50 protein-coding genes and 1 pseudogene (2 of these 51 cut by a window edge) are annotated in these 57,671 nt (G+C 59.0%); 26 read left to right on the forward strand and 25 right to left on the reverse strand.

The window, feature by feature from the left end; genetic code table 11:
- Nucleotides 1-635 carry the 5' portion of an endonuclease/exonuclease/phosphatase family protein gene (locus tag C5L12_RS11380; protein WP_105372156.1) on the reverse strand. The gene continues 229 nt to the left of window position 1, outside the view, so 635 of the gene's 864 nt are visible here — the first part of the coding sequence; the start codon lies at nucleotides 633-635; the stop codon falls past the left edge of the window.
- Between the two features lie 98 nt (nucleotides 636-733).
- On the opposite strand from C5L12_RS11380, the gene obgE reads away from it, so the two are divergent.
- From obgE to C5L12_RS11430, 10 genes are all read left to right on the forward strand, one after another.
- Nucleotides 734-1,795: a GTPase ObgE gene (gene obgE, locus C5L12_RS11385; protein ID WP_105372157.1), complete on the forward strand. Its 1,062-nt coding sequence runs from the start codon at nucleotides 734-736 to the stop codon at nucleotides 1,793-1,795.
- A complete protein-coding gene (gene proB, locus C5L12_RS11390; protein WP_105372158.1) occupies nucleotides 1,792-2,967 on the forward strand; it encodes a glutamate 5-kinase in 1,176 nt (391 codons plus the stop codon). The genes obgE and proB overlap by 4 nt, the downstream gene beginning before the upstream one ends.
- Nucleotides 2,960-4,243, forward strand: coding sequence for a glutamate-5-semialdehyde dehydrogenase (locus tag C5L12_RS11395; RefSeq protein WP_105372159.1), 1,284 nt, complete (start codon nucleotides 2,960-2,962; stop codon nucleotides 4,241-4,243). The genes proB and C5L12_RS11395 overlap by 8 nt, the downstream gene beginning before the upstream one ends.
- On the forward strand, nucleotides 4,218-4,877 hold the full coding sequence (locus C5L12_RS11400; RefSeq protein WP_205839333.1) for a nicotinate-nucleotide adenylyltransferase: 660 nt from the start codon (nucleotides 4,218-4,220) through the stop codon (nucleotides 4,875-4,877). Before C5L12_RS11395 ends, C5L12_RS11400 begins: the two co-directional genes overlap by 26 nt.
- Before the next feature lie 85 nt (nucleotides 4,878-4,962).
- Nucleotides 4,963-5,460, forward strand: a complete 498-nt coding sequence (gene rsfS, locus C5L12_RS11405; protein WP_105372160.1) for a ribosome silencing factor — start codon at nucleotides 4,963-4,965, stop codon at nucleotides 5,458-5,460.
- A 109-nt stretch (nucleotides 5,461-5,569) separates the two neighbouring features.
- Complete coding sequence (rlmH, locus tag C5L12_RS11410) at nucleotides 5,570-6,052, forward strand: 23S rRNA (pseudouridine(1915)-N(3))-methyltransferase RlmH (protein ID WP_105372161.1); 483 nt, start codon at nucleotides 5,570-5,572, stop codon at nucleotides 6,050-6,052.
- Between the two features lie 122 nt (nucleotides 6,053-6,174).
- On the forward strand, nucleotides 6,175-7,557 hold the full coding sequence (locus C5L12_RS11415; RefSeq protein ID WP_105372267.1) for a murein hydrolase activator EnvC family protein: 1,383 nt from the start codon (nucleotides 6,175-6,177) through the stop codon (nucleotides 7,555-7,557).
- Entirely contained in the window at nucleotides 7,547-8,878 is a 1,332-nt protein-coding gene (locus C5L12_RS11420) for a S41 family peptidase (protein WP_105372162.1), read from the forward strand. Before C5L12_RS11415 ends, C5L12_RS11420 begins: the two co-directional genes overlap by 11 nt.
- A gap of 86 nt (nucleotides 8,879-8,964) precedes the next feature.
- A complete protein-coding gene (locus C5L12_RS11425) occupies nucleotides 8,965-10,158 on the forward strand; it encodes a divergent polysaccharide deacetylase family protein (RefSeq protein ID WP_105372163.1) in 1,194 nt (397 codons plus the stop codon).
- 16 nt (nucleotides 10,159-10,174) lie between these two features.
- Complete coding sequence (locus C5L12_RS11430; protein WP_105372164.1) at nucleotides 10,175-10,711, forward strand: RNA pyrophosphohydrolase; 537 nt, start codon at nucleotides 10,175-10,177, stop codon at nucleotides 10,709-10,711.
- Between the two features lie 221 nt (nucleotides 10,712-10,932).
- Here the strand turns inward: C5L12_RS11430 and bfr are convergent, their stop codons facing one another.
- The 5 genes and pseudogenes from bfr to C5L12_RS28755 all read right to left on the reverse strand — a co-directional run bounded on the left by bfr (nucleotide 10,933) and on the right by C5L12_RS28755 (nucleotide 17,683).
- Nucleotides 10,933-11,418: a bacterioferritin gene (gene bfr, locus C5L12_RS11435; protein WP_105372165.1), complete on the reverse strand. Its 486-nt coding sequence runs from the start codon at nucleotides 11,416-11,418 to the stop codon at nucleotides 10,933-10,935.
- Nucleotides 11,384-11,831: pseudogene (locus C5L12_RS28750) on the reverse strand ((2Fe-2S)-binding protein). Before C5L12_RS28750 ends, bfr begins: the two are co-directional and overlap by 35 nt.
- A gap of 14 nt (nucleotides 11,832-11,845) precedes the next feature.
- Nucleotides 11,846-15,286, reverse strand: a complete 3,441-nt coding sequence (locus C5L12_RS11445) for an error-prone DNA polymerase (protein WP_105372167.1) — start codon at nucleotides 15,284-15,286, stop codon at nucleotides 11,846-11,848.
- A complete protein-coding gene (locus C5L12_RS11450; RefSeq protein ID WP_245422849.1) occupies nucleotides 15,283-16,848 on the reverse strand; it encodes a Y-family DNA polymerase in 1,566 nt (521 codons plus the stop codon). The genes C5L12_RS11445 and C5L12_RS11450 overlap by 4 nt, the downstream gene beginning before the upstream one ends.
- Nucleotides 16,745-17,683, reverse strand: a complete 939-nt coding sequence (locus tag C5L12_RS28755; RefSeq protein WP_245422851.1) for an ImuA family protein — start codon at nucleotides 17,681-17,683, stop codon at nucleotides 16,745-16,747. Before C5L12_RS28755 ends, C5L12_RS11450 begins: the two co-directional genes overlap by 104 nt.
- Before the next feature lie 172 nt (nucleotides 17,684-17,855).
- On the opposite strand from C5L12_RS28755, the gene C5L12_RS11460 reads away from it, so the two are divergent.
- Nucleotides 17,856-18,293, forward strand: a complete 438-nt coding sequence (locus C5L12_RS11460) for a metallopeptidase family protein (protein ID WP_105372169.1) — start codon at nucleotides 17,856-17,858, stop codon at nucleotides 18,291-18,293.
- 12 nt (nucleotides 18,294-18,305) lie between these two features.
- On the opposite strand, the gene C5L12_RS11465 is transcribed toward C5L12_RS11460, so the two are convergent.
- Entirely contained in the window at nucleotides 18,306-18,512 is a 207-nt protein-coding gene (locus C5L12_RS11465; RefSeq protein ID WP_105372170.1) for a DUF1737 domain-containing protein, read from the reverse strand.
- Nucleotides 18,509-19,411: an HpcH/HpaI aldolase/citrate lyase family protein gene (locus tag C5L12_RS11470; RefSeq protein WP_105372171.1), complete on the reverse strand. Its 903-nt coding sequence runs from the start codon at nucleotides 19,409-19,411 to the stop codon at nucleotides 18,509-18,511. Before C5L12_RS11470 ends, C5L12_RS11465 begins: the two co-directional genes overlap by 4 nt.
- A gap of 108 nt (nucleotides 19,412-19,519) precedes the next feature.
- Between C5L12_RS11470 and C5L12_RS11475 the strand changes: the two genes are divergently transcribed.
- The 5 genes from C5L12_RS11475 to lpxE all read left to right on the forward strand — a co-directional run bounded on the left by C5L12_RS11475 (nucleotide 19,520) and on the right by lpxE (nucleotide 23,042).
- Nucleotides 19,520-19,747, forward strand: coding sequence for a hypothetical protein (locus C5L12_RS11475; RefSeq protein ID WP_105372172.1), 228 nt, complete (start codon nucleotides 19,520-19,522; stop codon nucleotides 19,745-19,747).
- Between the two features lie 138 nt (nucleotides 19,748-19,885).
- Complete coding sequence (gene leuD / locus C5L12_RS11480) at nucleotides 19,886-20,491, forward strand: 3-isopropylmalate dehydratase small subunit (RefSeq protein ID WP_105372269.1); 606 nt, start codon at nucleotides 19,886-19,888, stop codon at nucleotides 20,489-20,491.
- A 12-nt stretch (nucleotides 20,492-20,503) separates the two neighbouring features.
- Complete coding sequence (locus C5L12_RS11485; protein WP_105372173.1) at nucleotides 20,504-20,893, forward strand: RidA family protein; 390 nt, start codon at nucleotides 20,504-20,506, stop codon at nucleotides 20,891-20,893.
- 102 nt (nucleotides 20,894-20,995) lie between these two features.
- The gene (gene leuB / locus C5L12_RS11490) at nucleotides 20,996-22,105 is read left to right on the forward strand and encodes a 3-isopropylmalate dehydrogenase (RefSeq protein ID WP_105372174.1); all 1,110 of its coding nucleotides are present in this window, start codon (nucleotides 20,996-20,998) and stop codon (nucleotides 22,103-22,105) included.
- 130 nt (nucleotides 22,106-22,235) lie between these two features.
- Nucleotides 22,236-23,042: a lipid A 1-phosphatase LpxE gene (gene lpxE / locus C5L12_RS11495; protein WP_105372175.1), complete on the forward strand. Its 807-nt coding sequence runs from the start codon at nucleotides 22,236-22,238 to the stop codon at nucleotides 23,040-23,042.
- 67 nt (nucleotides 23,043-23,109) lie between these two features.
- Here the strand turns inward: lpxE and C5L12_RS11500 are convergent, their stop codons facing one another.
- On the reverse strand, nucleotides 23,110-24,993 hold the full coding sequence (locus tag C5L12_RS11500; RefSeq protein WP_105372176.1) for an MFS transporter: 1,884 nt from the start codon (nucleotides 24,991-24,993) through the stop codon (nucleotides 23,110-23,112).
- A gap of 497 nt (nucleotides 24,994-25,490) precedes the next feature.
- Between C5L12_RS11500 and C5L12_RS11505 the strand changes: the two genes are divergently transcribed.
- Nucleotides 25,491-26,525, forward strand: coding sequence for an aspartate-semialdehyde dehydrogenase (locus tag C5L12_RS11505; protein WP_105372177.1), 1,035 nt, complete (start codon nucleotides 25,491-25,493; stop codon nucleotides 26,523-26,525).
- A gap of 195 nt (nucleotides 26,526-26,720) precedes the next feature.
- The gene (locus C5L12_RS11510) at nucleotides 26,721-27,530 is read left to right on the forward strand and encodes a lytic murein transglycosylase (RefSeq protein ID WP_105372178.1); all 810 of its coding nucleotides are present in this window, start codon (nucleotides 26,721-26,723) and stop codon (nucleotides 27,528-27,530) included.
- A gap of 15 nt (nucleotides 27,531-27,545) precedes the next feature.
- Here C5L12_RS11510 and C5L12_RS11515 read toward each other — a convergent pair whose 3' ends face one another.
- Together C5L12_RS11515 and pdxY are read right to left on the reverse strand one after the other, a co-directional pair.
- Nucleotides 27,546-28,220: a carbonic anhydrase gene (locus tag C5L12_RS11515; protein ID WP_105372179.1), complete on the reverse strand. Its 675-nt coding sequence runs from the start codon at nucleotides 28,218-28,220 to the stop codon at nucleotides 27,546-27,548.
- Between the two features lie 72 nt (nucleotides 28,221-28,292).
- Nucleotides 28,293-29,165, reverse strand: coding sequence for a pyridoxal kinase PdxY (gene pdxY / locus C5L12_RS11520; RefSeq protein ID WP_105372180.1), 873 nt, complete (start codon nucleotides 29,163-29,165; stop codon nucleotides 28,293-28,295).
- A gap of 171 nt (nucleotides 29,166-29,336) precedes the next feature.
- Here pdxY and C5L12_RS11525 point away from each other — a divergent pair, with 171 nt between their 5' ends.
- Nucleotides 29,337-34,103, forward strand: a complete 4,767-nt coding sequence (locus C5L12_RS11525) for an NAD-glutamate dehydrogenase (protein ID WP_105372181.1) — start codon at nucleotides 29,337-29,339, stop codon at nucleotides 34,101-34,103.
- 153 nt (nucleotides 34,104-34,256) lie between these two features.
- Nucleotides 34,257-35,654 carry an MFS transporter gene (locus tag C5L12_RS11530; protein WP_105372182.1) on the forward strand — a complete coding sequence of 466 codons (1,398 nt, stop codon included), beginning with the start codon at nucleotides 34,257-34,259 and terminating at the stop codon, nucleotides 35,652-35,654.
- Between the two features lie 11 nt (nucleotides 35,655-35,665).
- On the opposite strand, the gene purH is transcribed toward C5L12_RS11530, so the two are convergent.
- The 4 genes from purH to htpX all read right to left on the reverse strand — a co-directional run bounded on the left by purH (nucleotide 35,666) and on the right by htpX (nucleotide 41,516).
- A complete protein-coding gene (purH, locus tag C5L12_RS11535) occupies nucleotides 35,666-37,282 on the reverse strand; it encodes a bifunctional phosphoribosylaminoimidazolecarboxamide formyltransferase/IMP cyclohydrolase (protein WP_105372183.1) in 1,617 nt (538 codons plus the stop codon).
- An 81-nt stretch (nucleotides 37,283-37,363) separates the two neighbouring features.
- Entirely contained in the window at nucleotides 37,364-39,046 is a 1,683-nt protein-coding gene (locus tag C5L12_RS11540; protein WP_105372184.1) for a heparinase II/III family protein, read from the reverse strand.
- Nucleotides 39,047-39,144: 98 nt separating this feature from the next.
- Nucleotides 39,145-40,554 carry an RsmB/NOP family class I SAM-dependent RNA methyltransferase gene (locus tag C5L12_RS11545; RefSeq protein WP_105372185.1) on the reverse strand — a complete coding sequence of 470 codons (1,410 nt, stop codon included), beginning with the start codon at nucleotides 40,552-40,554 and terminating at the stop codon, nucleotides 39,145-39,147.
- Nucleotides 40,551-41,516, reverse strand: coding sequence for a zinc metalloprotease HtpX (htpX, locus tag C5L12_RS11550; protein WP_105372270.1), 966 nt, complete (start codon nucleotides 41,514-41,516; stop codon nucleotides 40,551-40,553). Before htpX ends, C5L12_RS11545 begins: the two co-directional genes overlap by 4 nt.
- Before the next feature lie 111 nt (nucleotides 41,517-41,627).
- Between htpX and C5L12_RS11555 the strand changes: the two genes are divergently transcribed.
- Nucleotides 41,628-41,846 carry a DUF1674 domain-containing protein gene (locus C5L12_RS11555; protein WP_105372186.1) on the forward strand — a complete coding sequence of 73 codons (219 nt, stop codon included), beginning with the start codon at nucleotides 41,628-41,630 and terminating at the stop codon, nucleotides 41,844-41,846.
- A gap of 212 nt (nucleotides 41,847-42,058) precedes the next feature.
- Complete coding sequence (locus C5L12_RS11560) at nucleotides 42,059-42,346, forward strand: thermonuclease family protein (protein WP_245422855.1); 288 nt, start codon at nucleotides 42,059-42,061, stop codon at nucleotides 42,344-42,346.
- A gap of 79 nt (nucleotides 42,347-42,425) precedes the next feature.
- Here C5L12_RS11560 and acs read toward each other — a convergent pair whose 3' ends face one another.
- Nucleotides 42,426-44,378 (reverse strand): acetate--CoA ligase, encoded by a 1,953-nt coding sequence (gene acs / locus C5L12_RS11565; RefSeq protein ID WP_105372188.1) that lies wholly within the window; start codon nucleotides 44,376-44,378, stop codon nucleotides 42,426-42,428.
- Nucleotides 44,379-44,599: 221 nt separating this feature from the next.
- Between acs and C5L12_RS11570 the strand changes: the two genes are divergently transcribed.
- Nucleotides 44,600-45,310 carry a DUF1013 domain-containing protein gene (locus C5L12_RS11570; RefSeq protein WP_105372189.1) on the forward strand — a complete coding sequence of 237 codons (711 nt, stop codon included), beginning with the start codon at nucleotides 44,600-44,602 and terminating at the stop codon, nucleotides 45,308-45,310.
- An 87-nt stretch (nucleotides 45,311-45,397) separates the two neighbouring features.
- Here the strand turns inward: C5L12_RS11570 and minE are convergent, their stop codons facing one another.
- From minE to C5L12_RS11595, 5 genes are all read right to left on the reverse strand, one after another.
- Nucleotides 45,398-45,658, reverse strand: coding sequence for a cell division topological specificity factor MinE (gene minE / locus C5L12_RS11575; RefSeq protein WP_105372190.1), 261 nt, complete (start codon nucleotides 45,656-45,658; stop codon nucleotides 45,398-45,400).
- Nucleotides 45,655-46,470, reverse strand: coding sequence for a septum site-determining protein MinD (minD, locus tag C5L12_RS11580; protein WP_105372191.1), 816 nt, complete (start codon nucleotides 46,468-46,470; stop codon nucleotides 45,655-45,657). Before minD ends, minE begins: the two co-directional genes overlap by 4 nt.
- Nucleotides 46,471-46,501: 31 nt before the next feature.
- Nucleotides 46,502-47,236, reverse strand: a complete 735-nt coding sequence (gene minC, locus C5L12_RS11585) for a septum site-determining protein MinC (RefSeq protein ID WP_105372192.1) — start codon at nucleotides 47,234-47,236, stop codon at nucleotides 46,502-46,504.
- Between the two features lie 154 nt (nucleotides 47,237-47,390).
- A complete protein-coding gene (locus C5L12_RS11590) occupies nucleotides 47,391-49,313 on the reverse strand; it encodes a propionyl-CoA synthetase (protein WP_105372193.1) in 1,923 nt (640 codons plus the stop codon).
- 104 nt (nucleotides 49,314-49,417) lie between these two features.
- Nucleotides 49,418-50,077 carry a YggS family pyridoxal phosphate-dependent enzyme gene (locus C5L12_RS11595; RefSeq protein ID WP_105372194.1) on the reverse strand — a complete coding sequence of 220 codons (660 nt, stop codon included), beginning with the start codon at nucleotides 50,075-50,077 and terminating at the stop codon, nucleotides 49,418-49,420.
- Nucleotides 50,078-50,251: 174 nt separating this feature from the next.
- Here C5L12_RS11595 and leuS point away from each other — a divergent pair, with 174 nt between their 5' ends.
- The 3 genes from leuS to holA are packed head-to-tail and all read left to right on the forward strand — an operon-like array spanning nucleotide 50,252 to nucleotide 54,451.
- Entirely contained in the window at nucleotides 50,252-52,882 is a 2,631-nt protein-coding gene (gene leuS / locus C5L12_RS11600) for a leucine--tRNA ligase (protein WP_105372271.1), read from the forward strand.
- Nucleotides 52,872-53,432, forward strand: coding sequence for a hypothetical protein (locus C5L12_RS11605; RefSeq protein WP_105372195.1), 561 nt, complete (start codon nucleotides 52,872-52,874; stop codon nucleotides 53,430-53,432). Before leuS ends, C5L12_RS11605 begins: the two co-directional genes overlap by 11 nt.
- A complete protein-coding gene (gene holA / locus C5L12_RS11610; RefSeq protein ID WP_105372196.1) occupies nucleotides 53,420-54,451 on the forward strand; it encodes a DNA polymerase III subunit delta in 1,032 nt (343 codons plus the stop codon). The genes C5L12_RS11605 and holA overlap by 13 nt, the downstream gene beginning before the upstream one ends.
- Nucleotides 54,452-54,457: 6 nt before the next feature.
- On the opposite strand, the gene C5L12_RS11615 is transcribed toward holA, so the two are convergent.
- The 4 genes in view from C5L12_RS11615 to mnmG are tightly spaced (at most 27 nt apart) and all read right to left on the reverse strand, a layout consistent with a single transcriptional unit that may run on beyond the window.
- The gene (locus C5L12_RS11615; RefSeq protein ID WP_105372197.1) at nucleotides 54,458-55,342 is read right to left on the reverse strand and encodes a ParB/RepB/Spo0J family partition protein; all 885 of its coding nucleotides are present in this window, start codon (nucleotides 55,340-55,342) and stop codon (nucleotides 54,458-54,460) included.
- Nucleotides 55,343-55,369: 27 nt separating this feature from the next.
- Nucleotides 55,370-56,161: a ParA family protein gene (locus C5L12_RS11620; protein ID WP_105372198.1), complete on the reverse strand. Its 792-nt coding sequence runs from the start codon at nucleotides 56,159-56,161 to the stop codon at nucleotides 55,370-55,372.
- A gap of 13 nt (nucleotides 56,162-56,174) precedes the next feature.
- Entirely contained in the window at nucleotides 56,175-56,792 is a 618-nt protein-coding gene (gene rsmG, locus C5L12_RS11625; RefSeq protein ID WP_105372199.1) for a 16S rRNA (guanine(527)-N(7))-methyltransferase RsmG, read from the reverse strand.
- On the reverse strand, nucleotides 56,792-57,671 hold the 3' portion of the coding sequence (mnmG, locus tag C5L12_RS11630; protein WP_105372272.1) for a tRNA uridine-5-carboxymethylaminomethyl(34) synthesis enzyme MnmG. Its footprint extends 1,001 nt past the window's final position; the window shows 880 of its 1,881 coding nt (coding positions 1,002-1,881); its start codon lies beyond the right edge, outside the window; the stop codon is at nucleotides 56,792-56,794. Before mnmG ends, rsmG begins: the two co-directional genes overlap by 1 nt.

Genomic DNA, 57,671 nt, shown 5'->3' on the forward strand with positions numbered 1-57,671 from the left:
TAGCGATCCTGCCGCCCCACCATGGCGATATATTCGGGCGATTCCGGCTCCATGTTGAAGTCGCCCATCAGAATGAAATCCTCCGGCAGAGGCGGGTCCGGAAAACCCTCTTCCGCCGCGCCGGTCAGGGCCCCGCCTTCGGCGACGAAATTGAGGACCCGGTCCTTCAGATAACGGATCTGGCTCAGCCGCTCATCCGGAGAAACGTGATCGAGATGTACGGAATAGACGCGTACCGGACCATCGGGCGCAGCGATGACGGCTTCCAGCGCGCCCCGCTGCAGGTTGAGCTTGTCGATGGTACGGCTGCGCGGCAGGAGCAGATGACGCGTGGCAAGGATCGGCCAGCGCGACAGGATCATGTTGCCGAACTGAAAACGGCGTTCGATGCGGCGACCGTTCTCGACGGAGATGTCCAGCAACACGTCGCAGGGCGCGGCGTAGACGTGGAAGTAGTCGGAGAAAAGCTCGGCAAAGGAGGCGACGAGATCGAAATGATTGTTCTTTACAAAACCCCGCGTCACCTCCTGAAGCGCAATGATGTCGGCGCCTTCAATGCTCTTTGCGATGCGGCCGAGATCAAACCCGCCATCCATTCCGATCCCGTATTGGATGTTATAGCTCACGAACTTCATGATAATCTTTGACCTCCGCCCCAACCGGCGATATCGAAACCCACAGGATGCCCATCGTGAAACGAGGCTCCGACTAACACAAGATAGACGGCAGTAAGATGAAATTTCTCGACGAGGCAAAAGTCTACATACGCTCCGGCGACGGCGGCGGGGGTGCAGTCTCGTTCCGGCGGGAAAAATTCATCGAGTTCGGCGGACCGGACGGCGGGGACGGCGGACGCGGCGGCGATGTGTGGGTGGAGGCCGTGAACGGCCTCAACACGCTGATCGACTTCCGTTTCCAGCAGCATTTCAAGGCGCAGACCGGAACGCATGGCATGGGGCGCAACCGCACCGGCGCCAATGGCGCTGACGTGACGCTGAAAGTCCCCGTAGGAACCCAGATTTTCGAGGAAGACAACGAAACCCTGATCATCGATCTGACGAAAGAGGGCCAGAGGTTCCGCCTTGCTAAAGGCGGCAATGGCGGTTTCGGAAACACCCATTTCAAAACCTCGACGAACCAAGCGCCGAACTGGGCCAATCCCGGTCTGGAAGGGGTGGAAAAGACCATCTGGCTGCGGCTGAAACTGATCGCCGACGCAGGCCTGGTCGGGCTGCCTAACGCCGGAAAGTCGACATTCCTGGCTTCCGTGAGCCGGGCTCGCCCGAAGATCGCCAACTATCCGTTTACGACGCTGCATCCCAATCTCGGCGTCGCCACCATCGATGGCCGGGAGTTCGTCCTCGCCGATATTCCGGGCCTGATCGAAGGTGCCCATGAGGGTGTTGGCATCGGCGACCGCTTCCTCGGCCACGTCGAACGCACACGGGTGCTTCTGCATCTGGTCTCCGCCGTCGAAGAAAAGGTCGGCAAATCTTACAAGACGGTGAAACACGAACTCGAAGCTTATGGCGGCGGCCTGATCGGCAAGCCAGTCATCGTGGCTCTTTCGCAAATCGACGTGCTCGACGACAAGGAATTGAAGAAAAAGGCGAAGGAATTGGAGAAGGCATGCGGCCAGACGCCGTTCCTGATCTCCGCCGTTACGGGCCGGGGCATGACCGAAGTGCTGCGCGCACTGCGGGACGTGATCGTCGAAGCGAGCGAAGGCGACGAAACGGCGCTCCCCGACCGATCCGTTCCTATCCAGGATTTCGATGAAGAGGGCGGTCAATGACCGCAGCACGCCGGCCTCTCGCAAGCCACCGCCGCATCGTCATCAAGATCGGCTCGGCTCTTCTGGTGGACCGGAAGACCGGTCTCCGGGCGCAGTGGCTCGACGCAATCTGCGCGGATATCGCGGCGCTGAAAGGCAAAGGCATCAACGTTCTGGTGGTCTCCTCCGGCGCAATTGCGATGGGCCGTACGGTGCTCGACCTGCCGGCAGGAGCGCTGAAGCTGGAGGAAAGCCAGGCAGCGGCGGCAGTCGGCCAGATCGCACTTGCTCGCGCCTGGTCCGAAAGCCTTTCTCGGGATGGCATCGTAGCAGGCCAGATCCTGCTGACCCTGGGCGACACCGAAGAGCGCCGCCGATACTTGAATGCCCGCGCAACAATCAACCAGCTCCTGAAGATCGGTGCGGTGCCGATCATCAACGAAAACGATACGGTCGCCACGACGGAAATCCGCTATGGTGACAACGACCGTCTCGCCGCACGCGTCGCAACCATGACCAGCGCGGATCTTCTCATCCTCCTTTCGGATATCGACGGGCTCTATACGGCGCCGCCGCATCTCGACCCGGAGGCAAGATTCCTGGATATCATTCCGGCAATCACGCCGGAGATCGAAGCGATGGCAGGCGGCGCGGCTTCCGAGCTTTCCCGCGGCGGTATGCGCACAAAGATCGATGCGGGCAAGATCGCGACCGGCGCCGGCTGCTCGATGATCATCGCATCCGGCAAAACAGAACATCCGTTGCGCGCCATCGAGGAAGGTGTCCGCTCTTCCTGGTTCGCGCCTTCCGGCACACCGGTCACGGCGCGTAAAACGTGGATAGCGGGGCAACTCCAGCCGGCCGGCGAACTTTTCGTCGATGAAGGCGCTGAAAATGCGCTGGGGACGGGAAAGAGTCTGTTGCCTGCCGGGGTGCGCCGCATCGAGGGCAATTTCCACCGCGGCGATACTGTCGCGATCGTCGGAATGGACGGGCGCGAGATCGCGCGTGGACTGGCCAGTTACGATGCCGAAGAGGCGCGCCAGATCATCGGCCGAAAGTCCGGAGAGATCGAAGCAATTCTCGGTTATGCCGGCCGCGCTGCGATGGTTCACCGCGATGACCTCGTCATGACCGCCTCCGCCCGACGGAAAACGAAAAAAGACCTCAAGGAGGACGCCGCCCATGCTTGAGAAGGTCATTGCAGCAGACGGTGTTGCCGCTGTCATGGACGAGATTGGCCGTAACGCCAAGGTCGCCGCACGCGAACTCGCAACGGCTTCGACCGAGACAAAGAACAAAGCTCTGAACGCTATGGCGGATGCGATCATCGCCGCCAGGGACAAAATTCTCGCGGCCAATGCCGCCGACCTGGAGAATGTCGAAGGCAAAGGCCTTCTGCCATCCTTCATCGACCGGCTGACCTTGACGGACAAGGCCGTTGACGGCATGGCCGATGCGTTGCGGGAAATTGCAGAATTCAAGGATCCGGTCGGCGAAGTCATTGCCGCCTGGGATCGGCCGAATGGCCTCCATATCGAGCGTGTCCGTACGCCGCTTGGAGTCATCGGGGTCATTTATGAAAGCCGGCCCAATGTAACGGCCGATGCCGGGGCGCTCTGCCTGAAGGCCGGTAATGCCGTGATCCTTCGGGGTGGATCCGATTCCCGCCACTCATCGCAGGCTATTCATGAATGCCTCGTCGCCGGCCTGAAAACCGCAGGGCTTCCACAGCATGCGATTCAGATCGTGCCCACCCCGGATCGCGCCGCCGTCGGTGCAATGCTCTCCGGCCTCAATGGCGCAATCGACGTCATCGTCCCCCGTGGAGGAAAAAGCCTCGTCGCTCGGGTGCAGAACGAGGCGCGCGTGCCGGTCTTCGCTCATCTGGAAGGCCTCTGCCATATCTACGTGGACGCCTCCGCAGAGGTGGAAATGGCCAAGGAAATCGCCGTCAATGCCAAGATGCGCCGTACCGGGGTTTGCGGTGCCGCGGAAACCTTGCTGATCGATAGCGCCGCCATCGGCACGCATCTGATGCCAATTCTTCAGGAGCTGACCGCGGCAGGCTGCGAGATCCGCGCTTCCGCAGCAGTGCTGAAGGTTTTCCCGGGTTTAAAGCCTGCGACGGAAGAAGATTGGCGTACGGAATATCTCGACTCGGTAATTTCCGTCGCCATCGTCGATGGAATTGCTGGTGCGATCCGTCACATCAACACCTATTCGTCCAGCCACACGGAGGCTGTGATCGCTGAGGATCCGGATGTGGTCGAACGCTTCTTCAACGAGATTGATTCGGCGATCCTCATCCACAATGCCTCGACGCAGTTTGCCGACGGCGGTGAGTTCGGCATGGGTGGCGAGATCGGCATTTCGACCGGCAAAATGCACGCCCGTGGCCCTGTCGGCGTCGAGCAGCTGACCTCTTTCAAATACCGGGTGCATGGCACCGGCCAGATTCGGCCCTGACGTGACCGAACCGGCTGTCGATTCCCGTTATCTTGCCTTGCCGCATGTCGAGCGCGGCATGGCGGTGGGCTTGTTCGGCGGTTCGTTCAATCCCCCGCATGAGGGCCATCTGCTGGTCGCGGAGATAGCCCTCCGGCGTCTTGGCCTCGATCAGCTCTGGTGGATGATAACTCCTGGCAATCCCTTGAAGAGCCGGGCTCAGCTTGCCTCGCTGCCGGACCGGCTCTCCATGAGTGAAAGACTGATCCACGATCCTCGCATCAAGGTGACCGCGTTCGAAGAAACCCTCGGCGGCGCCTATACGGCGGATACCCTGGCATTCGTGAAGGCGCGGAGGCCGCATGTGCATTTCATCTGGATCATGGGCGCCGACAGCTTGAAGACCTTCCATCGCTGGCAGAAATGGCAAGAGATTGCCTCTACGTTCCCGATCGCGGTCATCGACCGGCCCGGCGCCACCCTGTCGTTTCTTTCATCCAAGATGGCTCGTACCTTCCACTATGCCCGTGTCGATGAAGACGATGCCGGCACGCTCTGGAAAAGGAAAGCACCTGCCTGGACCTTCATCCATGGCCCCCGCTCGGCGTTGAGTTCCACTGCGATCCGCGACACCAGCGGCCAGAAAGCGAGCTAGAATAACCAGGATGCGCGGCCATTGGGCACGGTTCTACATCTTATGATCACCTTTTCAGCATCTCCCTTGAAAGATTAACCATTCGATGCCACTTTTTATATTGCGGCCGAGTGCGACTCGGATCGCTGAAAGTGCATGTTGCTGTTACCGGAAGAAAGGACAAACCCTGACAACAGTACACGCCAAGGGAAAGACGGCCTCCGTCCTCCCGAAGAGCCTGGAACGTGGCGCCGATGCTGCTGCCCGCGCTCTCGAACTGGTCCTCGCAAGCCTCGAGGACTCCAAAGCTGAAGATATCGTCACCATCAACATTGCTGGAAAATCAGCGCTCGGAGATTACATGGTCGTCGTCTCCGGACGATCGACCCGCCATGTCACGGCGATTTCCGATCACCTGATTTCCGACTTGAAAGACGAGGGCCTGGGAACGGCTCGCGTCGAAGGGCTGGAGACCGGCGACTGGGTGCTGATTGACACCGGCGACATCATCATCCATGTGTTCCGCCCGGAAATCCGACAGTTCTACAACATCGAAAAGATGTGGGCTGCTCCGGATATCGAGGAAGGCGCACTGCTACACTGACGGCTCCAGGTATGACCTGAATCCGTCAAGGCCGAGGTTGAAATTGAAAGCCGGGCACATGCTCGTCGCCTGAAAGTGGTTTCGACCGTCAAAACCAACGGATCAGGACATGCGGATAAGCCTTTTTGCCGTGGGTCGGTTGAAAGCCGGACCGGAAAAGGACCTTGCGTCCCGGTATCTCGACCGCTTGGCCAAGGCTGGCCCGGCGATAGGACTGGAATTGGCCAAACTGGTCGAGGTCCAGGAAAGCCGCGCCGCAAATGCCGAGACCCGCAAGCGCGAGGAAGCGAGCCTGCTGGAAAAGGCCCTCCCCGATGGCGCGGTGCTCGTTCTTCTGGACGAACGGGGCAAAGCGCTCGACAGCGAGGCTTTTGCCGAACTTGTCGGCCGCTATCGTGATAACGGCAAGCGCGACGTGATGATTGCAATCGGCGGTGCCGACGGGCTTGATGCCGATCTGCGCCAACGCGCAGACATGGTGCTCAACCTCGGATCGATGACCTGGCCGCATCAACTCGTTAGAATCTTGATCGCCGAACAGCTCTATCGAGCCGTGACCATCCTCTCCGGCCATCCTTATCACCGCGTGTGAACGTTTCATTTACCTTCGAACACGATGTTGTTTGTGGTCCTGTCCGGCAAATCAGCTTACGCTTTCCCGATCGGACTATTGCAGCGAAGACGAGGAAGGGAAGCATGATATCGAATCGGCACATGCTGCTTCTTGCGGCAGCCCTCGGTGTCACCCTGGCTTTTTCACATCCTCTTTCCGTTCCTGCGCATGCGCAGGATTTTGATGCATCCGCGCCGCCTTCGGAAGCGCAGCCCATTGCCGTCGACCCCACCGCCGATCTCCAGCGCCGCCGAAACGAGACCCGAGGTGAACTTGAGGTTCTGGCCAAGAACATGAAGCTGTCGACCGAACGGGCCGCAGCGATCGAAAAAAATATCGCGGAAACCAGAAAGAACAGCGCCGACATCCGCCAGGCGCTTATAGATTCCGCCGCACGGCGCAAGAGCCTGGAAACCAGGATTCTGGATAGTGAAAAGAAGATTGCGGAGCTCAAAGTCAGGGAAGATCGCATCCGTGCCTCTCTGCGCGGCCGCCGCGCCGTTCTGGCGGAGGTTCTGGCTGCGCTGCAGAGGATGGGACGCAACCCGCCTCCGGCACTTCTGGTGACACCAGATGACGCGCTGGCGTCGGTACGAAGCGCTATCCTGCTCGGTGCGGTCGTGCCGGGAATGCGCCATGAGGCGGATAAGCTCGTTGCCGACCTTCAATCACTCGCCTCTTTGCAGGCGGCGACCCTTTCGGAGAAGACCAATGTTTCCGATACGATCGCCGAAAGCCTTGAGGAGGAGCGGCGGATGGACCTTCTGTTGGCGGAAAACGAAAAATTGAACAAGCGTAACGCCGCCGATCTCGATGCGGAGCGCCGCCGCTCGGAGGAACTGGCTGGTCGCGCCAATTCGCTCGAAGGCCTTATTCAATCGCTCGAGGGCGAGATCGCTTCGGTGCGCGATGCGATTGACAGAGCCCGGGCGGAAGAGGAGCGGCGGCGCATGCTGTCGGAGGCCGAGCGCGAAAGGGCAAAACGGCTGGCCGAAAGCGGCGTGCCCGACAAAAACCGCATTGCGCCCGCATACGCGTTTTCGAGCCTCAAACAGAAGCTGGAGCTTCCGGTCGCCGGCGATGTACTGCGCTGGTTCGGCGACGCCGACGGGACGGGACATACGGCAAGAGGCCTGACTATCGCTTCGAATCCCGATGCAGTGGTAACCGCACCGGCCGACGGCCTCGTGGTTTTTGCTGGCGCCTTCCGAAGCTATGGGCAGACGATCATCCTTAATGCCGGAGATGGATACCATCTGGTTCTGACCGGCATGGACGAAGTGAATGCACGGCAGGGCAAATTCGTGTTCGCAGGCGAGCCCATTGCCGTGATGGGTGAAAAAAGAGTGGCAAGCGCAACGGCATTGGCGCTGGAAACAGATCGTCCAACGCTTTACATTGAATTCCGAAAGGACGGCACTCCGGTCGATTCCAGACCGTGGTGGACCGCGAAAGAAACTGGAAGGGCACGAAATGATTCGTAGGGCTTCTCTTGTCATCGTCGGTGCACTCATGGGTGCGACCGCGATGAGCGTGATTTATTCGGCCGGGGTGCCGGCGCAAGCTGCCGGCCCTTCGACCTACCGGGAATTGTCGATTTTTGGCGATGTTTTTGAGCGCGTTCGTGCCCAGTACGTTACGCCGCCGGACGAAGAGAAACTGGTCGAAAACGCCATCAACGGCATGCTGACCTCGCTCGACCCCCATTCGAGCTTCATGAACGCCAGGGACGCCGAGGACATGCGCACGCAGACGCGTGGCGAGTTTGGCGGCCTCGGCATCGAGGTCACCATGGAAAACGAACTCGTCAAGGTTATCGCCCCGATCGACGATACTCCGGCTTCGCGTGCCGGCATCCTGTCAGGCGACTTCATTTCCGAGATCGATGGCCAGCCGGTGCGCGGCCTCAAGCTCGAAGAAGCCGTCGAGAAGATGCGCGGCGCGGTCAATACTCCGATCAAGCTCACTGTCATCCGGCAGGGTGCCGATAAACCGCTCGACATTACAGTCGTCCGAGACATCATCGCAGTGCGCGCCGTCAAGTCCCGCGTTGAAGGTGGCGACGTGGGCTATCTCAGGGTCATCTCGTTCACCGAGAAGACCTATGACGACCTCGAGAAGGCGATCAAGAAGATCAAGGCGGATGTGCCGGCCGACAAGCTTAAAGGCTATGTTCTGGACTTGCGCCTCAACCCGGGCGGCCTTCTCGATCAGGCGATCAACGTATCGGATGCCTTCCTGGAGCGTGGGGAGGTGGTGTCGACCCGCGGTCGTAACGCCGACGAGACCCGCCGCTTCAATGCAGGTCCGGGAGACCTGACGGACGGCAAGCCGGTAATCGTTCTGGTCAACGGCGGCTCGGCATCCGCCTCGGAAATCGTCGCCGGCGCCTTGCAGGATCTGAAGCGTGCGACCGTGCTCGGCACCCGCTCCTTCGGCAAGGGTTCGGTGCAGACCATCATACCCCTTGGCGACGCAGGTGCGCTGCGCCTCACCACGGCCCTTTATTACACGCCGTCCGGCAAGTCGATCCAGGGTACCGGCATCGCTCCGGACATCAAGGTCGAGCAGCCGCTGCCGGCGGAGCTTCAGGGCAAGGTGCGCGCGGAAGGCGAGTCGAGCCTGCGTGGACATATCCAGGGGGCTGCCGAAACCGAGGAAGGTTCCGGCTCGGTTGCCTACGTGCCGCCGGAAGCCAAGGATGATATCCAGCTGAACTACGCCATGGACCTGCTTCATGGGACAAAGACGGATGCGTCATTCCCGCCGAGCCCGGACAAGGCCGCCGCAAACGTAAAGAAGTGACAATAGCGAAACCGGCCGGTGCTGCGTCGAAGAGAGGCAATTCTGGCCGGTTTCGCTTATCCAGAGCTATGATGCGGGACTGAAAATTGGGCACCGATCTTCACGCTCCGCTCGGGCAGAACCGGCCGGCCGCAAAGCCACGGGCGAGGCGGTTTTCCGCAGTCTCCGTATTTGCTTTCCTGGCCGTGTCGTGTGTGCTCGGCCTCTCGATCTATGGTATGCGTGGCGATGCGGCGCTGAAGCAGGCCGCCACAACCACGCCCCCGACGCCGCAGGCAGTCCCGTCACCTTCCGCCAACGCCGAAGAGCCTGCCGCTTTGCCGCCCTCCGTCATGCCACGCTCAAATCCGAATTCCGGCGCCAATATTGAGCGGACATTGACCGACGACGGATCGATCGTCACGAAATACACGCCCCGCCCGCGAGACGGCGGCGGCCCGGTGCTGCTCGATGCGCAGCGCATCGGCCAGGATCCGCGCGTGGCCGCCCAGCCCAATGAGATGCTGCTTGAGGAATCGCCGCACGGCCGTCTGCCCGTCGTTGGTCCGGACGGCTTGCGGCCGATGGACCAGTATGCACGGCCCTGGTCGGGCGCACGAGGGACGCGGATCGCAATCGTCGTCGGCGGCCTCGGTCTCAGCCAGACCGGGACGCAGCGGGCGATCCAGCAATTGCCAGCGGGAGTGACCTTTGCCTTCGCCGCCAGCGGCAACAGCTTACAGCGCTGGATGCAGGAGGCTCGCCGGAGTGGCCACGAAATCCTGATCCAGGTGCCCTTCGAGCCGTTCGACTATCCGACAAACGATCCCGGCCCAGGCACCTTGTTGACCAAAACCTCGGCCAAACAGAATCTTGAGCGATTGCACGATGCGATGGGCAAGATTACCAATTATACAGGCATCATGAACTATCTTGGAGGCCGTTATCTCGCAGACACCGATGCTTTGGAACCCGTTCTGCGTGACATTTCAAAACGCGGCCTGCTGTTCCTCGATGACGGCACATCCGGTCAGTCGAAGACTGCAATCATCGCCAAAGCGATCGATTTGCCGCACGCTTTTGGTGATCTCACTCTCGATGGGCAGCTGCAGTCCGATGCGATCCTCAAGAAGCTGGATGAATTGGAGCGGATCGCTGCGCGTAATGGCAAGGCGGTCGGCATTGCGTCAGCTTTCGATGAAAGCATCGACGCCATAAGGAAGTGGAGTGAAGAGGCGTCGCAACGCGGGATTGAGATCGTCGGCGTCTCGACGCTGGCGAGCGAAAGTGTTGCACCCTGATGGAGTTGAGCCGCAAATGAGCAGCAAGGACAAACGCACGATCCGCGCCGAGGACCTTCCTTACCGGCCATGCGTCGGAATCATGGTTCTGAACCGCGATGGTTTGGTTTGGGCGGGCCGCCGGATCAGCGAAGGCAATAGCGAGTTCGACGGGTCGCCGCAGCTGTGGCAGATGCCGCAAGGCGGGATCGACAAGGGCGAGAATCCACTCCCCGCTGCCTATCGCGAGCTTTACGAGGAGACAGGGATTCGCTCGGTCACTTTGCTGGCGCAGTCCAGCGACTGGATCAATTATGACCTGCCACCACATCTCATCGGCATCGGGTTGAAAGGCAAATATCGCGGCCAGACGCAGCGCTGGTTCGCCTTTCGCTTCGACGGGGACGAAAGCGAAATTGCCATCAATCCACCGCCGGGGGGCCATGCGCCTGAGTTTGACGCCTGGGAATGGAAGCCGATGGTCGACCTCCCGGAATTGATCGTGCCCTTCAAACGCAATGTCTACGAACAGGTCGTGGCTGAATTTGCTCATCTTGCAAGAACAGCAGCTTGAAGCATTTCGCGCAAAAGCGTGCAGCGGTTCTGCGATAGCGGCATGCGATAGAACAAGGATTTAAAGCGCAGCAAGCGAATCCGAAGGATCGCGGCACGCTTTAAGGGACCCGCGGGATCCGAGCGTTTCTATTCTGGAAGAGAACAAGGCCGTCCTATTGATCAAAGAAATGCCCGGCGGAGCGGTGCTCGCCGGGCTTCGATATCCGATGGCGCCGATATTTATTCGGCGGAATCGGCGGAATCCGCGTTGAGAAGACCGTACCGTTCCTCGCCGATCTTTGACAGGAGCTCCAGTTGCGTTTCTAGAAAGTCGATATGACCTTCCTCGTCAGCCAGGAGTTCCTCGAAAAGCTTCATGGAGACGTAGTCGCCTGCCGCGTGACAGATATCGCGGGAAGCTTTGTAGGCCGTGCGGGCATCGTATTCACCGGCAAGGTCGGCTTCGAGCACTTCCTTGACGTTCTGGCCGATGCGCAATGGCGCCACAGTCTGAAGATTGGGGTGTCCTTCGAGAAAAATGATCCGCGCAACCAGCTTGTCCGCATGCTGCATCTCTTCGATGGATTCAGCACGCTCCTTCTTGGCAAGCTTGGTGTAACCCCAGTCCTCTAGAAGGCGGTAATGCAGCCAATATTGATTGACAGCGCCGAGCTCGAGAAACAGTGCCTCGTTAAGCCGCTCGATGACCTTTAAGTCGCCTTTCAATGTCCGCTCTCCTGTTTTCTTCGTGGAATTGCTTTAAGCGGGACATATATACAACGACTTCGGCTTCCGTCGAGTCGCGGCGAGCGTGATATTCCTCGGTTGTGCGGATGATAAGATCAACGACGCTGGGGAAGCAGCCGCAGCAACGGCCGCGTTTGCTCATGGCATGATAAACCTTTGCCGGCACGATCAGCTGCCAGCAATCTTCATCGAGGAGTTCAACGATGGTCTCGCGGATTTCCTTGTCGGTGATGTAATTGCAACTGCAAACTAGCATTCTCGCGTCGACCTGCGAAACATGAGCACTACCATCCTCTTTTGCGAAAGCGGTTGGCAGATGTCAAGAAAAATCTAAAGTTCCTCCTTTCTGGAGGAGCTGGGGGATGTGTACTAGGTAGAATACGCGAGATCATTGATGTTGATCATATCAATGAAAATTGCGTCCCTTCGGCATCACTTGCCCCGGCTCCAGTCCGTAAGGTTGAGGATCTCGATCCCTCATCACCGTCTTAGAAGAACGGTCTTCCATTTCGCTGTTGCGCCGCTTGCCCCGGTGATCACCGCCCGATTGCAGCGCTTCATCGGCGCGTGCGGACACGCCAAAACGTCGCGTCTCCTTCTGGAGAAGGCCGAGCATGGACGTGAGATCCTCGATATACTCCACCACCGTGTGGATGACGCCGCTCTGGCTTTGCAGTCTCCCTTGAATCTTCACAAGCCGCGCACCCATCACAATCGGCCGATAGCGATCGAACGTCTTGGGCCAGACGATGGCATTGGCAACCCCGGTCTCATCCTCCAGCGTCATGAAGATCACGCCTCCGGCAGATCCCGGCCGCTGCCGCACCAACACAAGTCCGCCGATCGTGACCTTCCGTCCATTCGGGACATTCAACAGATCAACGCTGCGGGTGACCCCCATAGACCTGAACTCCTCCCGCAGGAACGAGACCGGATGGGCCTTGAGCGATAAGGAGAGGTATCGGTAATCCTCGATCACCTCTTCGCCAGGCAGCATTGCGGGAAGCGGCACTTTCGTTTCCGGCCGAAGATCTGCGCCGTCCGCTACGTCGAACAAGGGCAAATCGTCAGCGGCTTTTTTCCCATCGAGACCTCGCACGGCCCACAGAGCTTCACGGCGGGCAAGCCCCATGGAGGTGAAAGCGTCGGCATCCGCAAGCCTTTCGATATCCGATTTGTCGAGGCCGGAGCGCAGCCACAGATCGTGCACCGATATATAGTCTCTACCCCGATTGGCGAGCAGGGTTTTCCTCAAGTCCTTTTCAGCAAGGCCCTTGACCTGCCTGAATCCCAGCCGAACGGCATACTTCGTTCTGATCACCTCCCTCATGGAGGCATGGCGGCCATCGATGGCCCCTTTGTCAAAACGGCTTTCCTCCAAGGTGCAGTCCCAATCCGAATGATTGACGTCGACCGGAAGAATTTCGACCCCATGCTCCCGAGCATCCCGGATAAGCTGCGACGGCGCATAAAAACCCATGGGCTGTGAATTCAAAAGCGCTGCGCAAAAGACATCCGGATAATAGGCTTTGATCCAGGAAGACGCATAAACGAGCAAGGCGAAAGACGCCGCATGGCTTTCGGGAAAGCCGTATTCCGCAAAACCCTCGATCTGGCTGAAACAGCTTTCCGCGAATTCCCTGGAATAGCTGTTTTCCAGCATTCCCTCGATGAAATCGCGCTTGAATTCCTCCACTCGCCCTGATCGCTTGAATGTCGCCATCGAACGGCGGAGTTTGTCGGCCTTTTCAGGAGAGAAGCCGGCACCCGTGATAGCGATCTGCATCGCCTGTTCCTGAAATAGCGGGACGCCAAGCGTTCTCTCCAATACCTTCTCCAATTCACCACTGGGATATTCGATAGGCTGCTTGTTCCTTACGGCTTCCCGCCGCTTCAGATACGGGTGGACCATGTTTCCTTGAATGGGACCCGGCCGCACGATCGCCACTTCGACGACGAGATCATAGAATATTCTCGGCCGAAGTCGGGGCAGCATGCTCATCTGCGCCCGGCTCTCGATCTGAAAGACTCCGATCGTATCGGCTCGGCAGATCATATCGTAGACATTGGTATCCTTATCCTTTTGTAAGAGGCCGGCCAGGGTTTCGTTTACGTCGTAATGCAGGCGCATGAGTTCGAATGCCTTCTTCAGGCAGGTCAGCATGCCGAGCGCCAGTACGTCGATCTTTAGGAGTTTGAGCGTATCAAGGTCGTCCTTGTCCCACTCGATCATATACCGCCCGGGCATGGCGGTTTTCATGATCGGCACGACCTCGTCGAGCCGGTCGCGCGTAATCAGGAAACCGCCGACATGCTGGGTGAGATGGCGCGGGAAGCCCATGAGTTCTCTTGCATGAGTAATAACCTTCTTGGTCGTCGGGTCCGACACATCGAGACCGGCGACCTTTGCTTCCCGCTCCGAAAGCCCCTCCTCGGACCAGCCCCAGACCGTGCTCGAAAGTGCCGCTTGCACATCCTCCGAAAGCCCGAAGGCCTTGGCCACCTCGCGGCCAGCCATCCGGGTTCGATAGCTGGTGACCGCCGCGGTCAATCCTGCATGGCGATAACCGTAGTGCTCATAAATATATTGGATGACTTCTTCACGGCGCGCATGTTCGAAGTCGACGTCAATGTCCGGCGGCTCGTTACGCTCAGTCGAGATGAACCTCGCGAATAGCAGCGTCGTAAATGTTGGATCGACTTCGGTAATGCCAAGACAAAAACAGACGGTGGAATTGGCGGCCGAACCGCGCCCTTGGCAGAGAATTTTCAAGACATGCCGGGCATGCCAAACAATGTGGCGCACCGTCAGGAAGTAAGGCTCGTATGCCATCTCCTTGATAAGATCGAGCTCGTACCTGATCTGATTGGAAACCTCCTCCCGAATGCCGTCAGGATAGCGGCGTTGGGCTCCTTCCCAGGTAAGCCGTTCCAGGGTTTCAGATACCGTTTCGCCTGAAACGCTCTCATCCGGGTAATTATGACTGAGTTCATCCAGAGAGAACTTCAGCCGACTGAAGAAGCGCTCCGTATTGGCAATTGCATCCGGATAGGTATGGAAAAGTCGCGCCATTTCAGCCGCATGCTTGATATGCCGCTCCCCATTCGGAGCCAGTCGGAAACCCGCCTGCTGAATTGTCACATGCTCCCGGATGGCGGTCATTACATCCGATAGCGACCGGCGATAGGGCAGATTGAAAAGCGGCAAGTTGGTCGCGATCAATGGCACGCGATTGCGGGAGGCGATTTGTGCAAAAGTTGCAAAAATAAATCCGTCCCGCCCGTCATAGGTCGGCGAAAGAGCGAGATAGATGTCCTTGCGGAATCGTTCGCGATAGCTCTTCAGACGATCGCTGAGATCAGCGAGATATCGAGGATCTTCTGCGGAGGAAAAATCCGGAATGATGGCAAGCATCATTTCGTCGCACCATTCCAGAAAGTCCCACTCTTCCAGAATGCAGGAGCCCTTTTCGGTCCGGAGGTTTCCCCGGCTAAGAAGCCGGCAAAGATTGGCCCAGCCCTTCCGGTTGCGGGGATAGGCGAGCACATCCGGTGTATCGTCAGAAAAAACGAGCCGCGCGCCGGGATAAAACGCGCAAGGTTCGATAGCCTCGTTCTCGCCTTCCTTCCTGCCCCGCTCCTGCTGGCGCTTGCAAGTCTCCCGCATTTCTCTGACCTGGTTATGCGCCCGAACCACGCCCGCTACGGAATTCCGATCGGCAATACCGAGACCGGAAAGTCCAAGCAGACTTGCGGCCAGCACCATCTCCTCCGGCCGCGCCGCTCCTTCCAGGAAGGAGAAATTGGTCTTTGCGCCGATCTCGAAGAAAGCCGGGATATCCTTCATGCGAAAATCCCCTGGACACGCCAGACGGGAGCTGCATCTCCCGTTTTGTAGTGACCCTCACGGAAAACCCAGAAGCGGCGGCCCGTTTCGCTTTCAAGGCGAAAATAATCGCGCTCCTCAGCATCCTTTCCGTCGAGCCACCATTCTGGAGAAATCCGTTCCGGGCCCTCGGCGCGCACGACCCGATGAACGATCCGCCGCCAGCGAAAACGCTGCGGAGGGCCGTCGGGAACCGTGGCGGCAAAAGCCTCGATAGGTTCCGGATACCGGAAGAGTCGCAGAGGCCGGTCGGCTTTCGGCATGAAGGCAAAAGCCTCTTCGACATTTTTACCCACGGCCCTCGCCGCCATCGCAGATAGGAAACTCTCTGCCCGCTCCGGCAGATGGCTTTGCCGCAATTCCGCAATCTGCAGACAGTTCGCGCCGAGCCGGGCCGAAACCTTGTCCACGAAATCTGCAAACGAGGCATCACTTTGGCCGTCGCCGGTGAAGTCATCCTGAGAGGGTTTGAAAACCTCGTGCTCGACCACGTTGAGACGGAGAAGCTCGAATCCGAATCCGGCATCAAGATCGTCGTGTACGGTCGCCAAGCGCTCGGAAAACAGCGAGGAAATCCGCTTTGGATCGCGTAGCGGCCGGGAAGCTCTCACCGAAATACGAAAGACGCAGCCGTCCACCCGGAACAGCACCAGCTCGAAGATGCGGCCGCCGACGCCACGGGCTTCCAGCTCCGGTTTCAGCGAAGACGCGACCTGCCCTGTCAATTGCAGGATATGCTCTTCCGCCTGGATCGGATCGGCAAGCTTTCGCTCGACAGACAAGGCGGCAACCGGCCGGCGGGGGGAAATGGCTTCTTCATGCAGCCCCAGTGCCTGATCCAGCCGCTGGAGCAGGCTCGTTCCGAAACGGCGCGCTAACGGCGCGCGCGGCATGGACAGAAGGTCGCCAATCCGCTTCAGTCCCAGCTTGTGGAGCGACGAGATCGCCATCGCGTCGAGACGCAAGGCGTTGACCGGCAGCGGCGCCAACGCTTCTTCAATGCCATCGTGGGAGATTACGCCGCCTAGGCCGAAACGGGAAGCGGCCCAGGAGAGGCCGGGCGACGAGGAGATCGCGCCGTTGACGTCGAAGCCCATCTGGAAAAGCCGACCTAGAATATCCTTGAGAAGCATTTCTTCTCCCCCGAAGAGATGGGCACAGCCGGTGATATCGAGGAAAAGCCCATCCAATCCGTCCAAAGCCACCAGAGGGGTATAGCGATCGCACCAGTCGGCGATGGCTTCGATGAGCGCCCGATCCGCTGCTTCGTCCTCGTCCATGACATGGATTGCCGGAAACATGGCGCGTGCTTCTGTCAGCCCCTGCCCTCGCCTCAGGCCGAAGCGTTCCGAAACCTCGTCAAGCGCCGTGAGCCGCATGGCATTGTCACGCCGCCCGACGCAGAGGATCGGCGGATGCTCAGGACGCCCTTTCGAGCGCCACGATATGCCCCAGAGTCGGCGCGCGATCCTGTCGGTCGGCAGATGCGGGAAGACCAGCGCCAGAATGCGCTGGCGGGGCATGGAAAGAGAAAACCTCTCCTGCCTTGGAATTGAGGGAAAATTGACGGTCATGGGGGTTCCACTCCAAAAGGAAGGAGAGCGGAGCCGGATTACGGCTCTTCTCCAAAATGAGTCGGAAAACGGGATAGCCGATGCTGCCGCCAAGCACGGATCCATCAGGAAGACGCCGGCCGGTGGCCGGCGCCGGTTCGGCAAGGAAGCGGAAGGAAGCGCTGCTCGCCTCTTCTTCGCCTGCATGCCGCAGCAGAAAAAGGGGGCGCCCCGCCGCCTTTGTCCGAAGGTTCAGCCTGCGGCTCTCGGTAAGGCCGAAATTCTTGAGATTGCCGCGGATCTCGAGAATGGTGGCGGAAAGCGCCCTGCTTGCCAGTGCAGTTTCCGCAAGCCATAGCGCCTCATCCAGCTTTCGCGGCACTGCATAAAGAACCTCCTGAGGTTTCAGCCCGAATTGCCCGAGGCCTGGCGCATAAGGAGCACCCGCCTCCTGCCTGGAAACGACATCACCGATCCACAGAACAGGCGCACCATCGGCTTTCCTTCTCTTAAGATGAGATGCGAGTGCGAAGGTGAAACCGCTTGCTGCGCCTGCATCTCCCATCGATCGCGTGCGGATTTCCGTAATTCCATCAAGCGGCAAGCCGCCCTCCAAGGCGACATCCAACGGGTCTATGCCGAAGGGAAGACGAGGCTGTTTTATCCTGGTTTTGCCGCATTCCGGCCTTTCGGCAGCCTGCGCCTGCTCTGCCGCGGCAAGTGCTGGCAGGGATTTTCCCTCCAGTCGGGCGATCTGTGCGCGCAGGGCAAAAAGTCTTTCCTGCGCCGTGGCGTTCTCGGCCATGGCGTCAGCTCCATCCATACATGTTCACTTTATGTTCTTATGGATTCCAGAGGTCGGAAGAAGAGTCAACAGAAGAGACGCGGGAATCTTTTCCTCTTCCGATAGGTCAATGATTCTTCTCTCGAAAAATATTGCCGGAGGCACTATATGGGCCTGATCAGAAGGAGAGCCCATGGCCCGCATTGACCAGACCGACGATTGGCAGGATCGCCATGCGCCGACGATCAGCACATTCGAGTCGCTGGCAATCGATGCTTATGGCCATCTGCCGGAGGAATTCCGGGCGCTCACGACCAATCTCATCATCGAGATCGAAGAATTTCCCGATGACGAGGTTTTCGAGGACATGGCGCTCGAGACTCCCTTCGATCTCCTTGGCCTGTTCGAGGGCCGGGGCATTTCCGAACGCTTCAACATGGAAACTGGCGAACTGCCGAACCGTATCCGGCTCTACCGACGCCCGATCCTCGATTATTGGGCCGAAAACGAGGAAACCCTGGGCGATATCATCACCCATGTGCTGATCCACGAGATTGGTCACCATTTCGGCTTGAGCGACGACGATATGGAGCGCATCGAAGCCAGCGCCGATGCTGCCGCACAGCGCTGATCGGCTTGACGCCTACTGCTCGCCGAGCTTCATGTCCGGATGATAGTCCTTGCCCTCCACGGTCTTCGTGACCGCCTGCCCACACTGCATTTCGCCGGTCGTGGCGTTGAAGGCATAGCTCGGCGAACCATGAAGCTCCCACCCCTTGTTCAGCGCAGCCGTCACCTTATGGCAGAAGGAAGCGTCGTCGGGGCCGGTGAGAAAACGGTAGAGTTTCATGGAGCGTTCTTTCGTTCGGTTAGGAATTTCGCCTTGGCAACAAGTTTCTCGGCCTCCACAAGGTGAAGGCGTTCCACCATCTGGCCGTTGAGATTGATGACATTGAGATGTCGCGCTTCCGGCTTCGCAAAGGCGGCGATGATCGTTTCAGCATCTTTCACCGCTTCCGGATCCGGTCCGAAATGCCGGTTGGCGGGCTCGATCTGGGCGGGATGGATCAGCATTTTCCCGGAAAAGCCCATGACGCGGCCTTGCCTGCATTCTGCCTCGAGAGCCTCCGTGTCCCGGAAATCGTTGAAGACGCTGTCTATGATGTCGATCCCATGGGCTCTGCCGGCCAGCACGATCTGCATCAGCCAGGGCACAAGATAGCCGCGACCCGGCTGCGACAGCACGCCGGTCTCCTTACGCAGGTCGTTGAGACCGACGACGAAACATTGGAGCCGTTCATCGGCAGCTCCGATCGCTGACGCGTTCAAGACGCCTTTCGGCGTTTCGATCATCGCCCATATGGCAAGATCGTCCGGAGCGCCGGCTTCCGAGAGAATATCCGCCACGGACTGTATCTGGGCCACCTGCTCAACCTTGGGAACCAGCACCACGTCCGGAGAGATTTCCACCGCAAGATCCATGTCTGCCTTGCCGAATTGGGTGTCGAGCGCATTGATGCGGACGACCCGTTCCACTCCTTGCAGCGGATTGTCCTTGAACAACCGGCGCAGATTCTCACGCGCCTCGGCTTTCTTCTCCGGCGCGACGGAATCTTCGAGGTCGAAGATCACGGCGTCGCAGTCGAGGGTCCGGATCTTTTCCAGAGCCCTCTGATTGCTGGCCGGCACGCTCAAAACCGAACGGCGAAACCGGAAGGGAGCGAAATTGATGTCGGTCAAGGAAGTCATCACGGCTTTCTGTCAATCTTTTGAAGTCCCGGCAATACCGCAATGCGCAAAACCCCTTGCAAGAAAGGGCGCGAGAGCCCACATTCTTCAACGAGAAAGGTTTGGATCATGCATAATATTCGCGTTTTCTTCGTCATCGTATCGGCGATTGCCTTGTTCGCCATGGCAGCGCTTCTGACGGCGTCACTCACTGTCGCCTTTGCCGGTATTCTTGCAGTTCTTTCCATCGGACGAGCAGTTTCAGCGCGGCTGAAGCCGGTTCCGGTGCGGGCGAAGACGGACAAGCGCGAGATGCATGTCTGGAACGACGGACGCGGAACGATCATAGACCTGTAAACCGGAAACGCCCTTTAAAGGCTAAAAGGCGCTGAAAACCAGCACATCGGCGTACCGGTTCCAGGCAAACAGCCCTTCAAATCCTTGTCGATTTGCTTTATGGCAGCTTCCGCAGATTAGTCCATGTGGAGGCAGATCGTGGAAAAATTCACCAAACTCACCGGCGTCGCAGCGCCGCTTCCGGTCGTGAATATCGATACGGACATGATCATTCCGAAGGACTACCTCAAGACGATCAAGCGCACCGGCCTCGGCAAAGGCCTCTTTGCGGAAGCCCGTTACACCGAAGACGGCGCTGAAAACCCGGGTTTCGTGCTGAATAAGCCCGCATACAGAAATGCCAAGATTCTGGTGGCCGGCGACAATTTCGGCTGCGGCTCTTCCCGTGAGCATGCTCCCTGGGCGCTGCTCGATTTCGGCATTCGCTGCGTCATCTCAACCAGCTTCGCGGACATCTTCTATAATAACTGCTTCAAGAACGGCATTCTGCCGATCGTCGTCAGCCCGGAAGACTTGGAAAAGTTGATGGACGATGCCGAACGCGGCTCGAACGCGGTTCTCACGGTAGACCTAGAAGCTCAGGAAATCACCGGTCCGGACGGCGGCTCGATCCATTTCGACATCGATCCCGGCCGTCGCCACATCATGCTCGAAGGCCTCGACGACATCGCCTCGACCATGAAGAGTGATGCCGCAATCAGGAGCTTCGAGACCAAGAACCGCACCGAGCGCCCCTGGCTCTGATCGGACGCTCTCATGGTCAAGCGGATTTCCTCCGGATCGCCTTTCGAAGCGCGGATCGGTTATTCACGCGCAGTCGTGGACCGGGACATGGTCTACGTCTCCGGCACGACGGGCTACGATTATGCGAAGATGGAAATGCCGGACGATGTCGCCGCCCAGACGCGCAACGCGCTCGGCACCATCGAAAAAGCACTGAAGGAGGCCGGAAGCGGTCTGCAAGATATCGTGCGTGTGCGTTATTACTTGGTCGATATGGTCGACTATGACGCCGTCGTTGATGTGCTCGGTGCAACCTTTTCTGAAGTCCGTCCCGCCGCGACCATGGTCGTCTGCGGCCTCACCACGCCTGAAATGAAAATCGAAATCGAAGTCACCGCCCGCATTGGCGCCGGTAGTTCCTGAACTTTTCCAGCCTCGTCCTCGACAGGCTCGGACGAGGTTTCGCCAGGCGCGAGATCCGCGCGGGAGGACCTGAGCCTGAAAAAACCAAGGACACCACAAGATATGGCAAAGAACCTCTTCCTCCTTCCCGGCGACGGTATCGGCCCTGAGGCCATGGGCGAAGTCCGCAAGATCATCGCTCATATGAACAGCGCCATGCAGGCCGATTTCGTGCTCGACGAAGGCTTGGTCGGGGGCTCAGCCTATGATGCTCACGGTGTCGCTATTTCCGAGGAAGACATGGCCAAGGCCATGAAGGCGGATGCGGTGCTCTTTGGCGCCGTCGGCGGGCCGAAATGGGATCATGTTCCTTACGAGGTCCGCCCGGAAGCCGGCCTGCTGCGTCTGCGCAAGGACTTGGAGCTCTTCGCCAATCTGAGACCTGCCATCTGCTATCCGGCTCTCGCATCCGCTTCGTCTCTGAAGCCGGAACTGGTCGAAGGTCTCGACATTCTGATCGTTCGCGAACTGACTGGCGGCGTCTATTTCGGCGAACCGAAGGAAATCATCGATCTCGGCAATGGACAGAAGCGCGGCATCGACACGCAGGTTTACGATACCTACGAGATTGAGCGGATTGCCGGCGTTGCCTTCGAGCTGGCCCGTACCCGCGGCAATGCCGTCTGCTCCATGGAAAAGCGCAACGTCATGAAGTCCGGCGTGCTCTGGAACCAAGTGGTCACCGAAACCCACAAGCGCTCCTATTCGGACGTAAAACTCGAACACATGCTGGCCGATGCCGGCGGCATGCAGCTGGTGCGCCAACCGAAGCAGTTTGACGTCATCGTTACGGACAATCTGTTCGGCGACATGCTTTCCGACGTCGCGGCAATGCTGACCGGCTCGCTCGGCATGCTGCCGTCCGCTTCGCTCGGCGCGCCCGACGCCAAGACGGGCAAGCGCAAGGCGCTTTATGAACCTGTCCACGGCTCGGCCCCCGACATCGCCGGCCAGGGCATTGCCAACCCGATTGCTATGATCGCCTCCTTTGCCATGTGCCTGCGTTATTCCTTCAACATGATCAAGGAAGCGGAAAATCTGGAAAAGGCGATCGCCAACGTGCTGGATCAGGGCATCCGTACCGGCGACATCATGGCCGAGGGCTGCCGCAAAGTGGGCACGTCCGAAATGGGCGACGCGATCCTCAAGGAGTTCGTCAGCCTCTCCGCCTGATGCCCTACCGGTCTTTCCGCAAAGAGCGGAAAGACCCTTTCGCCGTTTTGTTTTCAGCGTCTGGCTACCCATATCGAGAAATCTATGGGAGAGAGCACGGGGATCGCTCCCGCGCCACGGATAAAGGCTGATGAAACGGACAATCGAAAAACTGAAACACCGCCGCTATCGCTACCGTTCAGGGTCTTCCTCGCCCCGGTGGTGGTCCTACGCGCTGGTTACGGTCAACCTGATCCTGATCGCCTTTTTCCTGCTGGACGCTCCTGTCGGTTCCTATGCGGCCCATACCCGCAACCTTCTGAAGCCTTTTGGGGAAACCATTACCGACCTCGGCAAATCCGGCTGGATCCTGTTTGGAAGCGCTGTCATTTTCTTTGAGGCGCTGGCGGTCATCCGGCTTGCACCGACGCTGAAGACACGTTTCCAGGCAATGCTCGTCAGCCATATGGCCATCTACCTCTTTATCTGCGTTGCCGGCTCAGGCCTGGCGGTCAACCTCTTGAAGCGCGTCATTGGGCGCGCACGCCCCGTTCTTTACGAAGAGTGGAGTTCATACGGGTTCAATCCCTTTTCCGGCTCCCGCTTCGAGAGCTTTCCCTCCGGCCATGCGACGACTGTAGGGGCATTTCTGATGGCCATGGCCATCCTTGCCCCACCCTACAGGCTTCTTTTTCTGGTCATGAGCCTTTGGGTCGGTTTCTCGCGCGTCATCGTCGCCGCCCACTATCCAAGCGACGTCATCGCCGGCCTTTCCTTTGGCGCCTGGTTCTCGATTCTCATGGCAATCGTGTTCTCGCGTTATGGTTTGCTGTTCAGGCAGGAGCCGGGCGGGTGGCCCGTTTTACGCCGACCGATACCCTTGATCATGCGCCCTGACCGCTCAAATGCGTCTTTCCCGCCGCGCGGAATGCCGCCAAAGCGTGAGGAAAAGGCTTGAATGAAAGAAGGCCCGGCGCAATTTCCTGCACCGGGCCTTCTCCTTATCGGTTCCTTGCTGTGAAGGACTATTCGGCGTGGATATCCCGGTCCTTGGTTTCCGGCAGGAAGAGCAAGCCGATCACCAGCGTGATGCCCGCAAATACAATCGGATACCAGAGGCCGTAATAGATATCGCCCTTGGCGGCACTCATAGCGAATGCCGTTGCCGGCAGAAGACCGCCGAACCAGCCGTTGCCGATATGATAGGGCAGCGACATGCCGGTATAGCGGATGCGGGTCGGGAAGAGTTCGACCAGCAGTGCCGCGATCGGGCCGTAGACCATGGTAACGTAGATTACCAGCACCGTGAGGATGGCGATGATCGTCACCCAGTTGACCGCCTGCGGATCTGCTACCATCGAGAAGGCGCCGGAGTTCGGGACGGTATAAACTGCCATCTCCGTCACGCCCGTGGCTTCTTGTGCCGTCAGCAGCTTCTGCGAGACGAGATCCGGGCCGGAAACCGAGGCCTTGTTGCCGGCGCGAATGGCGGCAGCATCAAGCTTCAGTTCCGGATTGGCTGCAACGAAGGCATCAAGTTTTGCATCCGGCACCTTGGAGGCAGCGCGTGCCAGCGGATAACCGCTCGTCTGCAGGGCAATGTTCACCTGCTTCTGGAATGCTCCATCCTTGGCCTTTGCATCGGCACCGGCGGCGATGGCGTCATAGCTGGTGATCGTCGAATCGCCGATCTTGACCGTAGCAGGTTGTCCAGCCGGCCCTGCAACGACATCGTAAGGCACCGAATTGCGCGTCAGGTAAGCCGTCGCAATATCGCAAGAGGTGGTGAATTTAGCAGTGCCGGTCGGGTTGAACTGGAATTTGCAGTCGCCCGGAGCTGCCGTCACTGTCGCCCGCACGGTTTCCTGAGCCTGCGCCAGAGCCGGATTGCCGGCCCAGGTCATAGCCTTGAACAGCGGGAAATAGGTCACCATGGCCAGAAGTAGGCCCGCCATGATGATTGGCTTGCGTCCGATCTTGTCTGAAAGCCAGCCGAAGAAGACGAAGAAGCCGGTGCCCAGAAGAAGCGACGCGGCAACCATCAGGTTTGCGGACTGCGCATCAACCTTGAGAATATTCTGAAGGAAGAACAGCGCGTAGAACTGGCCGGAATACCAGACGACGGCCTGGCCGACCACGGCGCCGAACAGGGCGAGAAGTGCGATCTTCGCATTCCGCCACTGGCCGAATGCCTCGGTGAGCGGCGCTTTCGATCCCTTGCCCTCTTCCTTCATTTTCTTGAAGGCAGGCGATTCGTTCATCTTCAGGCGGATCCAGACCGAAACGCCGAGCAGGATGACCGAGAGAAGGAACGGAACGCGCCAGCCCCAGGCTGCAAACGCTTCTTTTCCCACGAGCAGCTGGATGCCGAGGATGACGAGCAGCGACAGGAACAGGCCAAGCGTCGCCGTGGTTTGAATCCAGGACGTGAAGAAGCCGCGTCGGCCATGCGGCGCATGTTCGGCGACATAAGTCGCAGCACCGCCATATTCGCCGCCGAGCGCCAGACCCTGTAGCATGCGCAGGGCAATCAGAAGAATGGGGGCCGCGATCCCGATGGAGGCTGCGCCCGGCAAAATGCCGACCAGGAAGGTCGAAAGACCCATGATCAGAATGGTGACGAGGAAGGTGTATTTGCGTCCGACGAGGTCGCCGAGACGGCCGAACACAAGCGCCCCGAAAGGACGGACCAGGAAGCCCGCTGCAAAGGCCAATAGAGCAAAGATGTTCCGGGTCGTTTCCGGATACTGGCTGAAGAAGGCAGCGCCGATGAAGGTTGCCAATGAGCCGTAAAGATAGAAGTCATACCATTCGAAAACAGTGCCGAGCGACGAGGCGAAGATAACCTTCTTCTCCTCTCGCGTCATACCGCCGGTTCTTACCTCGGCGGTCGTTGCGACATTAGCCATTGTCGTCCTCCCAAAGAATAAACTCGCGTGCCGGCTCCGTGTCCTTTTCCCTCCTGGACATGAATAAGGCGACGCATTGTCGCAGATTGGCAGAATTCTGGCCAAAGGAAGAGAGATGCTTTGGGATTATGACTTTCGTCTAATACCGCGATTTCCTCGAACTGAAATGGTGCGGTGCAGTGTCGTAGCTGCGCCGACAATGCAGGCCTCGCTTGACTCATGGCGAAAATCTTCTAAACACCTTCGCGAACGGAAAGACACATCTATGCGTGCTTGCGAATTCGACATCGCTGCCTTCGCACTGCCGGCTGCTCAGCTCGGGCAGCGCGGATGTTTTTCCGCTTTCTTCAAAACCATGGCCAAAACGACGACGAAAACCGTCTGACGTCTCTGGCCGCCGCTCTCTCCCCGGCAAGGCCGGGGACCAGGAATACGCGGACAAGATCCCGCGGCTTCCCCCTCACCGGATCGAGGAGAGACAGAAAGAGAGCAAGAAAATGGGTTTCAAGATTGCAGTCGCCGGGGCAACCGGCAATGTCGGCAGGGAAATGCTGACTATTCTTTCCGAACGCGGCTTTCCAGCGGATGAGGTTGTGGCGCTCGCTTCCGCTCGTTCCCAGGGCACCGAAGTGTCCTACGGGGACCGGACGCTGAAGGTTTCCAATCTCGAAAACTACGACTTTTCGGACACCGACATCTGCCTGATGTCGGCCGGCGGCGAGATCTCCAAGAAGTGGTCGCCCAAGATCGGCGCCCAGGGCTGCGTCGTCATCGATAACTCGTCTGCCTGGCGCTACGACTCGGAAGTGCCGCTAATCGTGCCGGAAGTGAACCCGGATGCGATCGATGGATTTACCAGGAAAAACATCATCGCCAACCCGAACTGCTCGACCGCTCAACTCGTCGTCGCGCTGAAGCCGCTCCACGACTTCGCCAAGATCAAGCGCGTCGTGGTTTCCACCTACCAGTCCGTTTCCGGTGCAGGCAAGGAAGGCATGGACGAGCTCTTTACCCAGACCCGCGCCGTTTTTGTCGCCGACCCGGTCGAGACGAAGAAGTTCACCAAGCGCATCGCCTTCAACGTCATCCCGCATATCGATGTCTTCATGGAAGACGGGTATACGAAGGAGGAATGGAAGGTGCTGGCCGAAACCAAGAAGATGCTTGACCCGAAGATCAAGGTAACCTGCACGGCCGTGCGCGTCCCCGTCTTCATCGGTCATTCGGAATCGGTCAACATCGAGTTCGAAAACGAGATCACCGCCGACCAGGCCCGCGATATCCTGCGCGAAGCTCCGGGCTGCCTGGTGATCGACAAGCACGAAAACGGCGGCTACATCACGCCTTACGAGTGCGCCGGTGAAGATGCCACCTACATCTCCCGCATTCGCGAAGATGCAACGGTTGAAAACGGTCTCAATATGTGGGTCGTTTCCGACAACCTGCGCAAGGGTGCCGCGCTGAACGCCGTGCAGATTGCCGAGCTTCTCGTCAATCGGGGGCTGATCAAGCCGCGCAAGGCAGCCGCCTGAAAGCGATTAATTTATTAAACATGTTAGGATAGAAACCCTGCCAGAAATGGCGGGGTTTTCTCTCCGAATCATCGCGCATCACGAACTGTTCATGAACGGGTGAGTTGCGAAAGTTTGCAACCACCGCCATAAGGCCGAAAAACACATCCTCCGGACGCTGCGGCCAGGCGATCCGGCTGACCACGGGTTAACTGCATGAAGAAGATTTTGCTGGCAGGATTGATTGCAACCGGTTTGACCACCACTCCGGCTTTTGCAGCGCTTCAATGCGGTAACGACTCATCCGGCTTTGCCCGGTGGGTCGACGAGTTCAAGCGCGTGGCTCCGGCGAATGGCATCAGCCCGTCGGTAGTGGAAAAAGCCTTCGCCGGCGTCTCTTATAACCGCGAAACGATCCGAGCCGATCGGGGTCAGAAAAGCTTCAAGCTCTCCTTTGACGAATTCATGCGCAAACGTGGCGGGGCCGCCATCATCTCCCGCGGCAAAAGCATGAAGTCCGGCAATGCATCCCTCTTCGCCTCGATCGAACGCCGTTACGGCGTGCCGGCCGGACCGCTCCTTGCCATCTGGGGCATGGAGACCGGCTTCGGCGGCTTCATGGGCAATCAACATACGCTGTCTGCCGTCGCAACGCTGGCTTATGACTGCCGCCGTTCGGCCTACTTCACGGAACAGCTCTACGCCGCTCTCCAGCTCGTCGCTCGCGGAGACCTGAGCACCTCGGCCAAGGGTGCGGCTCACGGCGAGATCGGCCAAACCCAGTTCCTGCCGCTAAACGTCGTACGCTACGGCGCCGATGGGGACGGGGATGGCCATATCGATATGGTTCGCTCGCGCGCCGACGCGCTTGCCTCGACCGCCAATTTCCTGCGTGGACATGGCTGGCGAGCCGGTGCCGGCTACCAGCCCGGGGAACCGAATTTCGGTGCCATCCAGGGCTGGAATGCCGCAAGCGTCTATCAGCGGGCGATCGCCTATATCGGCGCCGAGATCGACGGTCGGTAACTCGGAAAAATCAGGTCAGGCCGACGCCTGTTCGGCCTGAAGGCGCGGATCGTCCAGCTCCGGACGAATGAAGTCGCCCTTCTCATTCATCACCCACAATTCGCCGGTCGAGATGTCGAACCAGGCACCATGGATGCTGAGTTCGCCTTTCTCGCAGCGTTTGCGCACGAACGGAAATGTTTCGAGATTGGCGATCGAGTTGCGGATCGACACGCGTTCAAGTGCCGTCTGCCGCTCGGCCTGGGTCATAAAATCATTGCTTTGGATCAGTTCGGCCGCCGGCCGGACCAGCGCCATCCACCGACCGATGAAGTCGCCGGGCGAAAGCGGCTCCATCGCCGGATCGAGCGCTGCCCGGATTCCGCCACAGCGGCCATGGCCCATGACGACGATATTCTCGATCTCCAGCACCTGTACCGCGTATTCCACCGCCGCCGAAGTGGCGTGAAACTGACTGTCCGGCTCATAGGGCGGTACCATGTTGGCGACGTTGCGGACCACGAAAAGTTCGCCCGGGCCGCAATCGAAAATAGTTTCCGGCGCAGCGCGGGAATCGCAACAGGCAATGAGAAGCGCGTGGGGTTTCTGTCCGGTTTCGGCCAGCACCCGGTAGCGTTCGCGTTCGTCGGCGTAACGCCCGCTCATGAAACTGCGGTAGCCCGCTAGAAGTCTGTCTGGAAAATCCGTCATGGGGAAAACGATTATAGCGGCAGGCGCCTAATTTCAACGGTCATTTGTGCAGTTGCTAAGATGAGAACCGAATCACCGCTTCGCCCGTTGCAGCGGGTGCACGAGCCTGCGCATCTGTACCATCGCCATCGGCGTGGAGAGGCTGGAAGCGTCGGTCTCCAATGTCAGTTCGTCGCCTCCCCGCTTGGCCGTGCGCGCCAGAATCTCGAAGACGCTTGCCGTCGCAAGCTGCAGCGCCTTTTCCTCTTCCATGCCTGCCAGAATACGCCCCAGGAAAAGTGCGCTGAGGAGATCGCCGAGGCCGTTCGGCGGATTGTCGATCAGCCGATGTTCGGCAAGCAACGCATGTTTTCCGGTGAGATAGAGATTGCCTGTGCCGCCTGCCATCATCGGAACGGCAGAGGTCACCAGAATGCGGGGCGGTCCGAGCGCGATCGCTGCGTCCATGATCTCGTTGTTGGTTTCCAGTGGCGCCCCTGAAAGCCAGGCAAGCTCATAACGATTGGGCGTGGCAATGGTGGCAAGCGGAATGAGTTCGTCGCGGATCGCCTCCGCGGTCGGCTGCGGGATATAGAGCCCGCCGAGGTCGCCCATCACCGGGTCGCAGACATAGAGGAGTTGCGGATTCTTCTCCCTCAAGGCCCGAACCAGCCGAGCCACCGAACGCGGCTGGGCTGCATTTCCAAAATAGCCCGTCAGGACGGCCTTTACCTCACCCAGCCATGGCGCGCGGATGAGATCGTCTATAGCTTTGTCGAAATCCGATTCGTGGAAAGTCAACCTCGTGGAAGGCCCATGACCCGGATGCCAGGGAAGAACGATGGTCGGCATTGCCCACACTGGATATCCAAGCGTTTCCAAGGCGAAAACGGCGGCGCGATTGCCGACGGAGCCGCGGATGACGTGGCTGGAAATGACGATGACGGCATTGCTGTTGTCCTGCATGGATCCGCTTTCCGACTTCAATGGCCTGTTGATGGTTTCTTCGCACCGCTGTGTCAATAATAGTCGAGAAGAATGCGGCAACCTCGCATGCGGACATGGATCGGCCACGTTGCCGCAAGATGACAGAGCATGAAATAATTCGGTTTAATCAAAAAAGGGGAGGGAGAAAATATGGCCGTCAGGCAGAATCCGAAGCGTGAAAAACAGATTGAAAACGCGCGCAAGGTTGCCACCCAGGACAAGGGACCGCTTCTGGACCCCCTCATCCTGTTTGGCCGAGCCAGCAATGACGACCTTGAGAACTATACTCCTGAAATGCTGGCCCTATCCGCAAGGCACGCGGCCGAACGGTTGAATGCTTGGCCACGGGTCAGGGCGGATATCACGGTAACGCCGATAGCCGGGGTGGAGCCCAAAGGCGTGCCGGTTTCCGTCTTGACGATTGTCGATCGGAACATGCCTTTCCTTTTCGATTCAGTCATGGGTGAGGTGACGGCCACCCACCGTGATCTGATGCTGGCCGTTCACCCGATATTGCTTCTTGAGCCAGGCAAGGAGCCGGTGCTTCGCTCTAATGAGAATCCTGGGAATCCAGCTCATCACGTAAGCCTGATACAGATCCATATCGCGCCACTCTCGCAGGAGCAGTCAACGGCGCTGACAGAACGCCTTCGTTACATCCTGGATCAGGTGCACCTGTCCATCTCCGATTGGAGCGCGATGCTGGATGTTCTCAAGGGCGCCGCCGGCCAACTCAACAATTCGACCAGCCGTCGGAAGGCCGATCGCGAAGAGGCGATCGCATTCCTGGAATGGCTGCGCGACGACAATTTCACTTTTCTCGGCATGCGGGAATATGTCTATTCCGGCAAAGGCCCCGAAGCGAAGGTGGAGCGCGGCAAAGGCCGTGGTCTGGGCATATTGTCCGACCCGGACGTCCTGGTGTTGCGCCAGGGCAAGGACGCCGTGACGACCACACCGGAAATCCTTGAATTCCTCGATGGACCGGATTTCCTGATCGTCACGAAAGCAAACGTGAAATCCGTGGTCCATCGTCGGGCTTATATGGACTATGTCGGCGTCAAGCGTTTCGACGAGAATGGCGAGGTCGTCGGAGAACTGCGCATCGTCGGCCTCTTCACGGCCACCGCCTATACCCACTCCGTTCGCGATATCCCGCTCCTGCGCGCCAAGGCCGCCAGAATTGAGGAACACTTCGGCTTCGATCCGGACAGCCATTCAGGCCGCATGCTGGCAAATACGCTGGAATCCTATCCGCGTGACGACCTTTTCCAGATCGACACCGACCTGCTTGCTCGCTTCTGCGAGCAGATCATGGAATTGAGCGAACGGCCTCGTGTACGCGCGCTGCCACGCATCGATCATTTCGATCGGTTCGTTTCGGTGATCATTTACGTTCCGCGGGAGGATTACAATTCTCTGGTGCGTGAAAAGGTGGGCGACTATCTCGCAAATATCTACGACGGGCATATCTCTGCCTACTATCCGGCCTTTCCGGAAGGCGGTTTGGCCCGCGTACACATGATCGTAGGTCGACGCGGCGGCAAGACTCCACGTGTTCCGCAGGCAAAGCTCGAAGAGGCAATCCGACTTATCGCGACCCCTTGGGAGGATCGTTTTGCGGCCTTGGCAAAACAAGGCCCTCGCCTCTCCGTAACGCAGGCCTTCCAGGAAGCCTTTTCCCCCGAGGAAACCTTTGAGGATCTTCCCGATATCGTCGCCTGCGCTGCCGGTGAAACGATCCGCATCGCCTTCTATCGCCGCCCCGCCGATACTGCCGCCACCGTTTCGCTGAAGATTTTCCACAAGGGCCGGCACCTCTCGCTCTCCCGCCGTGTACCGCTTCTTGAAAACCTGGGTTTCCATGTGGTCAGCGAGCAGACTTTCGAACTCAATGTCGGGTTGGGGAGTGATCGCAAATTGGTCGTACTGCACGACATGGAATTGCAGGTTAATAATGCGCGGGAAATCGACCTTTCCCATGAAGGCATGTTACTGGAGGAGGCCTTCCTATCGGCTTTCGATGGCGCAATCGACAATGATGGTCTGAACCGGCTGGTGCTGCTCGCCGGACTTTCCGCACGAGAAGTCACTGTGTTGCGAGCCTATTCCCGATATCTTCGCCAGACCGGGATCGTATACTCGCAAAATTACATCGCCGACACGCTGAACAAATACCCTGCCATCTCGGCCGCCATCTTCCGTCTCTTCCGCGACGGCTTCGATCCGAAGCTTGGAGAAAAGGTGCGGGTGAAGAAGCTGACGGAAGCCCATGCCGAGATCGAAGCCGCTCTCGGTAACGTCCCGAACCTCGACGAGGACCGGACGCTGCGCCGTTTCGTCAACGCCGTCGATGCCACCCTGAGGACGAACTATTTCCAGCGCGACGCCCAAGGATCACCAAAGCGAATGTTGGCCTTCAAGCTCGATCCAAAACTCCTCGACGGGCTGCCTGAGCCAAAACCGTTCCGAGAGATCTTCGTTTACGGCACCGAGGTCGAAGGCGTGCATTTGCGCTTCGGCAGAGTTGCACGCGGCGGCTTGCGCTGGTCGGATCGTGGCGAGGATTACCGAACCGAGGTTTTGGGCCTAGTGAAGGCCCAGCAGGTCAAGAACGCGGTCATCGTACCGGTGGGCGCCAAAGGGGGGTTCTTCCCCAAGATGCTGCCCGTCGGAGGCTCCCGCGACGAGGTCTTTAACGCCGGACGGGAAGCCTACAAGACCTATATCAGAACGTTGCTCTCTATCACCGACAACATCGTCGATGGCGAAATCGTACCGCCGGCGGATACGATGCGCATCGACGGCGACGACCCCTATTTTGTCGTAGCGGCCGACAAAGGCACCGCCACCTTCTCCGACACCGCCAACGGATTGGCCCAGGAAGCCGGCTTCTGGCTGGACGACGCCTTCGCCTCAGGGGGCTCCGCCGGCTACGACCACAAGAAGATGGGCATTACCGCCCGCGGCGCCTGGGAGGCCGTCAAGCGGCATTTCCGCGAGAAGGACATCGACATCCAGACCACGCCCTTCACTGTGGCTGGTGTCGGAGATATGTCCGGCGACGTTTTTGGCAACGGAATGCTGCTGTCCCGCAAGATCAGGCTCATTGCCGCCTTCGATCATCGTGACATCTTCATCGATCCTGATCCGGACACTGAAAAGTCCTTTGTCGAACGCGAGCGCCTCTTCGCCCTGCCGCGGTCGAGCTGGCAGGATTACGACCGGACGACGATGTCCAAAGGCGGTATGATCATTTCGAGAGCCGAGAAGGCCGTTAGGCTGACCCCGGAAGCGGCCGCAGCGATCGGCATCGACAAGACGACGGCAACGCCTTTCGAGATCATGACGGCGATCCTGAAGAGCCCCGTAGACCTGCTCTGGTTCGGTGGCATCGGCACCTATATCAAGGCCGCTTCCGAAGCCGACACCGAAGTGGGCGACCGCGCCAACGATCCGATCCGCATTACTGCGGCGGACGTGCGTGCGAGCGTGATCGGCGAGGGTGCCAATCTTGGCGTCACCCAAAAGGGCCGCATCGCTTATTCGCTCGCCGGCGGGCGCTGCAATTCGGACGCGATTGACAATTCCGCGGGCGTCAATTCCTCGGACGTCGAGGTCAACATCAAGATCGCGCTCAACTCGGCGATGCAGGACGGTCGGTTGACGCGGGAGAAGCGCAACCAGCTTCTCTCCTCGATGACCGACGAGGTGGCCGGGCTCGTTCTGCGCAACAATTATCTTCAGCCGCTGGCAATCTCCCTTACCGAGAGAAAGGGCGTCGCCAACCGGGAAGAACTGTCACGCCTCATGTCCGTGCTTGAAAGCCAGGGCCTCCTGAACCGTAAGGTGGAAACGCTTCCCGATGACAACGAACTGGCCGAACGGTATCTTTCCAACCGCCCCCTGACCCGGCCGGAAATCGGTATTCTGCTCTCCTATTCGAAGATCGTCCTGTTCGACGCACTGATCGACAGCTCCATCCCGGACGATCCCTATTTTTCTGCCGTGCTGAAAGCTTATTTCCCGGCAAAGATGCAGAAGCCCTACGCAGCCGATATCGAAAATCATCGCCTGCATCGGGAGATCGTGGCAACCGCCTTGGCCAATGAGGCCATCAATCGGGGTGGGCCCGGTTTCGTACAGCTGATGAGTGACGTGACGGGCGCTGCGGCATCAAATGTCGTCAAGGCAGCTTTTCTGGCACGCGACAGTTTCGACCTGCCGAAGCTGTGGGCGGAAATCGATGCATTGGACGGCCGGATTTCGGGCCAGGTCCAAAACGATCTCTACGCCCGCACCACGCTGATCTTCGCGGAAGCGACCCGGCTCATTCTTCAGACGCAGGTCGGCGCCGGCGATATGACCGGTGCCATGAGCCGGCTCAGAGCCGCAATTAAGGGCCTGCGTTCCTCCATCACCGCCGGAAGCATTCTGGAAACCGCGGCACAGGCCACGGAGTTCGAGGCACAGGGCGTCCCTTCGGCGGTCGCACGGGAAATCCTGCTGTTGCCAACCCTGGTTCTCCTGCCCGAAATCATGCTGGTTGCCAATCGTACCGGCGAGACCATGGCGCGCGCAACGGAAAGCTACTTCGCTGTCACCGAGACGTTCCGCATCAATCGGCTGATCGGTGCCGGCGAGCGAATTGCCACCTCAGATCACTACGAGAGTCTGGCGCTTTCACGCAGCCTGCAGCAGATCGCCTCAGCCCGACGTGACATCATCATCGCCGCCCTCACGGCTCATCCAAAGGAAAAGAAGCCGCTGCAGGCGTGGGTTGGCAATGACCGGACGCGCGTGAACCGCGTCGGAGCAGAACTGATGGCTCTGAGCGAGGGAAGCGATCTCACGCTTCCCAAGATCACCGTTGCCGCCGGGCTTCTCGGAGATCTCGCACGCGGACCGGCAATCTAGCAAAGGGGAGAGGCCGCAGACCGTCCGGCGGTCCCCACCATGATCATGGCATTCCAGGCGGGGCATAACGCAGCTATGTCCCCTGGACGACTTGTTTGCCAGAATGACCTTCATCGCTTGAAGAGGTTTGAGCGCTCTGATCCGGGGGGTAAAATGGCTGTTCATGTGATTGAGGAAGCGCCGGCGAAATCCAGCCGGCGCGGTATCTGGGGCTGGATGCTCTTCGACTGGGCAGCTCAGCCCTTTTTTACCGTCGTCACGACCTTCGTGTTCGGCCCCTATTTCGTCGCCCGATTGACCAGTGACCCTGTCTCGGCACAGGCAGCCTGGAGCAATATGGCGACGATCTCCTCGATCACCATTGCCATCCTCTCGCCGATCCTCGGCTCGATCGCCGATCAATCGGGTCCTCGAAAGCCATGGATCGCGTCTTTCGCCGCGGTCAAAATCACCTGCGTCGCTATGTTGTGGTTCGCAGCGCCCGGCTCCCCGATCATTTGGCCGCTGATTTTCATGATCCTGGCCTCCATCGCAGCCGAGTTTTCCACCGTCTTCAACGATTCCATGATGCCGCGCCTCATCAGCAAGGACGAGGTCGGCAGGGTTTCGAATGTCGCCTGGGGCCTCGGTTATCTCGGCGGCATGATCGTGCTGATCGCAGTGGTGGCGCTCCTCGCAGCAAGCCCGGATACCGGGTTGACCCTGATCGGCATTCCCCCGCTGTTCGGGCTCGACCCTCATCTCGGAGAAGACGCCCGCATTACCGGCCCGATCGCGGCGCTTTGGTATTTCCTCTTCATTCTTCCCATGTTTTTCTTCACGCCCGACACCAGAAAGGCGATGCCCTTTGCAGAGGCTGTACGCTCCGGCTTGCAGGAGCTTGCAGGAACTGTCCGTGAATTGAAGCAGAGGGCGGGCATTTCCAGGTTCTTGATCGCGCGCATGCTCTATCAGGACGGCGTCAACGGCGTGCTGATCCTTGGCGGCACCTTCGCTGCTGGAATGTTCGGTTGGGCCACGATAGAAATCGGCATCTTCGGAATCCTGCTGAACGTGGTTGCCATCTTCGGCTGCATTGCCGCCGGTGCGCTCGACAAGGCGATGGGATCGAAGCGTGTCGTCTCAGCGAGCCTCGTATGCCTGCTGATTGCAACCCTCGGCATTGTCTCGACGGGCCCAGGTTTCGTCTTCTTCGGCATGCTTCCGCTGCCCATGGACGACGGAGGAGGGTTGTTCGGAACAGCTGCTGAAAAAGCCTATCTGCTCTTCGGCCTGTTGATAGGCGTCGCCTTCGGCCCTGTGCAGGCTTCGTCGCGCTCCTATCTTGCCCGCAGCGTCAGTTCTTCCGAAGCAGGTCGGTTTTTCGGGATCTACGCGCTGTCGGGCCGGGCTACCAGTTTCATGGCGACACTCTTCTTTTCGCTGGCCACCTATGCGACCGGATCGGCGCGGCTGGGAATGGCCACGCTGATCCTCTTCCTGCTGGCTGGTTTCCTCTTGCTGCTTACGACGCCATACCCGGCCGGTAACCCCGACGCAGCACCGGAATGATAGTCGGCTGATCAATGCCGGAAATGGCGCATGCCGGTAAAGACCATGGCAACGTTGTGCTCGTCGGCAGCGGCAATCACCTCATCGTCGCGCATCGAGCCGCCCGGCTGGATAACGGCCGTTGCGCCGGCCGCGATCGCCGATAGCAGGCCGTCGGCAAAGGGAAAGAAAGCCTCCGAGGCAACAGCTGAACCCTTGGTCATCGGTTCCGCCCAACCCATGGCCTTTGCCGCTTCCTCCGCCTTGATGGCGGCGATGCGTGCGGAATCTACCCGGCTCATCTGTCCGGCGCCGATGCCGGCGGTCTGGCCGTCCTTGGCATAAACGATTGCATTGGACTTCACGTGCTTGGCCACCTTGTAGGCGAACTTCATGTCTTCGAGCTCGCGCTCGCTCGGCGCCCGCTTCGTCACGACACGCAGATCGATATCCTCGATCATGCCGTTATCCCGGGTCTGGACGAGGAGCCCGCCTGAAACGGTCTTGGCGGTGATCCCCCGCGAGCGCGGGTCCGGCAGGCCGCCGGTCACCAGTAGCCGCAGGTTTTTCTTCGTGGCAATGATTGCCTTGGCTTCGTCCGAAACCTCGGGAGCGATGATCACTTCGGTGAACAGCTTGACGATTTCTTCGGCAGTCTCGCCGTCAAGAAGCTGGTTTAATGCGATGATGCCGCCGAAAGCCGAGGTGGAATCGCAGGCAAGCGCCCGCAGATAGGCGTCCTTCAAGCTCGGGCCCGTCGCCACGCCACAAGGATTGGCATGCTTGATGATGGCACAGGCCGGCGCCTTTGCGGGCGCAAACTCGGCAATTAGCTCGAAAGCCCCATCCGTGTCGTTGATGTTGTTGTAGGAAAGCTGCTTTCCTTGCAGAAGCTTGGCGGTGGCGACGCCGGGGCGGTTTTCGCCGGTAACGTAGAAGCCCGCGCTCTGGTGCGGGTTTTCGCCGTATCGCATCTCTTCTTTCAACACACCGCCAATCGTCCGGTAGCGTGGAATTTCGATGTCCAGCGCTTCGGCGAACCAGTTGGAGATCGCCGTGTCATAGGCCGCTGTGCGCGCATAGGCTTTGGCGGCAAGCTTCTGACGGAAGGCATAGACCGTTTGCCCATCGTTGGTCCGCAGCGCTTCGATGAGTGCAGGATAGTCGGAGGGATCGACGACGGTCGCGACATAGGCATGGTTCTTGGCTGAGGCGCGGATCATCGCGGGCCCGCCGATGTCGATATTCTCAACCGTGGTCGGATAATCGCCGCCGGCGGCGCGCACCTCTTCGAAGGGATAAAGATTGATGACGGCGAGATCGATGGCTTCGATCCCGTGCTCCTTCATCGCGGCCGCATGCTCCTGGTCGTCCCGGATGGCGAGAAGTCCGCCATGCACGGTCGGATGCAGCGTCTTCACGCGGCCGTCCATGATTTCCGGAAAACCCGTCACTTCCGATACGTCGGTCACGGGAAGACCCGTCGCCGCGATCGCCTTGTGTGTTCCGCCTGTCGACAACAGCCTCACGCCCTGAGAGACCAAGGCCTCAGCGAGCTCTATGATGCCGGTCTTGTCGGAGACCGAAAGCAGCGCGGTGCGAATTTTGATACGATCGGGAGCAGGGATTTTTTTGGAAACGACGGCCATCGGTCTCTCCTGGGAACGCGCCATAGATCGGCACTGCGAAGGATTGCCGCCGTTAGCATAGCTTCGGGCCTCAGGGGAAGCCTATTCGCCGCGCCTCAGCATCCAACGGATTTCCGATATGTGCGGCAGGGAGAACTCGATGACGAGCTGCTGGCTCGGCCTGGCACCGGAAACATCCGCAAAAAAGATATCCTCGTCGATCAAGACCTGCAGGCCGGGAGCTGCGAAAACCCACGTTTCGCCATCCGCCGCGCGCATGACGACGCTTTCTTCATCACGTCGCAGGAGCGTAATCGCCGGGTGGATATGAAACCGTGCCGCTGCGCTGAAGGGATCGTCGTCGGCTGCCTCTCCTTCGGGCAGGAACAAGCGATCATGCCCCTTGATCTTGTTCCCCTTGGCGTTGAGTCCGATCTCGCGCTCGTGCAGATAGCCGAATTCGCGGACATAGCCATCGTGGATAGCCCGCAGCCAGTCGTTGCCATGCGGGTCGTCCCAGCGTTCCACCTCCACCTCCGATACGCCGCCAAGTAAGATCGGCCCCGCCAGCCTGGATCGGGCAACGCGGCCGGAGGATGTTTCATTGAGCGTCACGGTCGAATGGGCGGCGGTCGAGCGGGCGATCTGCCGGTAGGTACGGCTGCCATGTTTCGGCGCGCCGCTGTTGACGATGAAGCGGTGCCGGCCGGAGGACATTTCGAACGAAAGGCAGCCGGCATGAGCTCCGCGTGAAAGCTCCGTCGAAAGCGCATGCCCCGTATCGACGATCAGCGTGGTGCCTTCTGCCGAAAGCCGATGGTAATTCATGTGCGGCAGGGCCTTGAACGGCTTGCCGGCGGTTTCGTCGTACCGCAATACGGACATCAGCTCGCTTGCAGGCGTGGCACTGGCCCCGTTGAACAGAGCAAGATCACCATCCTGGTGACGGAAGAAACGCAGGGCGGGATACATTCGGTCGATTGTCGGGATGAGCTTCTGCGGCAGGTCGTGGCCCAGGTTGATATAGGTCTGTCGAAGCGGCAGAAGGTCGATGAGCAGGTCGAGCACCGTCCGCGGATTGCGCGATACATGGCCTCCGTCCGGCAGGATCTGGCGTTCCAGCTCCCGGTCGAGCCGATTGCCTTCGCGGCGGATATAGGCAGCCCGCGTCGGCATCGAGATCGAGGCCATGGCGAGCGCGATGCGGAGCCTCAGCCGGGTATCGCCTTCGGGCGTACAGCCGGCTATCTTCCGTAGGTAGCGTACCTGATAAGCTAGGCTTTTCATGAAGCGCCGGTAAAAACCCGCCTCGGCACCCTGCAAGACAACCGTGGAGTGGGAGAGCCAGGCGATCACCCGCTCGGCCGCCACATTTGCCTCCCATGCCAACCCCTTCGGCCGCCGACCGTAGAGTGCTATCCAGTCGGCCACCACCTGACGAACATGGGCACAGCTGGCTTCGGTCTTGTTGGTGCGGATATGCCTCAGCCAGGCAAAGGAGTGCAGCCGCTCGGCAAAGGCGCGAGATGGAAGCTCGACGGAAAAGGGCGAGCGCCCGTAAGTTTCCAGAATACGGCCGGCTAACGGAAAGCGGCCTTCAAGGATCTCTTCCGCGACAAAAGGATCGAGCGACCTCAAGTCCGTGGGTGCAACGATCAACCGGTCGGGAACGTGGAGAGAAAAAGAGGTGGCAGCCAGACGCAATCCGGCGGACCGCCGGCAAAAGCGGCGCCAGATTTCCCGCAAGCCGTAGGAGAAGAGCCTCCGGCGATCTGCGAGCCGCATGGTCAATCTAGAACACTCCGCAGGATTCGATCTCCAGCCGGTCGGCCGGAATCACTTTAGCTCATTCGAAACAATGGGCTTGTATGGTGAACAAAGCCTTACTGGCGCTGAAGCACGCTTGCGAAGAATCCGTCCATTCCACCTGCGAATTCGTCGTCGCCTGGTAACATTGCCGGCGTCGTTCGGAATTCGCCAAGCGGAGAGATCGCCTCTTGCAAGCCGGGCCAATCCTGCGCTTCTGCAGGCCGACGCTTCAGATCAGGATGATCTGCCAGCACCCGTTGCACCAGTTCCTCACCTTCGGAAGGATCGAGCGAGCAGTTGGAAAAAACCACGATGCCCCCGGGCTTCACCAGCGTGATTGCATGACGCAGCATCTTTTCCTGCAACGCAGCAAGCTTTGCGATATCCCCCGGTCCTTTGACCCAGAGCACATCGGGGTGCCGACGCGTCGTGCCTGTCGAGGAACAGGGCGCGTCGAGCAGGACGCCGTCCAGCAATTCCTCGGGCTTATAGTCGAAAAGATCGCCGACAATGAACTCTGCCTCAAGGCTCAGTCGCGCAAGATTTTCCTTCAATCGAGCCAATCGGTTGGCAGATTGCTCGACGGCCGTCACCTTAGCGCCGGCCGCGACCAATTGCGCGGTCTTGCCGCCCGGCGCTGCGCAAAGGTCCGCCACCCGCTTGCCCTTCAGATCCCCCAAAAGTTTCGCAGGAATGCTGGCTGCCGCATCCTGCACCCACCACACACCCTCCGCAAATCCTTCAAGCGCCGATACCGCTCCTTCGAACATCGGCATCCGGATACTGCCTGTCGGCAGAAGCTTGCCCCCGAGTTTTTCGGCCCAAACTTCTGGGTTGGACTTCACTGTCAGATCGATCGCCGGCGGCACGAGCTGGGCCTCCGCGATGCGAGCCGCCGCAATCTCGCCGTAAGCAGCGACAAGCCGTTGGCTGAACCAGCCCGGTACGGGCGAGATAGAGGCTGTTCGTACTAGAACCTCGTCCTTCTCGCGCACCAGCCTGCGCAGTACGGCATTGACGAGCTTTGCAAAACGGCGGTTACGTGGGTCTCGATTGGCCTGTTCAACGGCAAGATCCACAACCGCATGGGGCGGCACGTCGAGATGGAGAATTTGCGCCGCAGCGGTAACAAGCACGTGGTGGAGGGCGCGCGCGCCTTCCGGGAGCGGCGTCTCGATCAGCGATGCAATTGCCGCTTCGAGCCGCGGCAGGTGCCGCAGCGCCGTTGTGAGAATCGCGCGGGTCAATGCGCGGTCCGCATCGCTGAGTGCTTTGTAGGCCGGATTGCCATGGACCGGATCGAGCATGCCGTCGAGCGAGATCTTCCGATCCACGACCGCCGCCAGCAGTTTGGCCGCGGTCGCTCGCACTTCGAGCCCCGGTTTCAGCGCTTCGCCCTGTACGGGGCCTTGCGCGGGCAAGTCCGGTTTCCTGCGATACTGCTTGTGCGAAGGCGACTTCTTGTTTTTCTTGGGCTCACTCAAGACCAGGGACCTTTTCGCGGTTCATTGGAACCGCGGCCCCAGCCGGTCGTCGGCACGGAGCGCGCGGTGCGCTGGGGTCTACCAGCCCTGAAGCCGCCCGTCGAGCCGCCGCCGGGGAACTTGCCTGCCATCTGCTCCAGGGCCGCAATCCGGTTTTCGGTGTTTGGATGGGTCGAAAACAGGTTATCCATTCGCTCGCCCGACAGAGGATTGATGATGAACATATGCGCTGTAGCGGGATTGCGTTCGGCGTCATAATTGGGAATGGCATGTGCCGCGCCGGCTATCTTGGCGAGCGCCGAGGCAAGCCACAGCGGGTTACCGCAGATTTCGGCGCCACGTTGGTCGGCGGAATATTCACGGGTGCGGCTGATCGCCATCTGCACCAGCATGGCCGCGAGCGGCGCGACGATCATCGCCACCAGCACGCCGATAAAACCCAGCGGGTTGCTATTGTTCTCGCGGTTGCCGCCGAAGAAGAAGGCGAAATTGCCGAGCATGGAGATAGCACCCGCCAGCGTCGCGGTAATCGTCATCGTCAGCGTGTCGCGGTTCTGGATATGCGCCAGCTCATGGGCCATCACGCCCGCCACCTCCTCATGCGTCAGGCGCTGCAAGAGGCCCGTGGAGGCGGCAACGGCAGCATTCTGCGGGTTGCGCCCCGTGGCAAAGGCGTTCGGCTGGGGATTATCATAGATGTAGACCTTCGGCATGGGCAGGCCTGCATTGGCCGCCAGGTCCCGGATCATATTATAGAATTCCGGAGCCGTGCGTGCGTCCACCTCCTGGGCATGATAGGCGGACAATACCATCTTGTCCGAATTCCAGTAGGAAAAGAGATTCATGCCTGCCGCGATCACCAGGGCAATCATCATCCCGCCCCTGCCGCCGATCAGGAATCCGACGCCCATGAACAGGGCCGTCATGAAGGCCAGAAGCATGGCGGTGCGCATCACGTTCATCGTCATCTCTCCGTTGCCGATGCCGCTCAAGGGTTTTCCTGCGGCGACGAACGCCCTATGATGTGGTCAATTCGACCGCAGTTTTCAATAAACCATCCAGTGATCCGAAAGATGCAGAACGCAGAGAACGACAATCGCGACACCGCCACAAAGGAAGAAGCTCCACCGAGACCTCTGCCCCCAGCGGCCCAGCGCGCGCTGAAGGAAGCTGAGGAACGCCGGCAGGCGGAAGCGAAGACCGAGACGCCGGCAGAATATGGCGGCCGCGGTGGCGCCGATCCCGCCCGTTTCGGCGATTGGGAAATCAAGGGCCGGGCAATCGACTTTTAAGGTAAATATTCCTATTGACTTTGGCGCATGATCGGAATTTATTCCTTTCATGCTCAAGGAACTAACTTCTAATTCTGGCTGGTTTCGTCACAACCCTCTTCACGCAAGCATCGGCGCGCGAGGAGATCTCAGGACCTGTCACCGCGAAAATTCTGCGGGTTATTGATGGCGACACCCTGCTGGTTGAAGCCCAGCCCTGGCCGCAGCAAAAGATGGAAGTCTATGTCCGGATACGCGGCATCGATGCGCCAGAATTGAAATCAAAATGCGATCACCTCCGCCGGGAAGGGCTTGATGCGCAGCAGGCCTTGGAAACCTTGGCCGCAGCCTCTTCCAGAATTCAACTCACGCGTATTTCAGGCGACAAATATTTCGGCCGCATCGTCGCCGACGTCATCTTGTCGGACGGGCGCAATGCCGCAAGCAACCTCCTGCTTGCCGGCCTCGTGCAAGACTATGACGGAGGCAGGAAGCCACACCGGATCTGTAATACCGATTGAAAGACTTTCGTCGTTTGAACTGCCCCCGAAAGTTGGACGACAACTTTCGGGGATCGGTTCTGGGGAGGCGGCCCTTTTGTCAGCCTGCCTTGTTCTGGCGGTTCGTGATAAGGTCATCGACAACGCCGGGATCGGCAAGTGTCGAAGTATCCCCGAGCGCCCCGAAATCATCCTCGGCAATCTTGCGCAGGATGCGGCGCATGATCTTGCCGGAGCGCGTCTTCGGTAGACCTGGCGCGAACTGGATCTTGTCCGGCGCCGCGATCGGGCCGATCTCCTGACGGACGTGCTTGACCAGTTCCTGCCGGAGCGCATCGTTGCCTTCATTGCCCGCCATCAGGGTGACATAGCAATAAATACCCTGCCCCTTGATATTGTGCGGGTAGCCGACAACAGCAGCTTCAGACACCAGATGATGTGAAACGAGGGCTGATTCGACCTCGGCAGTGCCAAGCCGGTGACCGGACACGTTCAAGACATCATCGACGCGACCGGTGATCCAGTAATAGCCGTCTTCGTCGCGGCGGCAGCCGTCACCGGTGAAGTACTTGCCCTTGTAAGTGGAGAAATAGGTCTGGATGAAGCGCTCGTGGTCGCCATAGACCGTGCGCATCATGCCCGGCCAGCTGTCGCTGATGCACAGGTTGCCGTCAGCCGCCCCTTCCAGCACCTTGCCCTCGCTGTCGACCAGTTCGGGTTTCACGCCGAAGAACGGCCTGGTGGCCGAACCCGGCTTCAGATCCGTCGCGCCCGGCAGTGGCGTGATCATATGCCCGCCGGTCTCCGTCTGCCACCAGGTATCGATCACCGGGCAGCGCTTGTCGCCGACGACATTGTAATACCATTCCCAGGCCTCCGGGTTGATCGGCTCGCCGACCGTGCCGAGCAGGCGCAGGCTGTCCCGCGATGACCGCTTCACGAACTCATCTCCGGCTCCCATCAGCGAGCGGATCGCCGTTGGCGCGGTATAGAAGATGTTGACCTTGTGCTTGTCGATGATTTCCCAGAAGCGGCCCTGATCCGGAAAATTCGGCACGCCTTCGAACATCAGCGATGTGGCGCAATTGGCGAGCGGTCCGTAGACGATATAGGAATGCCCCGTCACCCAGCCCACATCGGCAGTACACCAGTAGATGTCGCCGTCGTGATAGTCGAAGACATATTCATGGGTCATCGCCGCATAGACGAGATAGCCGCCGGTGGTGTGCAGCACGCCCTTGGGTTTGCCGGTGGAGCCCGACGTGTAGAGGATGAAGAGCGGGTCTTCCGCCTTCATCTTTACCGGCTCGCAATGCGGCTTCACACTGGCGATTTCCTGGTGATACCAGAGGTCGCGGCCGGGCGCCCAGTTCGTCTTGCCGCCGGTGCGGCGTACGACGAGCACCTTGTCGACCGTCACATATTGCCGGGCAGCGATATGGATGGCGGTATCGGTATTTTCCTTGAGCGGCACCGGCTTGCCGCCGCGCACGCCCTCGTCGCAGGTGATCACGAAAGTAGACTCGCAATCGACGATGCGGCCGGCCAGCGCTTCAGGCGAAAAGCCGCCAAAGACCACCGAATGGACCGCCCCGATGCGGGCGCAGGCGAGCATCGCATAGGCCGCTTCCGGGATCATCGGCATATAGATGGTAACGCGGTCGCCCTTCTTGACGCCGTGCTTTTTCAGGACGTTGGCCAGCCGGCAGACCTGATCGTAAAGCTGATTATAGGTGATCTTCTTGTCGATATAAGGGTTGTCGCCCTCCCAGATGAGCGCAGTGCGCTCCCCATGCGTCTTCAGATGCCGGTCGATGCAGTTGTAGGAGACGTTGGTCAGGCCGTCTTCGAACCACTTGATCGAGACCTTGCCTTTGAAGGAGGTGTTCTTGACCTTTGTGTAAGGCTTGAACCAGTCGATGCGCCTTCCGTGTTTGCCCCAGAACTTGTCCGGGTTCTCGATGCTTTCCTCATACCACTTCTCGTACTTTTCCTTATCGATCAAAGCTCTCGCTTTGGTGGCCTTGAGCACCGGATAAACTTTTTCGGACATGAATACCTCCCCATCGAACGACGCCGCAGCCAATGGTCGACTTAGGCAATCTGTTTTGCATTCATAACAGGTGAAGCCGGCCCGGCAATTAGACAAACGGCCATGTCATTTGAAGATTTGCAATTCCGTCGCATTTCAGCTATAGGGCGGTAAATTCCCGGAAATTGTGGTTGATACCCACGGCCCGCGACACCGGCGCGGACGACAGAGGAACTATACCCATGGCCCAACAATTGCTTATGCCGAAGGCGACCGCTGTCTGGCTCGTCGACAACACCGCCCTTTCGTTCGACCAGATTGCCAATTTCTGCAAGCTTCATCCTTTGGAAGTGAAGGCGATTGCCGACGGCGAAGCGGCGCAGGGCATCAAGGGCCTCGATCCGATCGCCACCGGCCAGCTTTCCCGCGACGAGATCGGCCGGGGTGAGGCAGACGTCAACTACAAGCTCAAGCTCCTCGAGCCCAAGGTACGCGTGCCGGAATCGAAGCGCCGCGGCCCGCGTTATACGCCGGTTTCGAAGCGCCAGGACCGCCCAAATGCCATCCTCTGGCTGGTCCGCAATCATCCGGAACTCAAGGACGCCCAGATTTCCCGCCTTGTCGGCACCACGAAATCGACGATCGAGCAGATTCGCGAACGCACTCACTGGAATTCCGCCAACCTGACGCCCATGGATCCGGTCACGCTTGGCCTTTGCAGCCAGATCGATCTCGACCTGGAAGTCGAACGCGCCTCCAAGGGCCGTCCGCTGCCGACGGCTGCCGAGCTCGGCGCCTCACTGCAGCCGGCTTCCGAGACCGAAAACCTGGGCTTCAGCTATCGCCCGGAACGCGAGGAAGAAAAGGAAATCGATGCGGATGCCGTCTTCGCGAAATTGAGCTCGCTGAAGTCCAATCGCCGCGACGAGGAAGACGAGGACGATCGCTTCTAAGCAGATCCGCCTGCCATTCCATTGAACGCAAAAACCCGCCGATCCGGCGGGTTTTTTTTGGTCCAAAGGACGCAGTCGGCCGCTGTTTCAGGCCGCCTGCAATGCCGCGTCGAGCGGAATTTCCACGTCGATCTCAAGGATCGAAACGTTCTCGTCACGGTCCATCTTTACGTGCACCTTGTCACTGTCGAGCTGTACGTGCTTGGCTATGACGGCCAGGATTTCCTCACGGAGCACGGAAACGAGATCGGAACTGCTGGAAGCGCGCTCATGCGCCAGGAGCACCTGCAGGCGCTCGCGCGCCATTGGCGCAGACCTTTGTTTGCGGAAAAGGCTGAAAATGCTCATGCGGCCTTCCTTCCGAAGATTTTGCCGAAGATACCCCGCTTTTCACCGGGAATCGTGATCGGCAGCACCTCGCCGGCAAGCCGGCGGGCGGCGTCGAAATAGGCCATTGCCGGAGCGCTGCGGGCGTCCGCCAAAGTGACCGGTGCACCGATGTTGGAAGCGCGCAGCACATCCATGCTTTCCGGAATGATGCCGATGAGCGGAATCGAGAGGATCTCCAGAACATCGTCGACCTTCAGCATGTCGCCCCGCTCGGCTCGGTTCGAATCGTAGCGGGTCAGCAGCAAGTGCTTTTCGATGCGTTCGCCCCGTTCGGCCTTGGCGGTCTTGGCGTCGAGAAGCCCGATGATCCGGTCCGAATCGCGCACCGAGGAGACTTCCGGGTTGGTCACGACCACCGCGATATCGGCGTGGCGCATGGCAAGCGTCGCACCGCGCTCGATACCGGCCGGGCTGTCGCATATCACCCAGTCAAAAACTCGCTTCAGCTCCGTGATGACCGTCTCGACCCCTTCAGGAGTAAGAGCGTCCTTGTCGCGTGTTTGCGAAGCAGGCAGCAGGAAGAGTGTTTCCAGCCGCTTGTCGCGAATCAGCGCTTGGCTGAGTTTTGCTTCGCCCTGGATGACGTTGACCAGATCGTAAACGACCCTGCGCTCTGCGCCCATGACCAGATCGAGATTGCGCAAACCAACGTCGAAGTCGACGATCACGACCCTGTCGCCCTTGTGCGCCAAAGCCGCTCCCAACGCGGCGGAGGAGGTCGTCTTGCCGACCCCGCCCTTGCCTGACGTGACTACTATGACTTTCCCCATGTTTCTCTCCTGTTTCCCAGCCGTCTCCGGCTCAGATAAGTGTCTCTGCCATGATTGTATCGCCCTCGAGCCAGAGCTGGACGGGTTTTCCACGCAAGCTCGGAGCCATGTCTTCAGCCATCTTGTAGATGCCGTCGATCGCCAGCAGTTCCGCCTCCATCTTGCGGCAGAAGATGCGCGCCGAGGCGTTGCCGACCGAACCCGCCATCGCCCGGCCGCGCAGCGTCCCGTAGATGTGGACGGACCCGCCGGCGATGACCTCGGCGCCCGAAGCTACCGAACCGATGACGGTCACATCGCCCTCCGGAAAGATCACCGATTGGCCTGAGCGCACCGGTTCCCGGATGATGATGGACTGCAATGGCTGCCGGCTTTCGACGACTGCGGATTTGCTGTCGGCCGGGTTGTTCTGCAGCTCGATGACCGGTTCTTTGGCCACGGCTTCGTCGGAAACAGGCCTCCCGCCCTTCAGAGCGGGCGGCATGCCCTGGCCAAGGATCGAGGGACGCGCGCCTTCGATGCCCATGATGCTGACATTGCGCTGGCTGAACTCGGCGAGCAGCTCCTTCAATTGAGCCCGGTCGATCGGCAGATCCGTAACATCCAGAACGACGGGACGTCCTAGGAAAAAACCGGCCGAACGCGCCGCCAGATCGTCCAACCTTGCGAGCCAGTCGTCGAACGGAAGATCGGGAGAAAGGACGACCGCCAGAAAAGAGCGGCCCTTGATGCGGATCGATCGAGCGTCTGTTAGCACTTTGGTCATCTACGTAAATAAATCGTTGACCGTGTGTACTGCCGGTATGGTTAACAAGTAGTTAACGCCAAGCTCCGTTGGGCCAGTTTATTAAGCGGTTGGGTAATAGAAAACCTCCGGCCGACGCCGGAGGTTTCAAGGGCTCGGCAGGTTTTCCTAAGATTCACGCTGCTGCGCTGCGCGCATATCCATTCGCCTTCAGGATGGATGTGATTTCATCGAGAATGGCGGGATCGTCGATCGTGGCAGGCATTTTCCATGGCATTCCATCGGCAATCTTCTGCATGGTGCCGCGCAGGATCTTGCCTGAACGGGTTTTCGGCAGGCGATCGACGACCATCACCGTCTTGAAAGCCGCGACCGGGCCGATTTCGTTTCGGATGAGCCCCACGACTTCCTTCTTGATCAGGGCATGATCACGCGCGACATTGTGCTTCAGGACAACGAAACCGCAGGGAACTTGGCCTTTCAGCGCATCCGACACGCCGATGACCGCGCATTCGGCGACGTCTGGATGCATGGCGCACACCTCCTCCATCGCTCCCGTGGAAAGCCGGTGCCCCGCGCAGTTGATGACGTCGTCGGTGCGGGCCATGACGAACACATAGCCCTCATCGTCCACAAGCCCTGCATCGGCGGTCTTGTAATAGCCGGGAAATTCGGCAAGGCAGGCGTCACGGAACCGTTCGTCGGCCTGCCAGAAGCTGACGAGACAACCGGGGGGCAGGGGCAATTTCACGACGATATTGCCGAGCGTCCCCGACGGTACCGGGTGACCGGCATCGTCAAGCACATCGATCGCATAACCCGGCATCGGCCGCGTAGGCGAACCGTGCTTGGTCGGCATCAGGCCGAGCCCCATCGTATTCGCCGCCATCGGCCAGCCAGTTTCCGTCTGCCACCAGTGGTCTATGACCGGGATCCGAAGCTTCTGCTCTGCCCACTTCAGGGTTTCCGTATCGGCGCGCTCTCCCGCCAGAAACAATGCCGTCAGACTGGACGTATCGAATCTGGCGATAAAATCACCCTCCGGGTCTTCTCGGCGGATGGCTCTGAAAGCGGTCGGCGCTGTGAACAGAACCTTGACGCGGTGGTCGTTGATCACCCGCCAGAAGGTACCTGCGTCAGGTGTGCCGACCGGCTTTCCCTCAAAGATCACGCTGGTATTGCCGGCCAGAAGTGGCCCGTAGACGATGTAGGAATGGCCGACCACCCAGCCTATGTCGGAGGCTGTCCAGAAGACGTCTCCCGGTTTCAGGCCGTAGATATTCTCCATGCTCCAGCGGAGCGCCACCATGTGTCCGCCGTTGTCGCGGACAACGCCTTTCGGCTGTCCCGTCGTGCCGGACGTGTAAAGGATGTAGAGCGGATCGGTGGCCTTTACCGCGACGCACGGCACCTCGGTACCGCTGACCTTTTCCATTTCGACCGCATCGGCGAAATCGCGATCTCCATGCTCGTAGCGGAGCGGCGCGTGTAGCTGATCGCGCTGAAGGATCAGGCAATAATCCGGCTTGGTCTTGGCCATGTCGATCGCTTGATCGAGAAGCGGCTTATAGGCCACCACGCGCCCGGGCTCCAGACCGCAGCTTGCGCTGATGATCACCTTTGCCTTGGAGTCTTCGAGCCTCGCGGCCAGTTCCTGTGCAGCGAAGCCGCCGAAAACGACGGAATGGACCGCGCCGAGGCGGGCGCAGGCAAGCATGGAGAACACCGCTTCCGGCACCATCGGCATATAGATGATAACGCGGTCACCTTTGGCTACGCCATGTTTTCTGAGGACTGCGGCGATCGCCTGTACCTCGACAAGCACGTCGTCGTAGGTGAAGCTTTTCTGCGTGCCGGTCATCACGCTGTCATAAATGAAGGCCCGTTGTCCGCCCCGTCCGGCCTCGACATGCCGGTCGAGGCAATTGTAGCACGTATTGGTCTCCCCGTCGGGAAACCAGCGGCCATAAACGCCTTGGTCCCTGTCGAAGATCCTGGCCGGTTGCTTGAACCAGTGAATCTCCTTTGCGGCGGCCCTCCAGAATTCTTCCGGATTTTGCTGCCAGCCCTTATAGGCGTCGAAATAGCGGCTTTGCATCTGCACCTCCCGTCACATGAGCACAGCCCGATGGCCGCCACTCTAGGATGGCGACGGATTACGGGAAACCCCGACGAAAGCGTGAGAGACTTGACAAAAGTCTATTATCGGGCACCGAAGATCGCCGAGCCTACCCTTACGCTGGTCGCGCCGAACTCGATCGCTGTCTCGAAGTCCCCCGACATGCCCATGGACAGCTTCTCCACTGCGCAATCTTGGGCGAGCCTGGCAAGCAGAGCAAAATGCGGACCGGGATTTTCCTCCGCCGGCGGAATGCACATCAAGCCTTCGACTGAAAGACCAAGTTCGTCGCGGCAGAAATCCACGAATTCGGCGGTCTTCTTCGGCTCGATTCCCGCCTTTTGCGGCTCCAGCCCGGTATTGACCTGCACGTAGAGCTTCGGCGATCTTCCCTGCCGTTTCATCTCGCCGGCCAGCGCCCGGGCGATCTTTTCCCGGTCGACGGTTTCGATGACGTCGAACAGGGCGACCGCGTCTTCCGCTTTGTTGGATTGCAGCGGCCCGATCAGATGCAGTTCGATGCCAAGCGTCTCCCCCTTCAGCTCCGGCCATTTGCCCTGGCTTTCCTGCACCCGGTTTTCGCCGAACACGCGCTGGCCGGCAGCAATCACCGGCCGGATGTGATCTGCGTCGAAAGTCTTCGATACCGCGACGAGCGCCACCGATCCGCCCGGACGCTTCGCCTGACGCTCCGCCTTGCCTATCCGTTCCTGAACTTCGTGAAGTCTCTGCTCGACGCTCATGATCACCTTTCCATTTCTTGCGATGTCAGCGAGTAGCCCTCATATAAGCCTCTGCCAAGGCCTTTCCGCCTGAAACTTTGCCCCTTCCCGACCCCGTAAAACTTGACGCTTGCGGGGTTTCATGGTGAAGGTCTCGCCCGACTCTTTATCCTGATTTCCCGGAATATCATCGAAATGGCGACTGAACGTTATAATCCGCGCGATGCCGAGCCTCGCTGGCAGCAGAAGTGGAACGAAGCCAAGGTCTTCGAGACCGACAACAGCGATCCGCGCGAGAAATATTACGTCCTGGAGATGTTCCCTTACCCGTCGGGCCGCATTCACATGGGCCATGTGCGGAACTACGCGATGGGAGATGTGGTTGCGCGTTACAAGCGCGCTCGCGGGTTCAACGTCTTGCATCCGATGGGTTGGGACGCCTTTGGAATGCCAGCCGAAAACGCCGCTCGGGACAACAAGGTTCATCCGAAGGCCTGGACCTACCAGAACATTGAAGCGATGAAGAAGCAACTGAAGGCCATGGGCCTTTCGCTGGACTGGTCGCGCGAATTCGCCACCTGCGATGTCGATTATTACCATCGCCAGCAGCACCTCTTCCTGGACATGATGGAAAAGGGCTTGGTCTATCGCAAGCAATCGAAGGTTAACTGGGATCCGGTCGATCAGACCGTGCTGGCCAACGAACAGGTTATCGATGGCCGCGGCTGGCGCTCCGGCGCCCTGGTCGAACAGCGAGAGCTGGTGCAGTGGTTCTTCAAGATCACCGAATTCAGCCAGGACCTGCTCGATTCGCTGGATGACCTGGATCAATGGCCGGAAAAAGTCCGGCTGATGCAGAAGAACTGGATCGGCCGGTCCGAAGGTTTGGCCTTGCGTTGGGAGATCGTCCCTGGCACCGCCCCTGCCGGTGAGAACGAAGTGGTGGTCTATACCACCCGCCCGGACACCTTGTTCGGTGCTTCTTTCCTGGCGATCGCAGCCGACCATCCGATCGCAAAGGCCGTTGCCGCACAGGATCCGGCTATCGAAGCTTTTGCAGAAGAGTGCCGACGTCACGGGACCTCGTTGGCTGCGCTGGAGACGGCCGAAAAGAAGGGCATGGATACCGGTATCCGGGTCAGGCATCCGCTCGATCCCTCTTGGGAACTGCCGGTCTATGTCGCCAACTTCGTGCTGATGGACTACGGCACGGGTGCTATCTTCGGATGCCCTTCCGGCGACCAGCGCGACCTGGATTTTGCCCGCAAATACGATCTGCCCGTGGTTCCGGTCGTTATGCCCAAGGGCGGCGATGCCGCGACCTTCGAGATCGGCAATACGGCCTACGTCGATGACGGCGTAATGATCAATTCCCGCTTCCTGGACGGTAAAACGACAGAGGAAGCTTTCGAGATCGTTGCCGATAAGTTGTCCGACACGCTGCTCGGCAATATGCCGCAGGGCGAACGCAAGGTAAATTTCCGCCTGCGTGACTGGGGCATTTCCCGGCAGCGGTACTGGGGCTGCCCTATCCCTGTCATTCATTGCGATGACTGCGGCGTCGTGCCGGTGCCGAAAGCGGATCTGCCGGTGAGATTGCCGGACGATGTGACCTTCGACCAGCCGGGCAATCCGCTGGACCGTCATCCGACCTGGCGACATGTTGCCTGCCCGAACTGCGGCAAGAATGCGCGTCGCGAGACGGATACGATGGATACGTTCGTCGATTCGAGCTGGTATTTCGCCCGTTTCACCGCGCCTTGGGAAAACGAGCCGACAGATCCAGCCGCCGCCAACCGCTGGCTGCCCGTCGATCAATATATCGGCGGTATTGAACATGCGATCCTGCATCTGCTCTATTCGCGCTTCTTCACCCGCGCCATGCGGGAGACGGGCCATGTCGACCTGAAGGAACCCTTCAAAGGCCTGTTCACCCAGGGCATGGTTGTTCATGAGACTTACCGTCGGGGTTCCGGGCAGAATGGCGAATGGGTAGCGCCTGCCGATATCCGCATTGAGGAAGTCGACGGCAAAAGACGCGCTACCCTTCTGGCGACCGGCGAGGAAATCACCATCGGTTCGATAGAGAAGATGTCGAAGTCCAAGAAAAACGTCGTGGATCCGGACGATATTATCGAGTCCTACGGCGCGGACACGGCTCGCTTCTTTGTGCTCTCGGACTCGCCGCCTGAGCGCGACGTCATTTGGTCGGAGGCCGGCGTAGAGGGTGCTCACCGCTTTACACAGCGGCTCTGGCGGTTGATCTCCGAAGCATCCGGAAACCTCTCCACCATCGAGCCGAAGCCGGCTAAGGGGGGCGAGGCGCTTGCGATCTCGCAGCTGGCCCATAAAACATTGAAGGCCGTCCAGCGAGACTACGACAAGCTTTCCTTCAACAAGGCGGTTGCGCGCATTTACGAGCTTGTCAACGCCTTGGCTGCACCGCTCGGCAGGGTCGCGGCGGGCGAAGGCGATTTGGCATTTCGAGCTGCGGTGCGCGACGCCGCGGAGATACTGGTGCAGATCGTGGCTCCAATGACACCGCATCTCGCAGAAGAATGCTGGGCTGCGCTTGGCAACGGCGGATTGCTGACCAAGACCGCCTGGCCGCAGTACGATGAAGCCCTAGTCGTCGAAAATGACATCACTTTGCCCATCCAGATCAATGGCAAGAAACGAGCCGAATTGACAATCGCCCGCGACGCGGATCAAAGTGCCGTCGAAGCTGCGGTTTTGGCGCTGGAAGCGGTGAGGGCGGCTCTTGATGGCCGGGCGCCAAAGAAAATCATCGTCGTCCCACAGAGGATCGTGAACATTGTCGTCTGACCGCTCCTTCCGTCGCATCGGCCTTATCTCCAGCCTTGTCCTGCTTGCCGTCGTGGCAGGCTGCCAGGTCCGTCCCCTCTACTCGGAGTCGGCGGGCACGGGCGAACGGCTTGCTGCGGTCGGTTTCTCCCACCCCCAGAGCCGCATTGACCAAGTCATCCGCAACCACTTGATCTTCCTGACATCTGGCGGTGCCGGTGAGTCTGTGCGCCCGGCCTATGACGTGAAGCTGTCGGCCACCAGCACGGCGTCGAGCATTATCGACGACGAGGACGACGACAACGTCTCCACGACGGGCGTACCTGTGCCCGGCCGTGTGCAGGTCGGGGCGACCTACACGATCACACGCTTGAGCGACGGGCAGGTGCTGAGGTCCAGCAAGCGCGAGGTGGTGTCTCTAATCGATGTTTCGGGGCAGGGCTTTGCCAAGCTTCGGGCCATTCGCGATGCTGAAAACCGCGCGGCACGCGAGCTTGCCGAGTTCATTCGCGCCGAGATCGCGATCGTAATAGCCCGCGAACCTCAGCCGCAGACGGTATGGCAGAAATAAAGTCCCACGAGTTCGACCGTTTTGCAGAAAAGGGTGTCGAACTCTACAAGATATTCGTCATTTACGGGCCTGATCGCGGTCTGGTCTCGGAACGCGCCGCGATAATCGCTGCCCGGACGGGAGTTCCGAAAGATGACCCATTCGCCACGCTGAAGCTGGATGTTTCAGATCTTCAGGGAGATCCAGGCAGGCTTCTGGATGAAGTGAACTCGCTCGGCCTCTTCGGCGGATCGAAACTTGTCTGGCTCCGCGGTGCCGCGAATGAAAAGCCGCTTCTCGATGCGGTTCAGATTCTCGCCGCAGGTTCGCCTCCTGCCAATATATTGATTATCGAGGCAGGGGATCTGAAAAAAGGGAGCGGTCTGCGAAAGACTGCCGAGCCCGCGAAATCCGTTGCCGTAATTCCCTGTTATGCGGATGACATAAGAGCCTTGAACAGCCTCATCGACAGCGAACTCGGAGGCGGAAACCTCAAAATCAGCACCGCGGCGCGGCAGAAGCTCCTGGACCTTCTGGGAGGAGACCGGGTTGCCTCTCGCAATGAGGTTCGAAAACTTGCCCTTTATTGCCGCGGCAAGGGTATGGTGGAGGAGGAACACATCCACGACATCATCGGCGATGCAAGCGGCGTTTCAGCCGACGAAGCAGTGGATGCGATCCTGAGTGGCGATCTGCCCAGCCTCCATCGCGCCATACAGAAAGTCCTCTCTTCCAAGACTCCGATTTTCCTCGTCCTGCAATCCTGCCTCAAGCAGTTCCAGCTGCTGGATCTGATGAAAGCTGAAATGGAAGAGAAAAAACTTCCCGTCGCACAGGTGATGATGACGCTCGGCCGACACATTCACTTCAAGCGCAAGCCGATGATGGAAAAAGCGCTCCGGACATGGAGCGCGCCGGCGTTGTCTCGCGAAACCGAACGTCTGCAATCTGCTATATTGATGTCGCGTCAGAAACAAAACCTTGAGCCGAGTATTGCTTTCCAAACCCTGATGGCGATCACTATTCAGTCAAGCCGTTGATTTTGTTCATTGTCTTCGTTCCAGCAAGCGGCAGATCTCCTCGAGCTGATCGAGGCTCCGATAATTGATCCGCACATGGCCGCCGCCGCTCTTGTGGTTGATCTTGACCTCCAGCCCGAGAGAGTCCGTCAGCGTGCGCTCGAGCGCCAGCGTATCGGAATCCTTTTGTTCCGTCTTCGAAACGGATGCTCCCTCGCTCTGGGCCTTGATGTCGTTCTGCGCAAGTCGTTCTGCATCGCGAACCGACATACCTTTTGACACGATCGTACGAGCAAGTGCCGCAGGATCCGAAGTGGTAATCAACGCTCGCGCATGCCCGGCGGAGAGGCTCCCGGAGGCAAGCATATCCCGAACAGGTTCCGGCAATTTCAACAGGCGCAGACTGTTTGCCACATGGCTTCGGCTCTTGCCGATAATCTCGCCAAGATCGTTTTGGGTATAGCCATGCTCTGCGATCAGCTGTTCGTAGCCCAGCGCTTCTTCCAACGGATTAAGGTCGGAGCGCTGGACGTTCTCGACAATGGCGATTTCCAACGCGGTACGATCGTCCACATCGCGAACGATAACGGGAATTTCAATCAAACCCGCAAGTTGCGCCGCCCGCCAACGCCGCTCCCCGGCGATGATTTCAAAACGATCCGAGCCCTGCGGGCGGACAACCACCGGCTGAACGATCCCGTGTTGTCGGATCGAACTCGCCAAATCCTGCAGCTCGCTTTCGTCGAAACTTCTTCGCGGATTACGCGGATTGCGAGCGACATATTCAATCGGCACCATGCGATCTGGATTGACGCCGCGCGTGCCTCCGTCGACCGGAACCGGTTGGTCCATCTCACCGATCAGAGCTGCGAGACCACGGCCCAGGCGCCGCTTCGAAACATCGTCATTCATTGCTTCTACTCACTCCAGTCGATGCATTCACGCCGCTTTGCGCCGACGCTCTCTTTGGATCACCTCGGATGCCAGCTGCAGATAGGCCTGGCTGCCAGCACATTTCAGGTCGTAAAGAATAGCCGGTTTTCCATAAGAGGGGGCTTCCGACACTCGAACATTGCGAGGGATAAGGGTATGGTAGACCTTATCTCCCAAATAGGTCCTGACGTCACTGACGACCTGCTGGGCCAGATTGTTACGAGCGTCGAACATTGTTAGCACGATGCCCTGGATATCAAGAGCCGGATTGATGGTGCGGCGAACCTGATCAACGGTTTCCAAAAGTTGACTCAGCCCCTCAAGGGCGAAGAATTCGCATTGGAGCGGTACAAGAACTGAATGAGCAGCAGCCATCGCGTTCATCGTTAATAGATTGAACGATGGAGGGCAATCCAGAAGAATATAAGAATAGAACTGGGCTTCGTCGGTGTTTAGCGCTCGCCGCAACTTGAAGGCACGGTCGGAAGATTGCGAGATCTCCATCTCGAACCCCAACAGGTCCATGGTCGACGGAACAATCCAGAGGTTGGGCACCGCGGTCTCCAAGGCCGTTTCAGCAACCGAGTTATAGCCCATCAGTAAATCATAAGAGGATATCTTCCGTTCGCGGCGTTCGATCCCCAGACCGGTACTGGCGTTCCCCTGCGGATCCAGATCCACGATCAGGACACGCTCGCCGATTGCAGCAAGGGCCGTCGCTAGATTGATCGCCGTCGTCGTTTTTCCGACACCACCCTTCTGGTTGGCGATGGTGATAATCCGGTTTTTTTCGAACATACCGCACCTGAAGTTAGGGTTCTTTGTGCCTGATATTGCTGAGTTCAAGGATGACAGAATCTGACTCGACGGCACTGTTATGTTTTAACAGATCAAATGACCATCGACCACGGGCTTTCTGCACCTCACTCGCGTAATCCCGGCCTTTATGGAAAAATGCCCTGGTATTTTTATTGCCTGCCCATGGTGCGGTATAGGAGAGGAGCTGTTCGAGGTCCGCAAGTGCCCTTGCAGAGATCCGATCACATTCAGTGATTGCTTTCGTTGCTGCTTCGATCCGAATTGGGTGGATCGAGCCGCGGGCTCCTGTTTCGCTCAGGGCCACCCGAAGAAAGGCTGCCTTCTTCTGGTTGCTTTCCACCAGATGAACCCAGCCACCACCTATCTCCGCTAAGAAGATGGCGGTGATAATACCGGGAAACCCTCCACCCGATCCAAGATCAACCCAAGTGTAGGGGCCGGGAGAGAGATGAAAGATTTGCGCGCTGTCGGCGATATGACGGTGCCACAACTCATCCAACGTCGAAGGAGCAACGAGATTGATCGTCTTGGCCCATTTCTGAAAGAGCTTAGAAAAATGCTCCAGCCGTTCTTGCGTTTCACGTGAAACACTCCTGCCGTTTAACAACATCAGGAGACTCGTTTAACGCGATGGGCCGCCAGCTCTTCCTTGCGGAGCAAGGCCAGAAGCAAAGCAAGCGCCGCTGGGGTCATACCATTGACCTTTGCTGCCTGTGCCAGATTGGCAGGCCTCGAGGCCGCCAACTTTTGCCTGACCTCGTTAGAAAGACCAGAAAGTGAAGCGAAATCAAAGTCTTGAGGTATCGAACGCGCTTCATTTTTCTGTGTTGCGGCAATGTCCGCGACCTGCCTATCCATGTAAACCGCATAGCAAGCTTCAATTTCCAGAGCCTCCCGTGCTTTCGGAGAAACATCTGCCAGCTCAGGCCATACGGCGGAAAGAGAACAAAGAGTTTGGTCGGGATAGGCCAGAATTTCGTAGGCGGTCCGTCTCTGTCCGTCCTGATTCATCTTCAGGCCGTGTCGGGCCGCCTCATTCGGCGTCAGATCGAGCGACTTCAGTATAGTTCGAAGCTGATCAAGCTCCCCGCTATATGCCTCAAACTTTTCTTGCCGTGACGCATGTATGCAACCCAGATCAATGCCTTTCGGAGTCAGTCTGAGATCTGCATTATCCGCACGCAGAGAAAGCCGATATTCGGCACGAGAGGTGAACATTCGATACGGCTCGGTTACGCCGCGTGAAGTCAGATCGTCGATCATGACCCCGATGTAGGAATCGGCGCGGCTGAAGTGGTAAGGATCTTCGCCGCCCGCCTTGAGAGCCGCATTCAGTCCGGCCACCAGGCCCTGTGCGGCCGCCTCTTCGTACCCGGTGGTCCCGTTAATCTGCCCTGCGAGGAATAATCCGGACATCTTCATGACCTCAAGCGAGGGTGTCAGTTCGCGGGGATCGACATGATCGTATTCGATCGCATAGCCCGGCTGG

This window comes from Neorhizobium huautlense, assembly GCF_002968575.1.
GTDB lineage: Bacteria > Pseudomonadota > Alphaproteobacteria > Rhizobiales > Rhizobiaceae > Neorhizobium > Neorhizobium huautlense.

Coding starts and splice junctions, on each gene's coding strand:
- C5L12_RS11595 (WP_105372194.1), bottom strand. CDS start 50,077: ATGAGCGTCGAGCAGAGACTTCACGAAGTTCAGGAACGGATAGGCAAG.
- C5L12_RS11485 (WP_105372173.1), top strand. CDS start 20,504: ATGGTCAAGCGGATTTCCTCCGGATCGCCTTTCGAAGCGCGGATCGGT.
- leuS (WP_105372271.1), top strand. CDS start 50,252: ATGGCGACTGAACGTTATAATCCGCGCGATGCCGAGCCTCGCTGGCAG.
- C5L12_RS11415 (WP_105372267.1), top strand. CDS start 6,175: ATGCTGCTTCTTGCGGCAGCCCTCGGTGTCACCCTGGCTTTTTCACAT.
- C5L12_RS11460 (WP_105372169.1), top strand. CDS start 17,856: ATGGCCCGCATTGACCAGACCGACGATTGGCAGGATCGCCATGCGCCG.
- pdxY (WP_105372180.1), bottom strand. CDS start 29,165: ATGCAGGACAACAGCAATGCCGTCATCGTCATTTCCAGCCACGTCATC.
- C5L12_RS28755 (WP_245422851.1), bottom strand. CDS start 17,683: ATGGCCGAGAACGCCACGGCGCAGGAAAGACTTTTTGCCCTGCGCGCA.
- purH (WP_105372183.1), bottom strand. CDS start 37,282: ATGGCCGTCGTTTCCAAAAAAATCCCTGCTCCCGATCGTATCAAAATT.
- C5L12_RS11555 (WP_105372186.1), top strand. CDS start 41,628: ATGCAGAACGCAGAGAACGACAATCGCGACACCGCCACAAAGGAAGAA.
- C5L12_RS11620 (WP_105372198.1), bottom strand. CDS start 56,161: ATGTTCGAAAAAAACCGGATTATCACCATCGCCAACCAGAAGGGTGGT.
- C5L12_RS11570 (WP_105372189.1), top strand. CDS start 44,600: ATGGCCCAACAATTGCTTATGCCGAAGGCGACCGCTGTCTGGCTCGTC.
- C5L12_RS11500 (WP_105372176.1), bottom strand. CDS start 24,993: ATGGCTAATGTCGCAACGACCGCCGAGGTAAGAACCGGCGGTATGACG.
- rsmG (WP_105372199.1), bottom strand. CDS start 56,792: ATGTTGTTAAACGGCAGGAGTGTTTCACGTGAAACGCAAGAACGGCTG.
- C5L12_RS11465 (WP_105372170.1), bottom strand. CDS start 18,512: ATGAAACTCTACCGTTTTCTCACCGGCCCCGACGACGCTTCCTTCTGC.
- C5L12_RS11400 (WP_205839333.1), top strand. CDS start 4,218: ATGGCACCGGCCAGATTCGGCCCTGACGTGACCGAACCGGCTGTCGAT.
- acs (WP_105372188.1), bottom strand. CDS start 44,378: ATGTCCGAAAAAGTTTATCCGGTGCTCAAGGCCACCAAAGCGAGAGCT.
- minE (WP_105372190.1), bottom strand. CDS start 45,658: ATGAGCATTTTCAGCCTTTTCCGCAAACAAAGGTCTGCGCCAATGGCG.
- C5L12_RS11510 (WP_105372178.1), top strand. CDS start 26,721: ATGAAGAAGATTTTGCTGGCAGGATTGATTGCAACCGGTTTGACCACC.
- C5L12_RS11590 (WP_105372193.1), bottom strand. CDS start 49,313: ATGCAAAGCCGCTATTTCGACGCCTATAAGGGCTGGCAGCAAAATCCG.
- C5L12_RS11470 (WP_105372171.1), bottom strand. CDS start 19,411: ATGACTTCCTTGACCGACATCAATTTCGCTCCCTTCCGGTTTCGCCGT.
- C5L12_RS11540 (WP_105372184.1), bottom strand. CDS start 39,046: ATGCGGCTCGCAGATCGCCGGAGGCTCTTCTCCTACGGCTTGCGGGAA.
- C5L12_RS11505 (WP_105372177.1), top strand. CDS start 25,491: ATGGGTTTCAAGATTGCAGTCGCCGGGGCAACCGGCAATGTCGGCAGG.
- obgE (WP_105372157.1), top strand. CDS start 734: ATGAAATTTCTCGACGAGGCAAAAGTCTACATACGCTCCGGCGACGGC.
- C5L12_RS11475 (WP_105372172.1), top strand. CDS start 19,520: ATGCATAATATTCGCGTTTTCTTCGTCATCGTATCGGCGATTGCCTTG.
- C5L12_RS11615 (WP_105372197.1), bottom strand. CDS start 55,342: ATGAATGACGATGTTTCGAAGCGGCGCCTGGGCCGTGGTCTCGCAGCT.
- rlmH (WP_105372161.1), top strand. CDS start 5,570: ATGCGGATAAGCCTTTTTGCCGTGGGTCGGTTGAAAGCCGGACCGGAA.
- htpX (WP_105372270.1), bottom strand. CDS start 41,516: ATGAACGTGATGCGCACCGCCATGCTTCTGGCCTTCATGACGGCCCTG.
- C5L12_RS11430 (WP_105372164.1), top strand. CDS start 10,175: ATGAGCAGCAAGGACAAACGCACGATCCGCGCCGAGGACCTTCCTTAC.
- proB (WP_105372158.1), top strand. CDS start 1,792: ATGACCGCAGCACGCCGGCCTCTCGCAAGCCACCGCCGCATCGTCATC.
- minC (WP_105372192.1), bottom strand. CDS start 47,236: ATGACCAAAGTGCTAACAGACGCTCGATCGATCCGCATCAAGGGCCGC.
- rsfS (WP_105372160.1), top strand. CDS start 4,963: ATGCCACTTTTTATATTGCGGCCGAGTGCGACTCGGATCGCTGAAAGT.
- C5L12_RS11420 (WP_105372162.1), top strand. CDS start 7,547: ATGATTCGTAGGGCTTCTCTTGTCATCGTCGGTGCACTCATGGGTGCG.
- holA (WP_105372196.1), top strand. CDS start 53,420: ATGGCAGAAATAAAGTCCCACGAGTTCGACCGTTTTGCAGAAAAGGGT.
- C5L12_RS11525 (WP_105372181.1), top strand. CDS start 29,337: ATGGCCGTCAGGCAGAATCCGAAGCGTGAAAAACAGATTGAAAACGCG.
- C5L12_RS11560 (WP_245422855.1), top strand. CDS start 42,059: ATGGAAGTCTATGTCCGGATACGCGGCATCGATGCGCCAGAATTGAAA.
- C5L12_RS11395 (WP_105372159.1), top strand. CDS start 2,960: ATGCTTGAGAAGGTCATTGCAGCAGACGGTGTTGCCGCTGTCATGGAC.
- C5L12_RS11450 (WP_245422849.1), bottom strand. CDS start 16,848: ATGCCCCGCCAGCGCATTCTGGCGCTGGTCTTCCCGCATCTGCCGACC.
- lpxE (WP_105372175.1), top strand. CDS start 22,236: ATGAAACGGACAATCGAAAAACTGAAACACCGCCGCTATCGCTACCGT.
- C5L12_RS11445 (WP_105372167.1), bottom strand. CDS start 15,286: ATGAAGGATATCCCGGCTTTCTTCGAGATCGGCGCAAAGACCAATTTC.
- minD (WP_105372191.1), bottom strand. CDS start 46,470: ATGGGGAAAGTCATAGTAGTCACGTCAGGCAAGGGCGGGGTCGGCAAG.
- C5L12_RS11515 (WP_105372179.1), bottom strand. CDS start 28,220: ATGACGGATTTTCCAGACAGACTTCTAGCGGGCTACCGCAGTTTCATG.
- leuB (WP_105372174.1), top strand. CDS start 20,996: ATGGCAAAGAACCTCTTCCTCCTTCCCGGCGACGGTATCGGCCCTGAG.
- C5L12_RS11530 (WP_105372182.1), top strand. CDS start 34,257: ATGGCTGTTCATGTGATTGAGGAAGCGCCGGCGAAATCCAGCCGGCGC.